This window comes from Protofrankia sp. Cj5 (genome assembly GCF_917627405.1).
Taxonomy (GTDB): Bacteria; Actinomycetota; Actinomycetes; order Frankiales; family Frankiaceae; genus Protofrankia.
The window spans coordinates 1-55,332 of record NZ_CAKJTO010000019.1 but is presented as its reverse complement, the minus strand read 5'-3'; the positions used below and the strand labels follow the sequence as shown (position 1 = coordinate 55,332).

The 55,332-nt window shown below is 68.8% G+C and carries 49 protein-coding genes; 34 read left to right on the top strand and 15 right to left on the bottom strand.

What is annotated here, in order from left to right:
- Positions 1 to 39 precede the first annotated feature (39 nt).
- Together MJ777_RS06685 and cysC are read right to left on the bottom strand one after the other, a co-directional pair.
- Positions 40 to 2,124 carry a B12-binding domain-containing radical SAM protein gene (locus MJ777_RS06685; protein ID WP_239374176.1) on the bottom strand — a complete coding sequence of 695 codons (2,085 nt, stop codon included), beginning with the start codon at positions 2,122 to 2,124 and terminating at the stop codon, positions 40 to 42.
- 140 nt (positions 2,125 to 2,264) lie between these two features.
- Entirely contained in the window at positions 2,265 to 3,950 is a 1,686-nt protein-coding gene (gene cysC, locus MJ777_RS06680; protein WP_305039372.1) for an adenylyl-sulfate kinase, read from the bottom strand.
- Positions 3,951 to 4,131: 181 nt separating this feature from the next.
- Between cysC and MJ777_RS06675 the strand changes: the two genes are divergently transcribed.
- From MJ777_RS06675 to MJ777_RS06665, 3 genes are all read left to right on the top strand, one after another.
- Positions 4,132 to 4,887, top strand: coding sequence for a 3'(2'),5'-bisphosphate nucleotidase CysQ (locus tag MJ777_RS06675; protein ID WP_239311721.1), 756 nt, complete (start codon positions 4,132 to 4,134; stop codon positions 4,885 to 4,887).
- Positions 4,888 to 5,082: 195 nt separating this feature from the next.
- Entirely contained in the window at positions 5,083 to 5,997 is a 915-nt protein-coding gene (cysD, locus tag MJ777_RS06670; RefSeq protein ID WP_239311715.1) for a sulfate adenylyltransferase subunit CysD, read from the top strand.
- Positions 5,998 to 6,013: 16 nt separating this feature from the next.
- Positions 6,014 to 7,258, top strand: coding sequence for a sulfate adenylyltransferase subunit 1 (locus MJ777_RS06665; RefSeq protein ID WP_239311716.1), 1,245 nt, complete (start codon positions 6,014 to 6,016; stop codon positions 7,256 to 7,258).
- A gap of 66 nt (positions 7,259 to 7,324) precedes the next feature.
- On the opposite strand, the gene MJ777_RS06660 is transcribed toward MJ777_RS06665, so the two are convergent.
- Positions 7,325 to 8,305: a pyrimidine reductase family protein gene (locus MJ777_RS06660; RefSeq protein ID WP_370651675.1), complete on the bottom strand. Its 981-nt coding sequence runs from the start codon at positions 8,303 to 8,305 to the stop codon at positions 7,325 to 7,327.
- A 107-nt stretch (positions 8,306 to 8,412) separates the two neighbouring features.
- Here MJ777_RS06660 and zapE point away from each other — a divergent pair, with 107 nt between their 5' ends.
- Positions 8,413 to 9,534, top strand: a complete 1,122-nt coding sequence (gene zapE, locus MJ777_RS06655) for a cell division protein ZapE (protein ID WP_239374173.1) — start codon at positions 8,413 to 8,415, stop codon at positions 9,532 to 9,534.
- Positions 9,535 to 9,969: 435 nt separating this feature from the next.
- On the opposite strand, the gene treZ is transcribed toward zapE, so the two are convergent.
- The 3 genes from treZ to glgX all read right to left on the bottom strand — a co-directional run bounded on the left by treZ (position 9,970) and on the right by glgX (position 16,689).
- Positions 9,970 to 11,721 carry a malto-oligosyltrehalose trehalohydrolase gene (treZ, locus tag MJ777_RS06650; protein WP_239347173.1) on the bottom strand — a complete coding sequence of 584 codons (1,752 nt, stop codon included), beginning with the start codon at positions 11,719 to 11,721 and terminating at the stop codon, positions 9,970 to 9,972.
- Positions 11,722 to 12,002: 281 nt separating this feature from the next.
- Complete coding sequence (treY, locus tag MJ777_RS06645; protein WP_239308073.1) at positions 12,003 to 14,405, bottom strand: malto-oligosyltrehalose synthase; 2,403 nt, start codon at positions 14,403 to 14,405, stop codon at positions 12,003 to 12,005.
- 70 nt (positions 14,406 to 14,475) lie between these two features.
- Positions 14,476 to 16,689: a glycogen debranching protein GlgX gene (gene glgX / locus MJ777_RS06640; RefSeq protein ID WP_239374170.1), complete on the bottom strand. Its 2,214-nt coding sequence runs from the start codon at positions 16,687 to 16,689 to the stop codon at positions 14,476 to 14,478.
- Between the two features lie 609 nt (positions 16,690 to 17,298).
- Between glgX and MJ777_RS06635 the strand changes: the two genes are divergently transcribed.
- The 5 genes from MJ777_RS06635 to MJ777_RS06615 all read left to right on the top strand — a co-directional run bounded on the left by MJ777_RS06635 (position 17,299) and on the right by MJ777_RS06615 (position 22,193).
- Positions 17,299 to 17,829 carry a DUF3145 domain-containing protein gene (locus tag MJ777_RS06635; RefSeq protein WP_239379881.1) on the top strand — a complete coding sequence of 177 codons (531 nt, stop codon included), beginning with the start codon at positions 17,299 to 17,301 and terminating at the stop codon, positions 17,827 to 17,829.
- A gap of 219 nt (positions 17,830 to 18,048) precedes the next feature.
- Positions 18,049 to 18,342, top strand: coding sequence for a DUF4193 domain-containing protein (locus tag MJ777_RS06630; protein WP_239308028.1), 294 nt, complete (start codon positions 18,049 to 18,051; stop codon positions 18,340 to 18,342).
- Positions 18,343 to 19,129: 787 nt separating this feature from the next.
- Positions 19,130 to 20,083: a cytochrome c oxidase subunit II gene (gene coxB / locus MJ777_RS06625; RefSeq protein ID WP_239308030.1), complete on the top strand. Its 954-nt coding sequence runs from the start codon at positions 19,130 to 19,132 to the stop codon at positions 20,081 to 20,083.
- Positions 20,080 to 21,756: a cytochrome c oxidase subunit I gene (ctaD, locus tag MJ777_RS06620; RefSeq protein WP_239308031.1), complete on the top strand. Its 1,677-nt coding sequence runs from the start codon at positions 20,080 to 20,082 to the stop codon at positions 21,754 to 21,756. The genes coxB and ctaD overlap by 4 nt, the downstream gene beginning before the upstream one ends.
- 35 nt (positions 21,757 to 21,791) lie before the next feature.
- On the top strand, positions 21,792 to 22,193 hold the full coding sequence (locus MJ777_RS06615; protein ID WP_239308032.1) for a cytochrome c oxidase subunit 4: 402 nt from the start codon (positions 21,792 to 21,794) through the stop codon (positions 22,191 to 22,193).
- Between the two features lie 116 nt (positions 22,194 to 22,309).
- On the opposite strand, the gene trpD is transcribed toward MJ777_RS06615, so the two are convergent.
- Positions 22,310 to 23,344, bottom strand: a complete 1,035-nt coding sequence (gene trpD / locus MJ777_RS06610) for an anthranilate phosphoribosyltransferase (RefSeq protein ID WP_239308075.1) — start codon at positions 23,342 to 23,344, stop codon at positions 22,310 to 22,312.
- 151 nt (positions 23,345 to 23,495) lie between these two features.
- Positions 23,496 to 23,933, bottom strand: coding sequence for a hypothetical protein (locus MJ777_RS06605; protein WP_239308033.1), 438 nt, complete (start codon positions 23,931 to 23,933; stop codon positions 23,496 to 23,498).
- Between the two features lie 408 nt (positions 23,934 to 24,341).
- Between MJ777_RS06605 and MJ777_RS06600 the strand changes: the two genes are divergently transcribed.
- The 3 genes from MJ777_RS06600 (at position 24,342) to MJ777_RS06590 (ending at position 26,011) form a co-directional block, all read left to right on the top strand.
- Positions 24,342 to 24,749 carry a Fur family transcriptional regulator gene (locus MJ777_RS06600; protein ID WP_239308034.1) on the top strand — a complete coding sequence of 136 codons (408 nt, stop codon included), beginning with the start codon at positions 24,342 to 24,344 and terminating at the stop codon, positions 24,747 to 24,749.
- Between the two features lie 100 nt (positions 24,750 to 24,849).
- Positions 24,850 to 25,296 (top strand): rubrerythrin family protein, encoded by a 447-nt coding sequence (locus MJ777_RS06595; RefSeq protein ID WP_239308035.1) that lies wholly within the window; start codon positions 24,850 to 24,852, stop codon positions 25,294 to 25,296.
- A 118-nt stretch (positions 25,297 to 25,414) separates the two neighbouring features.
- Positions 25,415 to 26,011 (top strand): DUF3501 family protein, encoded by a 597-nt coding sequence (locus tag MJ777_RS06590; protein WP_239308036.1) that lies wholly within the window; start codon positions 25,415 to 25,417, stop codon positions 26,009 to 26,011.
- Between the two features lie 41 nt (positions 26,012 to 26,052).
- Here the strand turns inward: MJ777_RS06590 and MJ777_RS06585 are convergent, their stop codons facing one another.
- Positions 26,053 to 27,132: a cytochrome c oxidase assembly protein gene (locus MJ777_RS06585; protein WP_239374168.1), complete on the bottom strand. Its 1,080-nt coding sequence runs from the start codon at positions 27,130 to 27,132 to the stop codon at positions 26,053 to 26,055.
- 105 nt (positions 27,133 to 27,237) lie between these two features.
- Here MJ777_RS06585 and MJ777_RS06580 point away from each other — a divergent pair, with 105 nt between their 5' ends.
- From MJ777_RS06580 to MJ777_RS06555, 6 genes are all read left to right on the top strand, one after another.
- Positions 27,238 to 27,876: a heme-copper oxidase subunit III gene (locus MJ777_RS06580; RefSeq protein ID WP_370651400.1), complete on the top strand. Its 639-nt coding sequence runs from the start codon at positions 27,238 to 27,240 to the stop codon at positions 27,874 to 27,876.
- 5 nt (positions 27,877 to 27,881) lie between these two features.
- Complete coding sequence (locus tag MJ777_RS06575; protein WP_239374165.1) at positions 27,882 to 28,685, top strand: c-type cytochrome; 804 nt, start codon at positions 27,882 to 27,884, stop codon at positions 28,683 to 28,685.
- Positions 28,682 to 29,827 (top strand): ubiquinol-cytochrome c reductase iron-sulfur subunit, encoded by a 1,146-nt coding sequence (locus MJ777_RS06570; RefSeq protein ID WP_239374162.1) that lies wholly within the window; start codon positions 28,682 to 28,684, stop codon positions 29,825 to 29,827. The genes MJ777_RS06575 and MJ777_RS06570 overlap by 4 nt, the downstream gene beginning before the upstream one ends.
- Positions 29,824 to 31,443: a cytochrome bc complex cytochrome b subunit gene (locus MJ777_RS06565; protein ID WP_239374140.1), complete on the top strand. Its 1,620-nt coding sequence runs from the start codon at positions 29,824 to 29,826 to the stop codon at positions 31,441 to 31,443. Before MJ777_RS06570 ends, MJ777_RS06565 begins: the two co-directional genes overlap by 4 nt.
- A 262-nt stretch (positions 31,444 to 31,705) precedes the next feature.
- Positions 31,706 to 32,566, top strand: a complete 861-nt coding sequence (locus MJ777_RS06560) for an ABC transporter ATP-binding protein (RefSeq protein ID WP_239347169.1) — start codon at positions 31,706 to 31,708, stop codon at positions 32,564 to 32,566.
- Complete coding sequence (locus MJ777_RS06555) at positions 32,526 to 33,404, top strand: ABC transporter permease (protein ID WP_239308042.1); 879 nt, start codon at positions 32,526 to 32,528, stop codon at positions 33,402 to 33,404. Before MJ777_RS06560 ends, MJ777_RS06555 begins: the two co-directional genes overlap by 41 nt.
- A 67-nt stretch (positions 33,405 to 33,471) precedes the next feature.
- On the opposite strand, the gene MJ777_RS06550 is transcribed toward MJ777_RS06555, so the two are convergent.
- Positions 33,472 to 35,235: a DEDD exonuclease domain-containing protein gene (locus tag MJ777_RS06550; protein ID WP_239374138.1), complete on the bottom strand. Its 1,764-nt coding sequence runs from the start codon at positions 35,233 to 35,235 to the stop codon at positions 33,472 to 33,474.
- A gap of 273 nt (positions 35,236 to 35,508) precedes the next feature.
- Between MJ777_RS06550 and MJ777_RS06545 the strand changes: the two genes are divergently transcribed.
- From MJ777_RS06545 to MJ777_RS06495, 11 genes are all read left to right on the top strand, one after another.
- Positions 35,509 to 35,904 carry an HIT family protein gene (locus tag MJ777_RS06545; protein ID WP_239308044.1) on the top strand — a complete coding sequence of 132 codons (396 nt, stop codon included), beginning with the start codon at positions 35,509 to 35,511 and terminating at the stop codon, positions 35,902 to 35,904.
- Positions 35,905 to 36,121: 217 nt separating this feature from the next.
- The gene (locus tag MJ777_RS06540) at positions 36,122 to 36,358 is read left to right on the top strand and encodes a hypothetical protein (RefSeq protein WP_239308045.1); all 237 of its coding nucleotides are present in this window, start codon (positions 36,122 to 36,124) and stop codon (positions 36,356 to 36,358) included.
- Positions 36,355 to 37,674, top strand: coding sequence for an NYN domain-containing protein (locus MJ777_RS06535; protein WP_239308046.1), 1,320 nt, complete (start codon positions 36,355 to 36,357; stop codon positions 37,672 to 37,674). The genes MJ777_RS06540 and MJ777_RS06535 overlap by 4 nt, the downstream gene beginning before the upstream one ends.
- 176 nt (positions 37,675 to 37,850) lie before the next feature.
- Complete coding sequence (locus tag MJ777_RS06530; RefSeq protein ID WP_239308047.1) at positions 37,851 to 38,108, top strand: hypothetical protein; 258 nt, start codon at positions 37,851 to 37,853, stop codon at positions 38,106 to 38,108.
- Positions 38,109 to 38,199: 91 nt separating this feature from the next.
- Complete coding sequence (locus MJ777_RS06525) at positions 38,200 to 39,081, top strand: hypothetical protein (RefSeq protein WP_239374135.1); 882 nt, start codon at positions 38,200 to 38,202, stop codon at positions 39,079 to 39,081.
- Between the two features lie 96 nt (positions 39,082 to 39,177).
- On the top strand, positions 39,178 to 40,305 hold the full coding sequence (locus MJ777_RS06520; protein ID WP_305039371.1) for a glycosyltransferase family 4 protein: 1,128 nt from the start codon (positions 39,178 to 39,180) through the stop codon (positions 40,303 to 40,305).
- Between the two features lie 132 nt (positions 40,306 to 40,437).
- Entirely contained in the window at positions 40,438 to 41,205 is a 768-nt protein-coding gene (locus MJ777_RS06515; RefSeq protein WP_239347165.1) for a metallophosphoesterase, read from the top strand.
- Positions 41,206 to 41,424: 219 nt separating this feature from the next.
- A complete protein-coding gene (locus tag MJ777_RS06510) occupies positions 41,425 to 41,859 on the top strand; it encodes an SRPBCC family protein (RefSeq protein ID WP_239308050.1) in 435 nt (144 codons plus the stop codon).
- Between the two features lie 6 nt (positions 41,860 to 41,865).
- Entirely contained in the window at positions 41,866 to 43,068 is a 1,203-nt protein-coding gene (locus tag MJ777_RS06505) for an ArsA family ATPase (RefSeq protein ID WP_239308051.1), read from the top strand.
- Complete coding sequence (locus tag MJ777_RS06500) at positions 43,065 to 43,589, top strand: hypothetical protein (RefSeq protein ID WP_239374117.1); 525 nt, start codon at positions 43,065 to 43,067, stop codon at positions 43,587 to 43,589. The genes MJ777_RS06505 and MJ777_RS06500 overlap by 4 nt, the downstream gene beginning before the upstream one ends.
- A complete protein-coding gene (locus MJ777_RS06495) occupies positions 43,586 to 44,575 on the top strand; it encodes an ROK family glucokinase (RefSeq protein ID WP_239308053.1) in 990 nt (329 codons plus the stop codon). Before MJ777_RS06500 ends, MJ777_RS06495 begins: the two co-directional genes overlap by 4 nt.
- Positions 44,576 to 44,613: 38 nt before the next feature.
- On the opposite strand, the gene MJ777_RS06490 is transcribed toward MJ777_RS06495, so the two are convergent.
- The 3 genes from MJ777_RS06490 to MJ777_RS06480 are packed head-to-tail and all read right to left on the bottom strand — an operon-like array spanning position 44,614 to position 47,422.
- Positions 44,614 to 45,885 (bottom strand): TIGR00300 family protein, encoded by a 1,272-nt coding sequence (locus MJ777_RS06490; RefSeq protein ID WP_239347164.1) that lies wholly within the window; start codon positions 45,883 to 45,885, stop codon positions 44,614 to 44,616.
- Positions 45,886 to 45,940: 55 nt separating this feature from the next.
- Positions 45,941 to 46,621 (bottom strand): hypothetical protein, encoded by a 681-nt coding sequence (locus MJ777_RS06485; RefSeq protein ID WP_239347163.1) that lies wholly within the window; start codon positions 46,619 to 46,621, stop codon positions 45,941 to 45,943.
- Between the two features lie 3 nt (positions 46,622 to 46,624).
- Positions 46,625 to 47,422, bottom strand: coding sequence for an alpha/beta hydrolase (locus MJ777_RS06480; protein WP_370652664.1), 798 nt, complete (start codon positions 47,420 to 47,422; stop codon positions 46,625 to 46,627).
- A gap of 369 nt (positions 47,423 to 47,791) precedes the next feature.
- On the opposite strand from MJ777_RS06480, the gene MJ777_RS06475 reads away from it, so the two are divergent.
- From MJ777_RS06475 to MJ777_RS06455, 5 genes are all read left to right on the top strand, one after another.
- Positions 47,792 to 48,643, top strand: a complete 852-nt coding sequence (locus tag MJ777_RS06475; protein WP_239308057.1) for a 1-acyl-sn-glycerol-3-phosphate acyltransferase — start codon at positions 47,792 to 47,794, stop codon at positions 48,641 to 48,643.
- 34 nt (positions 48,644 to 48,677) lie between these two features.
- Positions 48,678 to 50,192, top strand: a complete 1,515-nt coding sequence (locus MJ777_RS06470) for a hypothetical protein (protein ID WP_239374114.1) — start codon at positions 48,678 to 48,680, stop codon at positions 50,190 to 50,192.
- 22 nt (positions 50,193 to 50,214) lie between these two features.
- A complete protein-coding gene (locus tag MJ777_RS06465; protein ID WP_239308059.1) occupies positions 50,215 to 50,766 on the top strand; it encodes a polyadenylate-specific 3'-exoribonuclease AS in 552 nt (183 codons plus the stop codon).
- Positions 50,767 to 50,979: 213 nt separating this feature from the next.
- Positions 50,980 to 52,005 carry a 6-phosphofructokinase gene (locus tag MJ777_RS06460; protein ID WP_370652665.1) on the top strand — a complete coding sequence of 342 codons (1,026 nt, stop codon included), beginning with the start codon at positions 50,980 to 50,982 and terminating at the stop codon, positions 52,003 to 52,005.
- Between the two features lie 94 nt (positions 52,006 to 52,099).
- Positions 52,100 to 53,488, top strand: a complete 1,389-nt coding sequence (locus MJ777_RS06455; protein WP_239308061.1) for a class II 3-deoxy-7-phosphoheptulonate synthase — start codon at positions 52,100 to 52,102, stop codon at positions 53,486 to 53,488.
- A gap of 55 nt (positions 53,489 to 53,543) precedes the next feature.
- Here the strand turns inward: MJ777_RS06455 and MJ777_RS06450 are convergent, their stop codons facing one another.
- The gene (locus MJ777_RS06450) at positions 53,544 to 54,614 is read right to left on the bottom strand and encodes a DUF5667 domain-containing protein (protein WP_239374108.1); all 1,071 of its coding nucleotides are present in this window, start codon (positions 54,612 to 54,614) and stop codon (positions 53,544 to 53,546) included.
- A 292-nt stretch (positions 54,615 to 54,906) separates the two neighbouring features.
- Positions 54,907 to 55,332 (bottom strand): PASTA domain-containing protein (locus MJ777_RS06445; protein WP_239374106.1); only part of this gene is annotated, 426 nt, incomplete at its 5' end.

The window sequence follows — 55,332 nt, the reverse complement described above, 5'->3', positions numbered from 1 at the left end:
CCCATGATCGTGCCGAGGGTGGACCGGTCCGGGTCACGTCTATCCCTGCGTATTCCAGTGGTCCTCCACGAAGTCGCGGAGCCGCCGGTAGGAATCCTCGGTCTCCTGCCACTGCTCAGCGCTGCCCCACCAGTGCAGATCATTGTGGTGGATGTGGAACTTCGACCAGTCCCCGTCCCAGCCCGGCTGGGTGTGCACACCGCGTAGCCCGTACCGGCCAGGGTCGGCGTAGACCTGCGTGCCGGGCAGTGGGACGAAGCGGAACAGCGACACCCGGCTCAGGGAGCTGCCTAGTGGTCGCCGCCGGAAGTTCGTCCAGGGTCTGCCGGCGCCAGACGGCGCCTCGCTTCGTTGTCGTCGGCCCAGGTAGAACACCGCTACCTGGACCTTCTCCGCCTCACGATGCATCCGTCTGTCATCCGGCACCCCCGAACAACTTCCGGCGGCGACCACTAGCTCGGTCAGCAGGCTCATCGTCTCCGCGGTCGTCTCGGCGCTCTCGCCGGAAAACCCGTGGATGATGAACGCCTTGCCGCCGATCCCGGCGTCGGTGGTCGCGGCGAACGCCGCCTTGATCTGCTCGCGGGTGGTGTTCTTCCGCATCGCCCGCAGCAGGGCTTCGCTGCCGGACTCGACACCGTATCTGATCTCAATGCAGCCCGCTGCCGCCATCGTCTTCAGCAGGGCCGCGTCAACGGTGTCGACCCGGGACAGCGCCGACCAGGACAGGTCAAGATCGACGATCGCGTCGCAGATGTCGGAGACCTTCCGCTTGTTGACGATAAAGTTGTCGTCAACGATGGCGAACCCCCGCACCCCGTACCGGTCGACGAGGTGGGTCAGCTCGGTGCGGGCGCTGGCCCCGGACCGGTACTGGATGCGGGTCTGCCCAGCCGCGCAGAACGAGCACGGGAATGGGCACCCCCGACTGAACATCACGTGCGCCATCCTGATGTCCCGGCCGGCGAGCCTGTCGGCCATCACGACGTCCTCGTCGGGCAGCAGATGCCGGGCAGGCAGAGGCAGTCGGTCAATGTCCTTCATCAGCCGGCGCTGTGGCTCGACGCGAACCTGCCCGTTCTCGACCCAGCGGGCGCCACCAACACCGGCGAAGGAGCGGCCGGCGCCGGCCCTGTCCAGCACCTCGACGATCGCTTCTTCCGACTCGCCCTCGCAGAGCACATCCGCGCGGAAGTCGGCTAACGACTCCTTGGGGTAGAAGTTGGCGTGCACGCCGCCGACCATCACCAGCGCGCCAGGGTCGATCTGACTGTGCTCGCGGAGCTCCCGCATGAACCCGTAGGTCGCCGAAGAAGCGAGGCTGAACCCTACAACGTCATAGCCGGTGAGGTCCAGGCCCAGCTCGTCGGGCTGAACAGCGCCGATACGGAGGATTTCCGCCGGACGGCGGTAGGCGAGTGCGGCAAGGTCGTGGATCGGGCGCTGTGCCAGCAGCGCGGACACAGCCTCACCGACGACCGGGGCGAAGACCGCGATTCCGTTGTCCGCGCACGAGCGATCCGCGACCGGTATCAAGTGGGAGTTACAGAGCACCAGGTCGTAGCGGTGGCGGTCGGTGAACAAGTCGGAACCATGCCGGCGGAGGAAGTTCGCGCGGGTGTCCTCGTCCTTGTCCCGCGCGAGATCACGGCATTCGGGCAGCGACAGGGCCGTGTGTGTTTGGGACACATGACACGTGCGGGCGCGGGATTCCAGATCGGACTCGATCCATACGCGCATCATCGGCCCAGGTGCCAGCCATGCCAACGCCCACGTGTCGAAGACGATGCCCGGGCGGTCGGCCGCCAGCTCCGCCAGTCGCCGGTCCAGCGTGTCGTCAGCCAAGTCCCCGTGCCGAGCATGGCGGATCTGGTTGAACCTGGGCGGGGTCAAATGGTCGTAGCGACGCCCCGACGGTTCGCCGAGACCGCCCGGGGCGTTTCGCGTTCCGGACGCCGATTGGGCGCTGGGCAGCGTTAGCAGAGCTTGGCGCCCAGAAGGCGAGGCTGCTGCGCAGCGGGGGAGCAGCGGGGTTGTGAGGGTGCGGTAGCGGGTTGGGGCGTCGCGGTCGCCGAGGGCAAAGATGATCTCCATCGTGTGTGTTCGCAGGAGACGCGCGAGCATGGGCCGCGAATCGGCGGCGGGCTCGTGGTCGGCCGACGGTGCTGTCTCCAGCCGCTCCTCGCCGGTCAGAGGGCGAGAGTGCTCATCTGCCGGCGGCTACCGGCACCGATCCTGCCCTGCGGCGGCCCGGTAGCTCCCATTTAGGGGGTGGGTGTGAGCCAGCCGTGGGTATGGAGGTGGTCGAGGATGCTCTGGACCGCGGCCTGCGGTGATGTTTGCGTGGTGTCGATGACGATCTCGGCATCCGTGGGTTCCTCATAGGGATCGGACACCCCGGTGAAGGACGGGATGATGCCGGCGCGCGCCTTGGCGTACAAGCCCTTGCGGTCACGTGCCTCGCAGATCTCCAGCGGGGTGGCCACATGGACTAGGATGAACCCACCTCCACTGTCCTCGACCATCGTTCTGACCTGCCGTCGGACGGTGCCGTAAGGGGCGATCGGCGCGCACACGGCGGTGCCGCCCGCCGCGGTGACGGCCGCGGCGACAAAGCCGATCCGCAGCACGTTGATGTCCCGGTCCTCGCGGGAGAAACCGAGCCCCTTGGACAGGTGCAGGCGGACGACGTCCCCGTCCAGGAGCGTCACCCGTCGGTCACCGCGTTCCAGCAGGCGGCAGGCGAGCAGTCCAGCCAGGGTGGACTTGCCCGATCCGGACAGGCCGGTGAACATCACGGTGAACCCTCGCTCACCCCGCGGTGGCTGTGCCCGGACCAGCTCGGCGGCGACCGCGGGTGGTGTGAGCATGGGTGGCAGCCGTGTTCCGTGGTCGAGCAGCAGCGCCAGCGCGCTTGCTCCGGGCGCGTTCGGCGCTGGTCCGACGATCATTGAGCCGAGCCCGTAGGCGAGCGAGACCTGCGTCCGGTGGATGATTTCCGCGGCGAGCGCGGGCTCGGTCTCCCGGTCGTCGGCCGGCCGGTGGTCTGTTGTCTGGTCTGTTGTCTGGTCTGTTGTCTGGTCTGTTGTCTGGCCTGCTGCCCGGTCTGTTGCCCGGTCTGTTGCCCGGTCTGTTGCCCGGTCCGTTGCCTGGTCTGTTGCCTGGCCGGCGTCCGGCTGGTCGCCGGTGGTGGCCCCCGCGTGGATCGTGTTGTCGGGGCCGAAGGCGACCGCCTCGGTCAGCCGCGGCATCGCACGGACCGGAACCAGGGCGAGCATCACGCGAACGTCGCTCAGCGTGGCGAGCGCCGCTCGCAGGCAGCGTACGCGCAGGTGATGACGAGCGTCCGCGGGATCCGCGCCACCGACCGCGGCGAGCACGACGATGCTGTTCCCGGCGGCGGCGAGGGCTTCGATGCGGTCCAGGTCCGCGGTATGCAGCAGGCCGTCGGCCCACAGCGCGGTGGCGGCCGGGCCGGTCGGTGTGATCCAGCCGCGTCGGAGCAGCTCCAGACGCAACGCCGCGGGGGTGAACCGCAGCTCGGGGTAGTCGGGGTGATCGGGCAGCCGTAGCCCCTCCACGAGGCCTGACAACGTTGAGCCCGCCGCGTCGGTCACCCGCAATGCGGCGATCATCACGCCTTCGGAGTCCCTGAGCGCGACCGTCGTTCCAGGGCGCGGTATGCGCGGTAGGTCTGCGCTCCCGGCGGTCACCGGGTAGGCGTCGCCCACCTCAACGGTGTGCCGCGGCAGCTGTGCCGGGCCGTCGTACGCATCGCCGGCCACCGCCGGGACGCCGAGAGCGGGATACCCGCCGGACAGCAGAAGTTCAAGATCGGAAAGTTGGGTGGCTGTCAGCGTCAGCGACGGCCAGCGCAGTGACGCCTTGGTCAGCTCTCGTGCGCGCGCCTCGTCGACCAGCAACGCGCTCCTCTGCCGGATGGTGGGCACACTCTGACCGTAGCGGTTGAGGTCCGTCCTGCCACGGCGACGGGCGGCCGCGGCCCACCCCCGCCCGTCGCTCGGTGGCAGACTGCCATGGGTGAACAGTGACGGGAACGCGGCGGCGGCCGGCCCGGCCGCGCGCCATCCGGCCAGGCCGGCGGGTGTACGGGATGAGGACAGCGCCGGCCTGCCGGCGCCCGGCGAGGCCGCGGACGCCGTCCTGGCGGCGTGGCTGGCCACCGACGCGGGCGCTCTCCTGCTGCGGCTCCGGGCGGAGCTGGGATTCGGTGACCCGGCCGCGTTACGCGACGCTGGTGACGCCCGCTCGCAGGCGTGGCTCGCGGGTACGCTCGCCCGGCACCGCCAGCATGACTCGGTGCTCTCCGAGGAGGCGGTCGACGACCCGGCGAGGCTGACCGCCCGACGGGTATGGATCATCGATCCGCTGGACGGGACCCGTGAATTCGGCGAGCGTGATCGGCTGGACTGGGCCGTGCACGTCGCGTTGTGGCAAGACGGCGATCTTGTCCAGGGCGCTGTTGCGCTCCCGGCGCAGGGCGTCACGTTGGCGACCGGCACACCGCTGCCGCGGCGTCCCGCCCCGGTGGGCGGCCCCCGGTTCGTGGCCAGCCGGACGAGGGCGCCCGCGCTGGTCGGCACGCTGGCCGAGGCATTGGGCGGTTCGGTCGTACCGGTCGGTTCCGCTGGCGCGAAGGTGGCGGCCGTTGTCCGTGGCGATGCCGACGCCTATGTGCACGCTGGCGGCCAGTACGAATGGGACTCGGCCGCGCCGGTTGCCGTAGCCCGTGCGGCTGGCCTGCACACCAGCCGGCTGGACGGGTCCCCCCTGGTCTATAACCGGCCGGATCCGCTCCTGCCCGACCTGCTCGTCTGCCGCCCGGATCTGGCCGGCCGCATTCTGGCACTGATCGCTGATCGCTGATCGCTGATCAGCGATCAGCGATGTGTTTGTCTTTATGCGACAGTTTGTATCCGGTGAGTCGCTTCGCTGTCCCGAGTGCCGGTTCCTCGGCTACGTTGGGCTGATATCTACCAGCGTTGTCATCTACCAGCATCGCCGTCCATCGGCGTTGCCATCCATCGATGTTGTCCACTGGGGTCGACAGGGGGATTCCGCATGCCTGTCACAGGCTACGAACTCACCCATCTGCAGATGCTCGAGGCCGAGGCGATCCACATCTTCCGGGAGGTGGTGGCCGAGTTCGAGCGTCCCGCGCTGCTGTTCTCCGGCGGCAAGGACTCGATCGTCATGCTCCGGGCCGCCGAGAAGGCGTTCTGGCCGGCGAAGCTGCCGTTTCCGCTGGTACACATCGACACCGGCCACAACTTCAGCGAGGTGATGGAGTTCCGCGACGCCCGGGTCGCGCAGCTGTCGGCCCGCCTTGTGGTCGGTTCCGTCCAGGACGCGATCGACGCTGGAGTGATCACAGAAGACATCCGGCCCGGTGCTTCCCGTAACCAGCTGCAGACGCCGGTGCTGCTGGACACCATCGAGAAGAACAAGTTCGATGCGGTGTTCGGCGGGGCGCGCCGGGACGAGGAGAAGGCCCGGGCCAAGGAGCGCGTCTACTCCTTCCGGGACGAGTTCGGTCAGTGGGACCCGAAGAGCCAGCGCCCTGAGTTGTGGTCGCTCTACAACGGACGTCACCGTCCGGGCGAGCACATCCGGGTCTTTCCGCTGTCGAACTGGACGGAGCTCGACATCTGGCGCTACATCGCACAGGAGAACCTGGACATTCCGTCGATCTACTACGCGCACACCCGGGACGTGCTCGAACGGGACGGGATGCTGCTGGCGGTGACCCCGGTGACGCCGCCGTTGGAAGGGGAGCGGGCCGTTGCGCGCCAGGTGCGTTACCGCACGGTCGGAGACATGTCCTGCACCGGGGCGATCGCGTCGACCGCGGCGACGATCGGCGAGGTGATCGCGGAGGTGGCGGTCAGCAGGATGACCGAACGCGGCGCGACCCGTGCCGACGACCGGGTCAGCGAGGCTGCCATGGAGGACCGCAAGAGGGAGGGCTACTTCTGATGGGGAAGCTGTTCTGATGGGGGAGCTGCTGCGGGTCGCCACCGCTGGTTCTGTCGACGACGGCAAGTCCACGCTGATCGGACGGCTGCTCTTCGACACCAAATCGCTGTTCGCCGATCAGCTGGCGGCGGTGGAACGCACCAGCCGTGAGCGCGGCGACGCCTACGTCGACCTAGCGCTGCTCACCGACGGGCTGCGAGCCGAGCGGGAACAGGGCATCACCATTGATGTCGCCTATCGGTACTTCGCCACACCGAAGCGGTCGTTCATCCTCGCCGACACCCCTGGGCATGTTCAGTACACCCGCAACATGGTCACTGGCGCGTCTACCGCTGATCTGGCGCTGTTGCTGGTGGACGCGCGCAAGGGGCTGCTCCAGCAGACCCGCCGGCACGCCTTCCTGGCCTCCCTGCTGCGCGTTCCGCACCTGGTGCTGTGCGTGAACAAGATGGACCTCGTCGGGTTCGACGAAGACGTGTTCGAGAAGATCAAAAATGAGTTCCGGGGGTTCGCCACCAAACTCGAGATCGTCGACGTCGCGACGATCCCGGTCTCCGCGCTCGGCGGGGACAACATCGTCTCCCGTTCACCGAGCACCCCCTGGTACGAGGGCACTTCGCTGCTGCATCACCTGGAGGAGCTGCACATCGCCTCCGACCGCAACCTCATCGACGTGCGCTTTCCCGTGCAGTGGGTGGTCCGGCCGCGTTCCGGCGAGCTGCATGATTACCGCGGGTACGCTGGCCAGGTCGCCGGTGGCGTCCTCAAGCCAGGGGACGACGTGATCGTCCTGCCGTCCGGTCTGACCTCGCGGATCGCCGCCGTCGACACCTTTGACGGCCCGGTCGCCGAGGCCTTCCCGCCGATGTCGGTGACGATACGCCTCGAAGACGATCTGGACGTCTCCCGCGGGGACATGATCGCTCGACCAGCGAACCAGCCGATGGTCGGTCAGGATATCGACATGATGGTCTGCTGGATGGCGGACGCGCCACTGTCGGCCAAGGCCCGGCTCGGGATCAAACACACCACCCGGTCCGTGCGCGGCGTGCTGAAGAAGATTGCCTACCGGGTGGACGTCGACACGCTGCACCGCGACGAGACCGTGTCGGAGCTGCGGCTCAACGATATCGGCCGGGTGACGGTCCGGACCATGACGCCGCTGTGCTTCGACCCGTACCGGCGTAACCGGACGACGGGCAGCGTGATCCTCATCGACGAGGCGACCGGGTCCACAGTCGGCGCCGGCATGATTCTTTAGAGCGCCTGGCAACAGCGGCGTGGATCAGGAGCAGCCGGCAACAGCGGCGTGGGGCGGGGCCGGGGCTCAACGACGCAGATAGCGCAGGAACAGGCTGCCGTCCTCCTCGAGGACATGACCGAGCGCCATCGTGACGGGCGTCGGCCACCGGCGGCCGCCGACGATCCGGATGCGGTCGGGGCCGACCAGCAACGGGGCGAGGGTCAGGCACAGCTCATCAAGGAGGCTGGCCCCCGCGAGAGCCGCGTGCAGCGACGGGCCGCCCTCGCACAGCACGCGTCCCAGCCCCCGTTCGGCGAGTGCGTCCAGCGCCGCCGCGAGATCCACTGTCTCGTCGCCGCAGACCAGCATGTCGGCGACCGCGGCGAGCTCCCGGTACCGGTCGGCCGGCGCGGCCCGGCAGGTGAGCACCAGCGGACGCACGTCAGCTCCGAACAGCCGGGCGGACGGGTCGAGCCGCAGGCTGCCGGAGATGACGGCGACCGGCGGGACCGGTGTCTGCCCGGCCGCGAGCCGTTGCTCGCGCCGTTGCGGTGGCACGATGACCGGCCCGTAGTCCTCGGCGACCGCGGTGCCGGCACCGACGAGGACGACGTCGGCGAGCCAGCGCAGGGTCCGGAAGACCCGGCGGTCGGCGCTGCCGCCCAGCGCGCCGGAACGGCCGTCCACCTCGGCGGCACCGTCGAGGGAGGAGACGAAGTTCGAACGGACGTGGACCTTGCCGGCCGCGACCGGCGGCAGCCGGTACCAGGCATCCAGGTCGACGTCGTCTGGCGCGGGCTCGCCATGGCCGCCGGCCGCGGCCTGGCCCGCCGGTCGGTCGCCGCGGTACCGCTCCCCGGGATGCTCCGCCGCCAGCAGGCGGGCGGACAGCTCCTGGGGGGACGACAACCGGCGCACTTCGCGGACTCTATTCCACCCGCTGCCGACCGTTGTGTGAGCGACAGCGCCACGAGCGACCGGCAACAGGCGGCGCGCGCCCCGGCCCCGCCGGCCCCGCGTTGCCGCGTCCCCTGTTGCCGCGTCCCCTGTTGCCGGGCGCGTCATGTGTGGGCTGTCGCATATCATGGCGGTCAGCGTGAGATGGTGTGAGTTACCTCGCCCGGTACTTCTCGGGGTGACATCGACCAGCGGCGTATCCGTAGGGTGAAAACATGCCGGAGAGTCTGGTCGACCGCCATCCTGAGGTACGTCCGGACGACTTGGTCGCGGCTCTTGTTCCGCCACCACGGTTCAGCGACGTCCGTTTCGCCACCTACCGGCCGGATCCGGGCGAGCCGAGCCAGGCCGATGCCGTTGCGGCGCTCGCCCGCTTTGCCGGCCGGGTCGCGCCGGGCGGGAGCCGGCCGGGGGGGCCGGCCGCTGCCGGTGGCCGAGGCCTGCTCCGGTTCGGACGCCGTGACAGCGGCGGACGCACCGCCCGCAACGCCGTTGGTGGGCCGGATGCCGGCCCCGCCCGGCCCGGGGTCTATCTCGACGGCGGCTTCGGGGTCGGCAAGACCCACCTGCTCGCGTCGCTGTGGCACGCGGTGCCGGGACCCAAGGCCTATGGGACGTTCGTGGAGATAACGTCGCTGGTCGGCGCGTTGGGGTTCGCCCGGACGGTGGAGGCGCTGTCCGGCCTGCGGCTGTTGGCGATCGACGAGTTCGAGCTCGACGACCCCGGCGACACGGTGCTCGTCTCCACCTTGTTGACGAGGCTTGTCGAGGCCGGCGTGCACCTGGCCGCGACCAGCAACACCCAGCCGGAGGATCTTGGCGCCGGCCGGTTCGGCGCGGACGACTTCCTGCGCGAGATCCAGGGGCTGTCGTCACGGTTCGACATCCTGCGGATCGCGGGCGAGGACTTCCGCCACCGCGGTCTGCCCAAGCCGCCCGCCCCGCAGCGCGACAACGAGGTCAGCCGCCGTGCCGCGATAACCCCCGGCGCCAGCGAGGACGGGTTCACCGAGCTGTGCGCGCATCTCGGCCAGTTGCACCCGTCCCGCTACGGCGCGCTTGTTGACGGTGTGGAACTGTGCTGTCTGCATGGCGTCACCGCGGTTGCCGACCAGGCGATGGCACTGCGGCTCGTGGTTCTCGCGGACCGGCTCTACGACCGGTCGATCCCGGTCGTGGCTTCCGGCCAGCCCTTCAACGAGCTGTTCTCGGCCGAGATGCTCGCCGGGCCGCACCGCAAGAAGTTCCAGCGCGCGATCTCGCGGCTTTCGGCGCTGGCCCGCGACGGCGGGCCCGGCGAGCTGACCGGCTGGGAAGGCACCGCCAAGGCGTCCTGACAGGGTCCAGGACACGCCACCGGCGGCTGTTGCGGAGAAGGGAGGCCGTCGCGGCGCGTGTGGCATCCTGGGACGCGGGCTCCCGGGCGCGGGTGATCAGGCCGACGACCGGGCCGCGGGATGCGTCGCCGTCGCCCGGACGCGATACTGGCGGGGCGGTGCTGATGGACCGAGGCGTCGGCGATGCCCGGTACCGCAGGCTCGCCGCGTCGCCTTCGGCCGGAAAGGACGGTTGTACGCATGACGACCTATGTTGTGCTGCTGGTCGTCGTGCTGCTGATCGCCGCCGCTGTGCTCGGCCTGTTGTATGTGCTGTTGTCCCGCGCTGAACGCCGCGAGCGCCGACACTGACGGGCGGTACGGCAGGCTGGTACAGCCTGTGCCCGCGATCGCGCCCCAGTTCGGTTTCTCCGCGGGCCCCGCTCCGTTGCCGCGTCAGAGCAGCCGGGCGATCACCACTGACTCCCCGTCGAGTTCGATGCGGCCCGGCATGTAGGTGAACCCGCTGGTGGACGCGGCCGGGACGTCGAACGGCACGCCTTCGACCGGTACCGGCTGCCGCCGCCGCGCGAGGTTGCACACGATCGCGACCTGGCCGCGGCGCAGTACGAACCACCGGGCATCCTCGTCAAAACTGCAGCGCACGCGGGACAGGCCTGGATCGGTGAGGTCCGGCAGGGTCCGGCGCAGGGTGATGAGCCGCCGGTACCACTTCAGCAGACCGGCGTGGCGCGGGGTCCTGAGCTCCGCCCAGTCCAGCTTTGAGCGGATGAAGGTTGCCTCGTCCTGCGGGTCGGGGATCTCGTCCGGTCCCCAGCCGTGCGCGGCGAACTCGCTCCGGCGCCCCTTGCGAACGGCCTCGGCCAGTCCGGGCGCGTTGTGGTCACTGAAGAACTGCCACGGCGTGGTCGCCCCCCACTCGTCACCCATGAACAACATCGGCGTGAACGGCGAGGTCAGCAGGAGCGCGGCGCCCACCCGCAGCAGGCCCGCGCTGAGCGTCTGCCCGGCGCGGTCGCCGACCGCCCGGTTGCCGATCTGGTCGTGGTTCTGCAGGAAGGTCACGAACCGATGCGCCGGGATGTGGCTGGGTACCGGGCGGCCGTGGGAGCGCCCGCGGAACGCCGAGTACGTTCCGTCGTGGACGAACGCGCGTTCCATCGCCTTGGCCAGGGCCGCGAGGGTGCCGAAGTCGCTGTAGTAGCCGTGACGCTCACCCGACAGCGCCGCCCACATGGCATGATGAACATCATCGCACCACTGCGCGTCCAGGCCGTGCCCACCGGCTTCGCGGGCGGTGACAAGCCGGGGGTCATTGAGGTCGGATTCGGCGATCGCGAACAGCGGCCGGCGCTGCTGGGCCGCGAGCCCGTGAACCGCGACGGCGATCTCCTCAAGGATGTGGATGGCACGGGTGTCGGCAAAGGCGTGCACCGCATCCAGCCGCAGGCCGTCGCAGTGGTAATGCCGCAGCCAGCTGAGCGCGTTGTCAATGATGAATGCCCGGACCTCGTCGGAGCCGGGGGCGTCAAGGTTGACGGCCGGCCCCCACGGAGTGTCGTGGGAGTCGGTGAAGTAGGGGCCGAAGCGGGCGAGGTGGTTTCCGTCGGGGCCGAGATGGTTGTAGACGACATCCATGATCACGCCGATTCCCCGGCTGTGGGCCGCGTCGACGAACCGCTTGAGCCCGTCCGGGCCGCCGTAGGACTCGTGCACGGCGAACAGGCCCACACCGTCGTAGCCCCAACCGTGGCGGCCCGCGAAGGCGTTGACGGGCAGCAGCTCGACGGCGTCCACCCCGAGGGCCACCAGATGGTCGAGCCGTTCGATGGCCGCGTCGAAGGTGCCGGCTCGGGTGAACGTGCCGATGTGCAGTTCGTAGAGGACGCTACCGGCCAGCGTCACCCCTCGCCACGTACCATCCGTCCAGGTAAACAGAGAGTGGTCGATGAGCCGGGAGCGACCGTGGACGCCGTGCGGCTGGCTGGCGGAGCGCGGGTCCGGTACCTCGTCGACCTCACCGTCGATCAGGTAGGCGTACTCGGTGCCGTGGCCCGCGGCGGGTACGTTCACCCACCACCAGCCGCCGTCGTCGGTCAGCATCTCGTGGACGGTCTCGTTACCACCAGTATTGGTGATCACGCTCACCGTTTTGGCTTCTGGCACCCACACGCGGAAAGTGCTCATCCGTACTGTCTACCCGTCGTCGAATCCGTGAGCATCTGTGATCCTGATTTCACGGCACTGTTACCGGTGTGGCGTAGGACACGCCACACGGCTGCCTCGGAAGGGGTTTCGTCGCCCGCCGGACGAGCTGGAGCTTGCTGTGCCATGTTTCAGGGCATCACATGCGGGCCCGTCCCGCACAGCGTTTCAGCTGATTTTCAGCCGGGTCACGCCCGTTCTCCTGGTTACCGGCGATCATTCTTTCGGCGCGTGCCCGGCGGTGTTTCGGTCAGGTGTTTCGGTCAGGCGGTGCGGACGAGGAGGCTGACGGGGAAGTCGCGCAGCAACCGCAGGACGTAGGCGACGCCGCCGTCGTGCCGGCGGCCGGTGAACAGGTCGGTCCAACGACCGTCGGGCAGCGGGAGGGTGGTGTCCCGCCAGCCGCCGCCGCGGCGCAGCCCGAGCACCAGCCGGGGCGCCACCGCGATCACCTCCCCGGAGCGGACAAAGGCGACCACGTGCTCGGCCGCCGAGCCTGATGCCCACAGCGGCCGGTAGGTCGCTTCCGCGCCGAACCACTGCGGATGTTCCCGGCGCAGCCTTAACGCACGGGCGACAACCAGCAGTTTCGCCGCGCCGGTGTCGTCGAGCGCGGGTGGCTTGCGGGCGCCTGGATCCGGCCCGAGCTCGGTCAGCAGCTTCGCCCGCTCGCCGAAGTTGACCGGCCGCCGATTGTCCGGGTCGACCAGGGAGGCGTCCCACACTTCCTGGCCCTGATAGACATCGGGCACGCCGGGACAGACCAGCTGGAGAAGCTTCTGGGCGAGGGAGTTCTGGCGCCCGAGCTCCACCAGGGCCGCAACATAGGTTTCCAGGGCGGCCACGTAGTCTCGGTCGTCGAGGACGGCGTCGACGTAGTTCACCAGCGCGGCCTCGTAGCCGGCGTCCGGGTCGGTCCAGGAGGTGTACATCTTGGCCTCGCGGACGGCTTTGAGCAGGTGATCCCGGGCGCGCTCGATCGGCAGCGGCCACGCGCCGACCAGGGTCTGCGCCAGCAGGTAGCAGGCCTCCCGGTCCGGCCAGCCACGTTCGGTGTCCGTGTGCCGCTCGCCCAGGGCGATCAGGCGGCGGGCCAGCTCGCCCCAGCCGTGCGGGTCCTCGGTCAGGACGGCGAGCCTGGCCCGCACGTCCTCCGAGCGCTTGGTGTCGTGGGTGGACAGCGCCGTCATCGTCAGCGGCCACGTCCGTTGGATGATCGCGTTGGCCTCGTGGAACTCGTGCACAGCGCTGTGCGGATGCCCGGCGGGAAAGCCGGGGAAGTCGCCGGGAGCGCCGCCGACCTCGTTGAGGGCGATCATCCGGCCGTAACGGTAGAAGGCGGTGTCCTCGATGCCCTTGGCCATGACGGGCCCGGTGGTCTGTTGGAACCGCACCACGAACTCGGACGGGCCGGCCAGCGCCAGGTTCTCGATGAGATCGATCTCGCTGGACCGCCGCGGCAGGGACTCCCGGGCGCGCTCGCACGCCCCGACCACGTGCGCTCGAGCCTCCAGGGTCGCGGCCCCGCCTGGCCGGATGTAGGCGCGGTAGACCGCGAACGCGGCCAGCACCTCCGCGAGCGCGTCGCGAAGACCGGTACGCGTCAGGTCCGCGCGCCGCCGCCGCGCCTCGGTGAGCGCGAGTGCCGCCAGCCGCTCCAGCTCCGGGCGCAGGACATCCGTGAGCGCGTCCAGCTTCGCCGTGTGGGCGACGGCCGCGAAGTCGGGCGACGAACCGGTGATACCGGTGTACAGCTGGGTGATGGGCCTGGCCGCTGTCGGGTCGATGAACAGCCGGGTGAGCCGGTTGAGTGTGTCGTAGCCGGTGGTGCCGGCGCAGGCCCAGGTGCCGGGCAGGGCCTCGCCCGGTTCGAGGATCTTCTCCACGACCGTCCACACGCCGCCGGTGGCCTCGGACAGCCTGCGCAGGTAGTCCTCGGGATCGGCGAGGCCATCTGGATGGTCGACCCGCAGGCCATCGACGGCGCCGGCGCGCACCTGGTCGAGGATCAGGCGATGGGTCGCGGCGAAGACGGCCGGCTCCTCCTGGCGCAGGCCCACGAGGGTGGTGATGTCGAAGAACCGGCGGTAGTTGAGCTCGGTGCCGGCGACCCGCCAGAAGCACAGCCGGTAGTGCTGCCGGTCGAGGGTGGCGGCTATGTCGCCTGGTGTGGCGGTCCCCTCGGCCACCGGCAGCACGTGGTCGTGATAAACGATCACTGATTCGGCGTCGTCGTTCGTCGCGAGCCTGATCTCCCCGCCCGCGAGGCAGTCCGCCAGCGGCTCACCCAGAATCGGGACGACGACCTTGCCGGGGTTGTCCGGGGAGTCCCAGTCGATGTCGAACCAGGAGGCGTACGGCGACGCCCGGCCCTCCCGCAGCACCGACCACCAGCCGGCGTTCACCGACTCCGGCGCGGCGATCGCCATGTGGTTCGGCACCAGGTCCACCACGAGGCCGAGGCCCGCCTTGCGGCAGGCGGTCACCAGCCGGCGGAAGCCGGCCGGACCGCCGAGCTCGGGGCTGATCTGATCGTGGTTGACGACGTCGTAGCCGTGGGCCGAACCGTCGACCGCTTCAAGCACGGGCGAGCAGTACAGGTGGGTGACCCCGAGGGCGGCCAGGTAGGGCACGATGACAGCCGCGTCGGTGAAGGAGAACTCCATGCTCAGTTGCAGCCGGTAGGTCGAGCCGGGGACCGGCCGGGCGGGCGCCGGGATGCCGCCGTCCCGTGGCTCAGTCGGCACAGCGCAGCACCAGGGCTGACCGGGCGTCGACCTCGATCGGGTCGTTGGCCTTCACGATCCGGCTGGTGGCGCGCGCGTCCGGCGCGGCGCTCTCACGCGTGCCGGCAGCCGCGGTCACGACCGCGGTGGGTACCCGGGTGTCGATGACGATCTCCCAGCTGGTGCCGAAGTTCTCCGGTGGCACGCGGAATCCGAGCGGTTCGAAGTGCGCGTTGAAGAAGAGCAGGAACGACTGGTCGACGACGTTCTCACCACGATGGTTGCGATCGGGTATGCCGTGGCCGTTGAGGAACATCCCCAGGGAGCGCGCCAGGCCGAACTCCCAGTCGGCGTCGGACATCTCGGTGCCATCCGGCAGGAGCCAGACGATGTCCTTGAGCGGCTCCCCGTCCCTGAGCGGCTCCCCGCCGTCCGAGCCGTGCCCCGAGGTACCACCGGAGCCACGAATCGCGTCCCCCTGAAAGAACCGCCGGCGGCGGAACACCGCGTGTTCCCGGCGCAGGGCGGACACGAGCGCGGTGAACTCCACCAGGCTCGCGTTGCGTTCCGCCAGCGACCAGTCCAACCAGGAGATTTCGTTGTCCTGGCAGTAGCCGTTGTTGTTGCCGTGCTGTGTGCGCCCCATCTCGTCACCGGCCACCAGCATGGGTACGCCCTGCGAGAGAAAGAGCGTGGTGAGGAAGTTCCGGACCTGGGCCGCGCGTAGCGCGAGCACGTCCGGATCGTCGGTCGGTCCCTCCGCCCCGCAGTTCCAGGACCGGTTGTCATCCGATCCGTCCCAGTTGTCCTCGCCATTGATTTCATTGTGTTTGCTGTTGTAGGAGACCAGGTCGTTGAGGGTGAAGCCGTCGTGGGCCGTGATGAAATTGATGGAGGCGGAGGGCCGCCGGCCGTCGGATTCATAGAGGTCGCTCGACCCGGTCAGGCGGGAGGCGAACTCGGCGATGCCATGGTCCTGGCCGCGCCAGAAGTCGCGCACGGTGTCACGGTACTTACCGTTCCACTCGGTCCACAGCGGTGGGAAGTTGCCGACCTGGTAACCGCCCGCGCCCAGATCCCAGGGCTCGGCAATCAGTTTGACCTGGGAGACGACCGGATCCTGCTGGACGAGGTCGAAGAAGGAGGACAGCCGGTCAACCTCGTAGAACTCGCGTGCCAGCGTCGCGGCCAGATCGAACCGGAATCCGTCGACGTGCATCTCGGTAACCCAGTAACGGAGCGAGTCCATGATGAGCTGGAGGACATGCGGGTGACGGACCCGCATACTGTTCCCCGTGCCGGTGTAGTCCATATAGTAGCGCGGATCGTCCTCTATCAGCCGATAGTAGGCGGTGTTGTCGATCCCGCGGAAGCAGAGCATGGGACCCATGTGATTGCCCTCGGCCGTGTGGTTGTAGACCACGTCGAGGATTACCTCGATACCGGCGTCGTGCAGGTTCTTCACCATCAGCTTGAACTCCTGGACCTGCTGCCCGGCCCGGGTCGCGGCCGCGTAGGCGTTGTGGGGGGCCAGGAAGGCCAGTGAGTTGTATCCCCAGTAGTTGCGCAGGCCGCGGCTGACCAGATGCTCATCCTGGACGAACTGGTGGACGGGCATGAGCTCCACGGCGGTCACACCGAGCCGATGGTAGTGGTCGATCATGATCGGATGTGCCACGCCGGCATAGGTGCCGCGGTACTCCGCCGGCAGTCCCGGGTGCGCGATCGTGAGGCCGCGCACGTGCGCCTCGTAGATGACGGTCTCGTTGTACGGGGTGCGCGGCGGGCGGTCGTTGTCCCAGTCGAAGAACGGGCTGATGACCACCGACTTCATCATCCGTGAGGCGGAATCGGCGGTGTTCATGCTGTCCGGGTCGCCGAAGTTGTAACCGAACACCGACTGGTCCCAGTCGATCTCGCCGTCAACGGCCTTCGCGTACGGGTCGAGGAGCAGCTTGTGGGGATTGCAACGCAGCCCCCTAGCCGGGTCGTGAGGGCCGTGCACCCGATAGCCGTATCGCTGGCCGGGGCCGATGCTGGGCAGGAACCCGTGGTAGACGAATGCGTCGACTTCCTTCAGCTCGACGCGTGTCTCGGCATCGTCATCGTCGAACAGGCACAGCTCGACCTTCTCGGCGATCTCGGAGAAGATCGCGAAATTGGTCCCGGTGCCGCCATAGGTGGCACCGAGCGGATAGGGGCTGCCCGGCCAGACTTGCAACATACGCACGGAGCCTACGGGTGGTCGGGGATCCAGCGCCGACCGGCGCGGGTCTGGATGAGCCCCACGGGCCGGGTGAGTCCAGGCGGACGGTTTTCTGATCCTGTCAGGCTGGATCGTGCCAGGCCCGATCGTTGCGGGGGGATCAGCCGTACCGTGATGTGATCATATGCGGATTCGGTCCATTCGTGTTGCCGGCCATAAGAGCGACCGGCAACAGGAGAGTAGATCAAGGAATGGGGCTGGGGCGCGTGTATCGCGAGGCGGCGCGGGGAGCCACTTCCGTTGCTGGTCGCGCTACGGCGTGTCCCGGAAGTCGTCGTTCGATCAGGGAGCCCGCGTCCAGGCGGCTCCCGAAACACGCCCTGACCGTGCTCCGGCCATGAGCCCGGCCGCGGCGCGCCGGTGTTGGGACGCGCCCGGTCACTGGACCGGCCGACGGCGTCACGAATCATCCGGATATCGCCCGAATGAACATGGATTGTCTGCCAGGGGGCGGGTATGGACGCGGCGGCAGCCCATGGCACCATCGGTACCGCACGGCGCGGACGATCGTGAGGCGAGGTCGCAGGGGAAGGCGTAACTCGTCGACGGAGGTCTTGCGTGGTCGCAATGTCATCAGCACGAGATCTTGTGTCAGGTCCGGCGTCCTTCAAGGTTCCCGGCATGTTGGCGGTTCTGGCCTGCCCGCCGCCGCTGTGTCCGCACCTGGAGTTCGCCGTGTCCGCCGTGCTGTCCTCGCCGGTGTCGCTGACCTGGAGCGAACAGCCACGGTCCCCGGGCTCGCTCTACGCGGGCCTGGAGTGGCAGGCTCCGTGCGGCACGGCCGGGCGTCTCGCGGGCCAGCTGCGTCGCCTCGGTCATGTCTCCTTCGACGTGGTCGAGGGCCCGTCGCCGGGCTGCGATTCGGAGCGCTACTCCCATACGCCCGAGCTCGGTCTGCACCGCGCGTCGATCGCCGCGAACGGGGACATCGTCGTTGGGGAAGCCGCGCTGCGTGCCCTCATCGAGCGGGGAGAGGGGCGGGAGACCCTCGCCAGAGGGCTGCAGCGCCTGCTGGGCACGGCATGGGACGAGGCCTTGGAGCCGTTCCGGCAGGCAGCCCACGGAGCTCCGGTGACCTGGTTGCGCCGGACGGGCTGACCCGGCTGTTCCCGCCCGGTCCCAGCGTGCGGCCTTGGCCCGCCCGGCGGCGACGAGACGCACCGGCTGGGTTCCGGCTGGACGGACTTTCGTTTATGATCATCGAAATTGATGTGGCGAAGGCCACACCCGATGGGGATCGTCCTAACGGGCACATACCCCACCGGTCGTGCGTTGTGGGTTGCGCACGAGACGTACTCAATTCACGGGAGAATTTCAGTGGCCACCGATTACGACACCCCCCGCACCACCGATGCCGAGGAGGTTTCCGAGCAGAGTCTGGAGGCGCTCAAGGCGCGGCGGGCGGATGCGGCGGCCGACCTCGGAGACGATGTCGACCCGTTCGAGGCCGAACTTGACCTACCCGGCGCGGATCTGTCCGGCGAGGAACTGACGGTCCGCGTCCTGCCCCGCCAGGCGGACGAGTTCACCTGCAAGAGCTGCTTCCTGGTCCACCACCGCAGCCAGCTCGCCGACAGCCGGCGCATGATCTGTGCCGACTGCGCGGCATAAGAGCGACCGGCAACAGGGCTGGCCGGCTCGCGGCGTCCGGGCGGCGCTTCGCGACGCATCCGCCGGGCAGCTGGCATACCCTGACGGGCCTCCCAGATCGGCTTCGCCCAGCCGGCCGGAACCCCGGCTTGCGGCGGCGGCCCGTAAGGCGGGGCCGGTAGGTCATCAATAGCGCCGGATGTATCCGCCGGCGTGTCAGCCGATAGTGATCTATCCGACAGCCGGCCGGTACGGAGCGGGTTCGCCTGGCGGGCCACAGGCGATGCGATCGTGGTTCTGTCGCGTCGCCGACGGCCGGAGTTTTGAGCGGCTCCGGTAACAGGGCTGGCCGGCTCGCGGCGTCCGGGCGGCGCTTCGGGACGCATCCGCCGGGCAGCTGGCATGCCCTGACGGGCTTCCCAGATCGGCTTCGCCCAGCCGGCCAGAACCCCGGCTTGCGGCTGCGACCACGTCACGCGCTGACGGGGACGACGAGCGCGAACGCACCAGGCGGGCTCGGGTGGGCCGGGATGCCGGGCAATGTGATGGGCCTGGGCAATGCCATGGGCCTGGACGCGATGGGCTCGGGCGCGATGGGCTCGGGCGCGGTTGGGCCGCGCCGGGCGCGCTCCGCACCGTCTCCCGCGGGGCGCCGGTGAGATTGTGGGACCGGGCTCGTGGGGCTCTGACGCGATACGGGACGGGCGGCTGGGATACGCTCCTGCGGCAGCATCTACAGCTTGTCGAAGAGCCTTGCGCCGACCGCTTGGTTCGGTCGGATCGGCGCATTCGTGGGAGGCAGGACCTGGTGACCCGATCCTTCGGCCGAACTCGGCCGTTGCCCGCCGATGTCGAGGTGGCGACTGCCCGCGACGTTCCTTCGGCGGGGAGCACGAACCGCGCGAGGAGCGCTGGCCGGCGCTCTGTCCGATCCGGTTCCCCGTGGCGGGCGCTACGACTAGTGACCGGCTTTGCATTTTTGGCACTGCTGGCAACTGCCTGTGACGTACCCAACTTCGGGTTTCCGGATGGGGTGACGGACCTTACGCCGCGCATCCTGAACCTGTGGCAGGGCTCTGTGATCGCGGCGCTTGCCGTGGGTGCGTTCACCTGGGCTTTGATCTTCTATGCGATCATCATGTTCCGCAGGAAGTCGGACGAGCTGCCCCAACAGGTGCGGTACAACCTCCCGGTCGAGATTCTTTACACGGTCGTGCCGCTGGTCATCGTCGCCGGACTGTTCTATTACACCGCCCGCGATGAGATCGAGATCGACAAACTTCCGCCCAACCCGGATGTCACCGTCAATGTGATCGGTTTCCGGTGGAACTGGCAGTTCCGCTACCTCGACACGGGCCAGCACGGCACGATCCCGGTGGAGGTCACCGGCAGGCCCGGCGAGCCCGCGGTGCTGGTGCTCCCGCAGGGCCGCACGATCCGTTTCGTGGAGACCTCCCCGGATGTCATCCACTCCTTCTGGGTGCCCGAGTTCCTGTTCAAGCGGGACGTCGTCCCCGGCCGGATCAACCAGTTCCAGCTCACGATCACCAAGACCGGGACCTTCATCGGTCGTTGCGCGGAACTGTGTGGGGTTGATCATGATCGGATGAACTTCTACGTGAAGGTCGTCCCGGGTGACGAGTACGACCGCTTCATCGCCGAGCGGACCCGGCCGGCCGCGCTGGCGGCGGCCGGGCCGGTCACCCCTGGGGCGACCACGCTGACATCCGCCGGAACTACCACTCCCGGGAGCGGACAGTGACACTGGTGCACGAGCCGCCAGCCGGCCACGTCGAGGACCTGCACGCCAAGCCGCGTACCAACCTGCTCGGTTATCTGCGCACGACGTCGCACAAGGACATCGCCGTGATGTACGGCGTGACGGCGTTCGCGTTCTTCCTCTTCGCCGGGATCATGGCCGAGATGATGCGGGCGGAGCTGGCCAGGCCCGGCCTGCAGTTCCTGTCGAACGAGCAGTTCAACCAGCTGTTCACCATGCACGGCACGCTGATGCTGCTGATGTTCGCCACACCTATGGCGTTCGCGTTCGCGAACTTCCTGATCCCGTTGCAGATCGGCTCGCCGGACGTGGCGTTCCCGCGGCTCAACGCCCTGTCGTTCTGGTTCTTCTTCTTCGGGAGCCTCACCGTCATCGCCGGGTTCCTGACCCCGAACGGTGCGGCGGACTTCGGCTGGTTCGCCTATGCGCCGCTCAACAACGCGGTCTACTCGCCGGGCGCCGGTGCCGATATGTGGATCATGGGCCTGGCGGTGTCGGGTCTGGGCACCATCCTCGGCGCCGTCAACATGATTACGACGATCCTCTGCCTACGCGCCCCGGGCATGACCATGTTCCGGCTACCGATCTTCTGTTGGAACTTCCTCGTCACATCGATCCTGGTTCTGGTCGCCTTCCCGGTGCTCGCCGGTGCGCTGCTGGCGCTGGAAGCCGACCGGCGCCTGGGCGCCCACGTGTTTGACGCGGCCAACGGTGGCGCCATCCTGTGGCAGCATCTGTTCTGGTTCTTCGGCCATCCCGAGGTCTACATCATCGCCCTGCCGTTCTTCGGGATCATCAGTGAGGTACTGCCGGTCTTCTCCCGGAAGCCGCTGTTCGGGTACAAGGGCCTCGTCTTCGCCACGATCGGGATCGGGGCATTGTCGGTAGCGGTGTGGGCGCACCACATGTTCGTCACCGGCGCGGTCCTGCTGCCCTTCTTCGCGTTCCTGTCCTTCCTGATCGCGGTGCCGACCGGCATGAAGTACTTCAACTGGATCGGCACCATGTGGCGGGGCCAGGTCAGCTTCGAGACGCCCATGCTCTTCGCCCTGGGCTTTCTCGTGACCTTCCTGTTCGGTGGTCTGACGGGTGTCCTGCTGGCGAGCCCGCCGATCGACTTCCACGTCAGTGACAGCTACTTCGTGGTCGCCCACTTCCACTACGTGGTGTTCGGCTCGGTGGTCTTCGCCGCATATGCCGGGATCTACTTCTGGTTCCCGAAGGTGACCGGGCGCATGCTCGACGAGAAGCTCGGGAAGGTCCATTTCTGGACGCTGTTCTTCGGCTTCCACCTGACCTTCATGATCCAGCACTGGCTGGGTGTCAAGGGCATGCCGCGACGGGTGGCCGACTACTCGCCGACCGACGGATTCACCACGTACAACACGATTTCCACGGCCGGTGCCTTCCTGCTGGCCACGTCGACCCTGCCGTTCATGTACAACGTCTGGCGTTCCTACAAAAAGGGCGAGCTGGCCGTCGTGGACGACCCCTGGGGCTATGGAAACTCCCTGGAATGGGCGACATCCTGCCCGCCGCCACGGCACAACTTCCGCTCGCTGCCACGCATCCGGTCGGAACGGCCCGCCTTTGACCTGCACTATCCGCAGGCGGCCGGGAAAATCGACTATCACGCCACACCCGAGATCAGGTAGCCGGGCCCGGAAGAAGCTGGAGCGGAGCAGCAGCCATGAAGATCGAGGGCGTCGTCTTCCTCGTGTTCACCGTCTTCTGCACGGTGGTCGACATCGTTTACTGGTTCACCTCGCAGGACCCGACCGGTACGGTCGCGCTCGCGCTGTGCGGCGGCCTCGGCCTGCTCGTTGGCGGGTACCTGCTGTTCACCGCCCGGCGTATCGGGGCCCGGCCGCAGGATCTTCTCGATGCCGAGGTCGCGGACGGTGCCGGCGAGCTCGGTCACTTCACCCCGGGCAGCTACTATCCGTTCTTCATTGCGGCCAGCGCCAGCCTGGTGATTCTCGGCGTCATCTTCGGGGTCTGGCTGGCTCTCATCGGGGTGCTCATGACGTTGCTGTTCGTCGTGTGCCTGCTGTTTGAGAACTTCTGGCACCCACCGGTCCCGGAGGACTGAGCGGTCGGCTGGTGGTGCCCCGGCGGTGCGCGCCGGGGCACCACCAGCCCTCGACCGTGCTGGGCAGCCGGCGGCAGCGCCGGCACCGGCATGGCGGACGCCCTCAGACCGCCGCTTCAGACCGTGGCCGGAGCAATGGCCTGGCTCGTCTGGATCCACCGCCGCAGAGCGGCTTCGGCCGCGCCGGAGTCCAGCGACCATGCGGCGCGGCTGAACTGGCGTCGCAGCTGTTCGGCCACGGGCGTGGTGGTCGTCGGCCCGACCGCGGCGACCAGCGCGGCCGCGGCGGCCAGCAGGACAGCGTCCCGCACCGGCCCAGGACGTCCCGCCAGTAGCTTCCGGGTCACCTCGGCGTTGTAAGCGGCGTCGGCTCCCCGCAGTTCCGCCGGGTCACCGGGGCGGATACCGATGTCCCGGGGATCGAAGGTCTCCATGCGCACCTCGCCGCCCGCGACGACCCACACCGTCGAGGTGGTGGCGGGCGTGAGCTCGTCGAGGCCGTCGTCACCGCGGAACACCAGCCCTCGCGTCCCGCGCGCGGCGAGAACCCCGGCGACGACCGGCGCGAGCCGCGCATCGGCGACGCCGACGGCCTGGGCCGCGGGGCGGCCCGGGTTGCTCAGCGGCCCAAGGATATTGAAAACCGTGGGCACGCCGAGTTCGCGCCTGGTCCCGGCGGTGTGTCGCATGGCCGGGTGGAAGACCGGCGCGAAGCAGAACGTGGCGCCGGCCTTGGCGAGGCAGGCGCTGACACCGGCAGGCGACAGATCGATGACAACGCCGAGTTCGGTCAGCAGATCGGCCGATCCGCAGGCGGATGACGCGGCCCGGTTCCCATGCTTGATCACAGGTATGCCGGACCCCGCGATGACGAGGGCGGCCATGGTCGACACGTTCACCGAATGCGACTGGTCGCCCCCGGTACCGCAGGTGTCCACGGCGCGTTCGCGGACGTCGTCGGGGACCTCCAGCGGCGTCGCGAAGTCGAGCATCGCCCGGAGCAGCCCGCGGACCTCCTCGGGGGTCTCGCCCTTGGCCCGCAGCGCGACCGCGAAACCAGCGATCTGAGCGGGGGAGGCGTTACCGGACATGATCTGGGTCATCGCCCACGCGGTGTCCGCGGCACCCAGGGCCTCGTCCCGCAACAGCATGCCGAGAAGACCGGGCCAGCCCCGCGCGGCCGAGCGCGCCGCGCCAGGCTCCAGGTCCGCGCCCGCATCCGCCGGTGGAACCGGTGCGCCCGTCACCATCTCGCCCGTCTGTCGGTGGGCCCGCAGCATCTGCTCACGGTCACGGTCGGGCTCAGGCGCCCGCGACCGGCGTACCAGCCGCGGGCGAGGAGCCCGGCCGCGCCGCGAGCGAGCGTCGGGCACGCAGCAGGGCGACCACGACCTCGGCGAGTTCGGCGGGGTCCACCGGATGGGTGACCACCGCGTCCGCCTGTGACCAGCTGCCGAGCCAGCGGTCGTCCCGCCGGGCCACCAGCAGGACGGTGGGCGGGCAGTTCGGGATCTCGTTTTTGATCTGTCGGGAGAGCCCCATGCCGCCGGTCGGCGTCGCTTCCGCGTCCAGCACACAGATGTCGGCGTCCCGGTGGTCGACGGCATCGATGAGGGCCGGGCCGTCGGCCACGTCCAGGAACTCGAGCGGCCCGAGCTCGGGGTCAGGCCGCGGGCCGATGGCGAGTCTCACCCGCTCGCGGATGTCGGGCCTGTCCGCGTACACGAGAACCGTACTCATGTGACCGCGAGCCTTTCAGTCGGGTGGTGTGCTGGCTGGGCGCGCCCCGGCGCCCGGTGGCTGATCCACCTGCCGCGCACGCATGCACGACCTGAGCGGCAACCGGACAACTGGGAACCCGCCGGCAGGCTATCCGATGACGCCCGTGGGCGGTGGCTCCGCCTGGTCCGGCCGGGACACCGCCGCTCGTGTCCCGCGGCTGACATCGGCTGACATCGGCGCGCAGGGGAGCGCAGGGGAGCGTTTCGCCAGTTGCGAGGGGACCCTGACTGAGAGATAGTGAGACTCGTTCTCATGCTATGGACGAGTATCGATGTACCTGAATCAGCATCCATACGCTGCGTATCCACGCGCTAGGTCGGGATGTACGGCGTATGGATACATACGGTCGCCAACATCGGATGTGTCATGGCTGGTCAGCAGGATCTTCGCCTCACGCCTCAGCGCCGCGCGGTGCTGGAGGTGCTCCGAACCGCCCATGACCATCCGACGGCGGCGGAGGTCTACGCTCGTGTCCGGGCGGTCGCGCCGGGCATCGGCGCCGCGACCGTTTACCGGGCGCTGGGGCTGCTGGTCAGGGCCGGCTACGCCCTGGAACTCAGCCTCGGTAACGGTGTCGCGGCCCGGTACGACGCGAATGTCGCGCGTCACGACCACGCGGTCTGCGACCGCTGTGGCCGGGCCGTGGATATAGATCTTCCTGTTCCGGCGGAGCTGGTGAACGCGCTGTCGCGGCGTACCGGATTCGCGATCACAGGTTACGACCTGCAATTCCGTGGCCTGTGTCCGGCCTGTCAGACCAACGGTCCGAGATAGGGGCTCCGATATCCAGGGGCCTGGTGCCTGGATCGACAATCAGTATCCCCGGCCGTCGCTCCGGCGCCGGGGCGGACCACGATCGACAAAGGAGATCCACATGCCGCAGCTTGACGGTACGAAGACACACGAGAACCTCAAGGAGGCGTTCGCGGGCGAGAGCCAGGCGAACCGCCGTTACCTGTACTTCGCCCGCCGAGCCGACATCGAGGGCCTGACCGACGCGGCCTCGCTCTTCCGCGACACCGCGGAGGGCGAGACCGGGCACGCCTTCGGTCATCTGGACTTCCTGGCCGCGGTGGGCGACCCCGCGACCGGGGAACCGCTGGGCAAGACCACGGCGAATCTCGCCAGCGCCGTGGCGGGGGAGACCTACGAGTTCACCGCGATGTACCCGGGCTTCGCCAAGACCGCGCGGGACGAGGGCTTCGAGGAGATCGCGGACTGGTTCGCCACGCTCGCGCGGGCCGAGAAGACCCATGCCGGACGTTTCAAGAAGGCGCTCGACGCGGTCGTCGCTGACGAGAAGGCCGAGCAGGAAGCCTGATCTTTCCGTAACAGCCGCCCGGCCAACGGCGGCGCGGTCATCGTGCGCCGCCGGCGGCCGGGCGAACCGTGACCGTCCCCATCAGATCGTCCCCATCAGACGTGTGGGAGTTCCAACGATGGCACTCACTGTCGCTGACATTGTCACTGACCCCGAGGTCTACTCCGCGCGGCGCCAGGACGCCCGCGCCCGGATCCTTCCGGTCCGAGCGGAACGCCGCATCCGGGTCGGGGACATGCTTCTCTTCGAGTTCGAGAATGAGGAAACCCTGCGTTATCAGGTGCAGGAGATGGTCTATACCGAGCGCCTGCGCAGCCTCGCGGACGTCGCGCATGAGATCGAGATCTATTCTCGGCTGCTTCCCGCCAGCCACGTTCTGACCACCACCGTCTTTATCGAGCTTGACGTCGCTGAGACCGTCCGCGCGGAGCTGGCGCGGCTGGCCGGGATCCAGCGCAGCATCCGCCTGGAGATCGGCGGGCTCCCGGTGCCGGCCGAGGAGATCCCGGGTCCGGACGAGGCCCCGGGCGTTCCCACCGCGACTGTCTCCGTGCACATGCTGCGGTTTCCCCTGAGCGACTCCGCTCGTGACGCCTTCCGTGATCCGGCTGTGCTGGTCGAGCTGGTGGTCGATCACCCCGCGTACAACGAGGCGACCCCGGTCACGGGCGCGGCCCGGAAGAGTTTGATCGCGGATCTCACACTGCGTGGCTGAGAGCGCCGGGCGGGCCCGGGGCGTTCCGGTCGCGGGCGCTGTCACCGGCCGCGGGCGCTGTCCCGGGCCGCGAGCCGAGCCAGCCAGGCGTTGTAGGCCGCTTCCCGGGCGAGCAACTCGGAGTCCGGGTCCGGGGCTCGCGGTGCGTCCAGGTTCTTGTCCGGACCGGTGGCGGGCACCGCGGCGGGGGAGATCGCCAGCCGGTCGAGTCGGTCGAGCCGGCGGTCCTCCCGGGCGGCTTCCCGGCCATCGGCTCGTGACCACTGGATGAACAGGGCGACGAACACCACTGCGCCCACCAGTTCGCCCGCGGCCCACATGAGCCCCGCACCGGTCTGCTGGTCGCCCAACAGGCTGGATCCCCAGGTTCGCCCCAGCGAGGCGTACCAGCCTTCGGCGAAGACGTCATTGGTCGTGAACATCGCCAGCGCCCACAGCGCGTGCAGCGGGAACGTCACGAACAGCAGGAGCAGGCGCCCCCAGTAGGGCAGGCGGCCGGGGATGGGGTCAAGCCCGATGACCGGCCAGTAGAACAGGCAGCCGACCAGCAGAAAGTGGATGTGCAGGAGGAGATGCAGCGGCGGGTGCCGCAATGATGACTCGTAGAGACTGGTGAAGTACAATCCGTATAGGCTGACGATGAACACGGTGAAGCCGACCAGCGGGAAGGTCATCACCCGGGCCGCGCGGCTGTGCAACAGCCTCACCAGCAGGCTGCGGGAACGTCGCGGCAGCGCGCGCAGCGCGAGCGTGACCGGCGCCCCGAGCGCGAGCGGTATCGGTGCGACCGTGCCCAGCAGCAGGTGCTGGACGGCGTGTGCGCTGAACAGCGCGGTGTCGTAGGCGGCGATCCCGCCGACGAGCGCGTACCCGACGACAACCAGGCCGGCGAGCCAGGACGCCGTCCGCCACGGGCTCCAGGCGTCGCCGCGATCTGTGAGCCTGCGCACTCCGAGCAGGTACAGCCCGGCCATCGTGGCGATCAGGAGCAGCGGGCCGGGCTCGGGTGAAACGTGCAGGAGCATCCGCCCGACAGTCGGTGGGGGCGGCAGTTGTCCCTGTCCGGAGGCTGCGAACAGGTCTTGCGCAGCTGTTGGGGCAAGCGTGCCGGGACTGGTCACGACTTCCGTCACCTCGCTTGGGCCGGGGCTCGCTCGAGCCCTCGACGGCTCGTAGTCCTACCGAATGTCGAACCTACGGTGGCGCTTGGCGGAACGCGTGCCAGAATGACCGACGTGGCTTCCGCCCCCGTCCTTGAGAAGGCTCCGCCGCCGCACCCCACGGCCAACCGGCCGTCGATGGTTTCCGTGGGAACGATCGTGTGGCTGTCGTCGGAGCTGATGTTCTTCGCGGCCCTGTTCGCGATGTACTACACGATCCGCTCGGTCAACAGCGACAACTGGCCGCCGGTCACCGGCGATCCCGCGGGGTCCGAGATCGGCCCGGTGCACCTGCACGTCGGCTACGCGCTCGTCTTCACGACGATCCTGGTGCTGTCGAGCCTGACCTGCCAGCTGGGCGTCTTCGCCGCGGAACGAGGCGATGTGTACGGCCTGCGTCGTTGGTACCTCATCACGCTGGTCATGGGTGCCGTGTTCGTCGGTGGCCAGGCGTGGGAGTACTTCCACGAGAACGAGTTCTCGATCTCGTCGCATGCCTACGGGTCTGTCTACTACCTCACGACCGGCTTCCACGGGCTGCACGTGATCGGTGGGCTGGTGGCCTTCGTGATCGTCCTGGCCCGGTCGACCTACGGCAGCTTCACCCCTGAGAAGGCGACCTCGGCGATCGTGACGTCGTACTACTGGCACTTCGTCGACGTCGTCTGGATCGGCCTGTACGCGACCATCTACCTCCTCCAGTGAGCGACATGACTGCATCTTTGGGCGCTGCCCGCGCATCCACACACCGGCGTCGGCGTTCCTCCGCTGTCGTCCTTCTGCTGGCGCTCGCGGCCACCGGGGTGCTCTGGACCGCGTTCGCGCCGCGCGGCACGGCCCAGAGCACCCCGGATGCGAACGAGGCCGTACGGCAGGGGCGGGCACTCTACCTCCAGGGCTGTTCAAGCTGCCACGGCTTGAACGCTCAGGGCACTGGTCAGGCTCCGAGCCTCATCGGGGTCGGCGCCGCCGCGGTGGACTTCCAGGTGAGCACCGGCCGGATGCCGCTTGCCGCGCCGGGCGCGCAGGCCAAGCGCAAAGACCCCGTTTACAGCCAGACCCAGATCGACCAGCTGGCCGCCTACGTCGACAGCCTCGGTGGCGGCCCCAAGCAGGCAGTCGTCACCAGGAACGCACTCGATGACGCGGATCTGGCCCAGGGCGGGGAGCTCTACCGGGCCAACTGCGCGCAGTGCCACCAGGCTGTGGGCGCCGGTGCGCCGCTGACATACGGCAAGTACGCGCCCGACCTGAGCAAGGCCACCCCGTCACAGATCATCGAGGCCATGCGGACCGGCCCCGAGTCGATGCCCGTGTTCGGTCCTGGGCAGATCGACGACGCCAACGCCGTGGCGATCGCGAAGTACGTGCGCTTCGTCACTGAGGCGCCGAGCGCCGGTGGTAGCACGCTGGGCAAGTACGGCCCGGTTCCGGAGGGGCTGCTGGCCTGGCTGGCCGGGATCGGTGGCCTGCTCGCGGTGTGCATGTGGATCGGAGCGAGGCAGAAGGTATGAGCAAGCAGGAAGACGGGACGACCGGGCCGGACGTTCCCGCCGAGAGCGGGAGCATCTTCGACCGTGCCAAGCCCGAACCGCGTCAGGGCCACGACGACGGCCCCGAGCGTCTCGGTACCCCGCCGCACCAGACCGATTCGGCCCGGGAGGGCTCAACGGTCCTGCTGGCCGAGCCGGGCGAGCGGAGCGCGGCTGTCCCCCCGGCCCATGCCGAGGAGATCGAGCGCCGGGCCGAGCGCCGGGCCGAGCGGCTGGTGGCGTTCTGGTTCATGGTCTCCATCGTCGGGACGATCGGCTTCGTGGTCACCAACTTCGTCGGTGACAAGCATGCCGAGTACTACACCCCGTGCATGGGCACCGCCCTGGGCCTCGCCATGGGTGGCATCGGGTTCGGGGTCATCCTCTGGGCGAAGCGCCTCATGCCGCATGAGGAGGCCGTCCAGGAGCGTCATCCCTTCGCCTCCTCGGATGCTGAGATCGCCGCCACCGAGGAGACGGTTGCTCTCGGGTTCGCCGACACCGGCCTTGCCCGCCGGCCGTTGCTCCGCCGCACCATGCTGGGCGCGGGCACGGTGCTCGGCGCTCTGCTGGTGGTGCCGTTGCTGAACCTGACCAACCGGAAGCCGGGTGCGCAGCTCAAGCACAGCCACTGGGTGAAGGGCGCCCGGCTGGTGAACGGGGAGGGCAACCCGGTCAGGGTCGGTGACATCGCTATCGGCGGTATCGAGACCGTCTTCCCGGCGGTCCCGGTCACCGAGGCCGACGGCAGCGTCCGCTTCGAGCCCCAGCTGAGCCTGCATGAGAAGGCCGACAGCGTCACCATCCTCATCCGGCTCGCCCCGGGTGAGAACCGGCCGCGGCCCGGACGAGAGAACTGGGCCTACGACGGCCACGTCGCCTATTCCAAGATCTGCACTCATGCGGGCTGCCCGGTCAGCCTCTACGAGGCGCAGACCCATCACCTGCTCTGCCCCTGTCACCAGTCCGTGTTCAACGTCCTGGACGGATGTCGAGCGATCTTCGGTCCGGCCAGCCGGTCCCTGCCACAGCTGGCGATCGGTATTGATGACGACGGGTACTTCATCGCGCGAGACGGCGACTACACCGAGCCCGTCGGTCCCGCCTTCTGGGAGCGTCCATGACCACAGCCCCGCCACCCTCCCTGGTCAAGCGGCCGGGCCCGGTCCGCAAGCTCAACCGGGCTGTCGACGAGCGTTTCGGGTCTCAGGCCGCGCTGCGCCGCAACCTCAACAAGGTGTTCCCCGACCACTGGTCTTTCATGATCGGGGAAATCGCCCTCTACAGCTTCGTCATCCTGGTCCTGACCGGTATCTACCTGACGTTGTTCTTCGACCCGAGCAACGTCGAGATTCCCTACAACGGCTCGTACATCCCGCTGCGCGGCGTCGAGATGAGCCGGGCCTACGCCTCGACCCTCGACATCAGCTTCGACACCCGAGCGGGGCTGGTCTTCCGCCAGATCCACCACTGGGCGGCGCTGCTGTTCGTGGCCTCGATCGTGGTGCACCTGATGCGGGTGTTCTTCACCGGTGCCTTCCGCAAGCCTCGTGAGGTCAACTGGCTGATCGGTGTGGGGCTGCTCGTCCTGGGCATCCTCGAGGGCTTCGCCGGCTACTCACTGCCGGACGACCTGCTGTCGGGCACCGGGCTGCGCATCGCCGCGTCGATCGCCCAGTCGATCCCGGTCATCGGGACCTGGGCGTCGTTCCTGGTCTTCAACGGCGAGTGGCCGGGTGACAGCTTCATCCCCCGGCTGTATGTCATTCACATTCTGCTGGTGCCGGGGATCCTGCTGGCGCTGATCGGCGCCCACCTGGGCATCCTGTGGCACCAGAAGCACACCGACTTCCCCGGGCCGGGCAAGACCGAGCACAACGTGATCGGGCACCGCGTCTTCCCGGTCTTCGCGGTCAAGTCCACCGGGTTCTTCATGCTCGTGTTCGCGATGCTCGCCCTGCTCGGCGGGCTGGCGCAGATCAACCCGATCTGGAGCTTCGGCCCCTACGACCCGGGCAACGTGAGCTCCGCCTCACAGCCCGACTGGTACATCGGCTTCCTTGACGGATCTACCCGGCTGTTCCCGCCGTGGGAGTTCCGTGGCCTTGGGCACACCGTCCCAGCGGTGTTCTGGCCGACCGTTGTGCTGCCGGGGATCCTGTTCACGCTGCTCGCGGTGTACCCCTTCCTGGAGGCGAAGTTCACCGGTGACTCCAGGCCGCACAACCTGCTCCAGCGGCCGCGTGACACCCCGGCCCGCACCGGCTTCGGCGCCATGGCCATCAGCTTCTACCTGGTGTTGTGGGTCTCCGGTGGTAACGACGTCATCGCGAAGACGTTCGACATCTCGCTGAACGCCATGACCTGGGCCGGCCGGATCGGCTGCATCGTCGTCCCGCCGATCGCCTTCACGGTGACGAAGAGGCTGTGTCTCCACCTGCAGGCTCGTGATCGGGAGATCGCCGAGCATGGTATCGAGACCGGGATCATCCACCAGCTTCCCGACGGGGAGTTCGTGGAGAAACATCGTCCGAAGCTGCCCCCGGTGCCCGACCACCGCCGGGTGCCGACCGACCGGGTGGCGTTGCCCGCCGGGGAGAACGGGGATGCCAAGGGTGGTCTTGTCCGGCGCGCGGGCAAGGCGGTGACCGGGTTCTTCGTCGAGGAGGAGGACGCCCAGGGGGCTCCGCCGCGCGAGTCCACCGGTGAATCTCCTGATCAGCCCGCCGGCAGGCACTGAGCGGGACAGTTTTTGGATCAAGAACGATACCGGGCCGCCCGCGGAGCGGGTTTTCAGGCGCGGTAGACGCCGAGCAACGCTCGATCCCGAACCAGGGGTCGTTACGTCCGATACCAGGGCGTAACGACCCCTGTTTTTGTTCCAGCGGCCGTCCTCGGCGGCGCGGGCCGGGTGTTGGCCGAGGTCAGGCGCCCGATCCGGGTGACGAGAGGACGAGAAAGGCAGATAGTTAGTTGTATGAAGGAAAAGATATGGAGGCTGGATGTCCATCGAGCAGTCCGTACGTGCCCCGTCCAGCGCGTCCTCGGGTGACCCGCCGGCCCCGCCGGCCCTGGCGGTCCGAGGCCTGACCTACCGGTTCGGCGGGCACACAGCGGTTGACGCGGTCGACCTCGACCTCGCGGCAGGGGAGATACTCGGCCTGCTCGGGCCGAACGGAGCCGGTAAGACCACGGCGATCCGTGCCGTTGTCACGCTGCTGCGGCCGGCGGCCGGGTCGGTGCGCGTGTTCGGGATGGACGCGGTACGTTATCCCATCCGTGCGCGCCGCCTCATCGGCTACGTGCCACAGATGCTCTCGGCGGATTCGGGCCTGACCGGGCGGGAGAACGTGGCACTGTTCGCGGGGCTGTTCGACGTACCACGGCGGCAGCGGCGGGCGCGGGTCAACGAGGCCTTGGCCGCGATGGGGCTGACCGATGTCGCGGACCGGTTGGCGCGTACCTATTCCGGCGGGATGGTGCGCCGGCTGGAGCTGGCCCAGGCGCTGGTCAACGCGCCACGCCTGTTGATCCTCGACGAGCCGACGGTGGGGCTGGACCCGATCGCCCGCGACAGCGTGTGGGCACACGTCCACCGGCTGCGTGCTGAGCAGGCGATAGCGGTCCTGCTAACCACGCACTACATGGAGGAAGCGGACGCCCTGTGTGACCGGGTCGCGCTCATGCACACCGGCCGGGTACGCGTCACCGGTGTCCCGGATGAGCTCAAGGCGGCCATCGGAGCGCGGACGAGCCTTGAGGACGTGTTCCGCCACCACACCGGTGATGCGCTTGAGGGTGGCGGGGGAGGTGATTTCCGTGATGTCCAGCAGATCCGCCGTGTCGCCAGCCGGGCCGGTTGAGCGCGCCGATCCACCGAGCCCCCTGTCCTCGGCGGGGATCATCTTTGATGGAGATCGTGACGGGCCGTTCGGCGCGGCGCGGCTGTTGTTCCGCCGTTTCGCGACCCTCTCCCTGGTGGAGTTGCAGAAGCTGCGCCACGACCGGGTCGAGCTCTACACCCGGGCGGTCCAGCCCGCGCTGTGGCTGCTTGTTTTCGGCGTGACTTTCAGCCGTATCCACGCCATTCCGACCGGATCCGTGCCCTACCTGGACTATCTGGCACCGGGGATTCTCGCCCAGTCGGCGCTGTTCATCTCGATCTTCTACGGCATCCAGATCATCTGGGATCGGGACGCGGGCGTCCTGGCCAAGCTCATGGTCACCCCGACACCACGAACGGCGCTGGTCGCGGGCAAGGCGTTTGCGGCCGGGGTGCGGGCGCTGATACAGGTCGCCGTCGTCCTGTTGCTGGCGGCTCTGCTCGGCGTAGGGCTCACCGCCAACCCGCTGAAACTGGTCGGCGCCGCGGTCGCGGTGCTGCTTGGCGCGGCCTTCTTCTCCTGCCTGTCCATCGTGATCGCCGGGCTGGTGCTCTCCCGGGACCGGCTGATGGGAATCGGCCAGGCAATCATGATGCCGATGTTCTTCGCGAGCAACGCCCTGTACCCGGTGTCCATCATGCCGAGCTGGGTCCGCGTGGTCAGCTATCTCAACCCGCTGAGTTATCTGGTCGACGCGTTGCGCGGCCTGCTCATCGGTACCCACGGCCACCTCGTGCTGGATTTCGCCGTTCTCACGGGCTCCGCGGTTTTGACGATCATTGTGGCCAGCGCGCTGCTCGGCCGCCTGGCTCGATGATCAGGAGCCTGTTCCGCATCACGCTCGCCCAGGCGAGCCGCGTCCAGCCGGTCCCTGGCGTCGGCTGTCACAGCCCCTGTCCCAACCGGAACATCTCCCGGGCGGCTCCGTTCGCGGGCGAGGCCCATTCGCCGTCCAGGACGGCAAGACGGACACCGGGAGCGGACAGCCAGCGCTGGATCCGTTCCGTCTCCTCCGCGCTGGCGCACGGCGTGGGCCCTGGCCCCGGGCACACGGTTTCGGCGCTGGCCTGTGCCGCGGCGACCCAGGGCCGCGGATGCGCTCGCGGCGGGGTGCGGGTAGCCGCGACCAGCCTGCCGTGACGGATCACCGCGATGTCCCAGCCACCGTCACCGCTGGGTGAGGCCGCGGCCATCTCGGCCACGCCGGTCAGCGCCGACAGGCGTTGCAGCCGCCGCGCGCCGTGCAGGAACGCGAGCAACCGGTCCCGCTGGACGGCCGCGTCCTCGAAACGTTCTTCGGCGGCGAGGCTGTCGATGCGTTCCCGCGCGGCGGCAACGACCACAGACGGGTCGGTGGTGATGGCCCGGCGGGCCGCTTCCACATGCCGGGCGTACTCCTGCGGGCTTTCCCGGCCGTCGCAAGGGGCTCCGCAACGTCCCAGCTCCGCGAGTGCGCAGGCCGGCACCGAACGCCGTGGCGACAGGCGGGCGGTGCACTGCCGCAGTGGAATCGCCGCGTGGATCGCGGCCGCGGCGAGCTCGGCCCCGGCGGTCCCCGCGAACGGGCCGAGGTAGGTCCCGCCATCGCGGACCGCCCGCACCCGTGCCAGCCGCGGGAACGGCTCGTCGGTGATCCGCAGGTAGACCGCCCGCTCCGGATGCCGGGACCGGCGGTTGTACGGAGGCTTGTATTCGGCGATCAGTCGCAGCTCGCGGACCTCGGCCTCCAGCGCATGCGCGCACGCGATCGCGTCCACCCGTTCGGCCGTCGCCACCATCTCGGTCATCCGTGCCCGTGGCTCACTCGCGGTGAAGTAGGAGCGGACGCGTGCGCGCACCGACCGCGATGTCCCGATGTACAGCGCCCGGCCGCTGCGATCGCGGAACACATAGACCCCGGGCCCGGTCGGCAGCCCGTCCGCCAGGTGCCGTTTGCGCCGCCGCGCCGGGGAGACCTTCCGGGTGAAACCGTGGACGTCCTCCAGCGTGGTCACGCCGAGGTTGCCGAGCCGCTCGAACAGGCCGTGCAGGACGGTGACAGTCGCCCGCGCGTCCGCGAGAGCCCGGTGACACGGCTCGGCGTCCGCGCGGAAGAGCCGGGCCAGCGAGGCCAGTGTGCGGTCCGGGCATTCATCCCTGGTCAGGATCTGCCGGGCGATCCGGAGGGTGTCCAGGTATTCCCACTCGGGAACCGGGTAGCCGCCGCGTACGCACGCCTGGCGCAGGAAGCCCAGATCGAACGGGGCGTTGTGGGCGACCAGGACGCTACCGTGGGCGAACTCCAGAAAAGCCGGCAGCACGGCGCCGATGGGCGGCGCGGTGGCGACCATCGCGTCGGTGATCCCGGTCAGGACCGAGATGAACGGCGGTATCGGCGCGGCCGGCCGCACGAGGGCCGCCATCTCCGCGAGGACCTGCCCGCCGCGGACCTTGACCGCGCCGAGTTCGGTGATCTCGTTGTCGGCGCTGCGGGTACCGGTGGTCTCGAGGTCCACGACAACAAAGGTGACGTCCCGCAGGGGCCGGCCCAGCTCCTCGAGACTGGCCTGTCGCGGCTGGGAGCGGGCCGTGGGCGGCGACGGCTGCGTCGAGAAGGGCACCGGCGGGGTCTGGTGGCCGCCGCCAGGCGCCTGCGAGAACAGGCTCATGTCCGCGCAGGCTATCGGCAGCCGCGGACAGTTCTGCCGCGGACATGTTTTGTGCCATAGCCGGGTTTGGGTGGCAGCCGGGTTTGGGTGGCAGCCGGGTTTGGGTGGCAGCCGGGTTTGGGTGGCAGCCGGGTTTCGCCGCGGACGGGTGCCAAGGCGGACGGCTCTCTTTCAGCGGGTGGCTTTCTCGTCATCCTCGGTGGCGGGGCCGACCGGTTGGAGCCCCCGGGCGGCACCTCGTGCCGATGACCCTCCTACCGATAGTGTCCAGGTATGGCCAGCGTCTTCACCCGGATCATCAATCGTGAGCTGCCCGGGCGGATCGTCTATGAGGACGATCACTGCGTGGCGTTTCTGACGATTGCTCCTCTCACCCCCGGGCACACCCTGGTGGTCCCGCGGCTGGAGGTCGATCACTGGATTGATCTTCCGTCGGACGTGCTGCGGGAGCTGTGGAGCGGAGCCGCGCGGGTGGGACGGGCCGTGGACAAGGCGTTCCGTCCCCGGAAGGTGGCCGCGCTGCTGGCCGGTCTGGAAGTGCCGCACGTCCACGTGCATATCGTCGCGATCGATTCTGAGGCCGAGCTTTCCTTTGCCAGAGCTGATCACAATCCCGACCCGGCCGCGCTGGATGACGCGGCTGACCGTATCCGGACCGCGTTGATCTAGTGGTCGCCGCCGGCGGGCGAGCTCAGCCGCGTAAAATGATCAGCTGGGCTTGGCGCGCCCGGCAGGAGGCGCGTGCCCCAGCCCCGCGATGCCGCGTCCCCCGGTTTGTCACCGCTGGGACGAGCCGGCGCGGAACGCTGGCGATCCGGAAGGGCCTGCCTGCTCCCTATACGCTGATGCGTCATCGTTGTTCCCATCGCGCCCCGGAGCCTGCGCCGTGCCCGTCGACCTGCCCGGACCGCATACCCGCTGGCGGTGCGGGATATGTGGTAATCTGACCCGTTTCGATGTGGCGAGAACGCTACGGTCACGGGACTACGTCCATGTCGATCTTGCGGGTGTCCCGCGTGTGGAGGAACGGGACATCGTGGACGAGAAGATCGAGCATGTCTGGTGTCGGTGGTGTGGCGCGGTGGACAGCGTGGTGTGTGAGCCTCGGCCGGCGTCCGGGTGAGCGAGCCACTCCCGCCCAACGTCCGGGCGCAGGTCGTCACGTTTGCCGCTGACACCCTCGCGGACATTCCCGAGCAGGATGTGCCGGCCGCGCTCATCGCGGTCCGGCGCTTCATCCCGTCGCGACGCGCTCGGCTCGGGGCCACCCCGTTGGCCGCCGCGATCGCGAACGACGCGGTTTTCCGCGGGCGGGTGGCCGAGCGGGTCCGGCTCGCCCTGCCCGATCTCGTCGCGGCACTTTCCTCAGCCGAGGGACCGCCCGAAGCGGCCCCACCCGAGGAGATCGCGGCCGTCGCCTACGTCCTGCGCCTGCCCGGCTGGGAGCGGATGGTCGAGGCCGCCGCTCAGGAACTGGCCGAGACGGCCGCTTCGGCCCGCGCGGCGCAGGCCGCCGATGCCGCCGCACGTCTCCATGAGCGGCTCGAGGCGTTGAAGCGCAGTTCCAGGGCTGAGAGCGATCAGCTGCGTGACCGGCTGGCGGCGGCCCGGACCGAGGTTGAGGATGCTCGTCGGCGGCTGAGATCATCGGCTGACCGGGTGCGTCGGGCCGAGCTGGACGCCCAGGAGACCATCCAGAGGGCTGAGCGCAGTCGCGACGACGCGGTCGCCGCGGCCCGGGAGGCCGAGACCGAGACCCGCCGGTTGCGACAGCGGGTCGTCGAGCTCGAGGCGGCGCTGGCGGCGGCGCGGCGAGGCAGCCGGGAAGCCAGGTCCGTGGAGGACGTGCGCCTGCGCGTTCTGCTTGACACCCTGATGGCCGCCGCGAACGGTTTCCGCAAGGAGCTCTCGCTGCCGACCGCCGTACGGCGGCCCGCGGATGTCGCCGGTCGCGAGAACGATGGCACGGCACTGTTCGATCCGTTCTGCGGGGTGGGCGTGCGCGGCCTGGCTGAGGACGATCCCGGGGTTGTCGACGAGGTCCTAGCGGTTCCCGGAGTGCACCTCATTATCGACGGTTACAATGTGACCAAGCGTGGTTATGGCTCGTTGACCTTGCAGGCGCAGCGCGCCCGGCTGCTGTCAGGGCTCGGCGCGCTGGTCGGTCGCGCGCCCGAGAGCGAGATCACGGTGGTCTTCGACGCGACCGCGGTGATCGCGCGGCCGGTCGGGGTGGCCACGCCCCGCGGGGTGCGGGTGGTGTTCAGCCGGTCCGGTCAGCTTGCCGACGAGGAGATCATCCGGTTGGTGCGGGCTGAGCCGGCGGGCCGCCCGGTGGCTGTGGTGACCTCCGATCGGGAAGTGGCGGAAACGAGCCGGATGTCGGGTGCCCGGCCGGTCCCGTCCGCCGCGCTGCTGACTCGCCTCGACCGATCCTGAGCCGCCGGGCCTGGGCGCTGACCGGGCGGCCGGGCCTCAGCACCGTCGGGACGGTTGGGAAAATTTGTCGGACCCCGTGGCTACGTTGTGTCTCAGTGCTACTCGTTGCCTGTGTTGCCGCAGGTGCTGGGGAATCGTGACGTAGGCGGCCGGTATCGGCTGGAGGGGCGGAGACGATGTTGATCGACTGTGGCACCTGCGCGGTTCGCGGGGACGCCTGTGGCGACTGTGCGCTGCACGTCCTGCTCGGGTCCGACCCCGCGGCCGGCTGGGACGAGACCGAGCTGCGGGCGTTGGCGCTACTGGCCGACGCCGGGCTGCTGGCGCGCATGACCCCGTGGCCGCGTCCCGTGCCGCTCACACCACCCCCTGCCGGGCCGGCACGCCTCTCGCCCGCGCAACGCTCACACGGACGTGCGCGCCGAGCCGGCTGAGCCCCGCGGCACTGGCCGATGGCGCTTGTCATCGAGGGGCCGGCCATCGTTGCGCGGTCCGCGGCGACCGCCGAGACGAGGGCCGCGGCGCTTGTCATCGATTGTGATCGTGGTTGCGCTCGTGTTCCTGCCGGTCGCGGCCGGCGTCGGGGCGTCGTTGGTCGCCGTCGCTCCTTCGGACCAGGCCGATGCGGCCCATCGCCCCACCGACCAGCTGACCATCACGGGTTACGGCGTGTCACCCGCACGGCTTACTCAGGTCCGGCGGGAAGCCGGTGACGCGCTGCGCTACGTGCGTGGTGTCTGGGACGGGGCATGGTCCGCCCCTGTCAGGATCGACCTTCCCGCGGACAGCGCGGGGTTCCGCGCACGGGTGGGCCGCGCGGGCACGGACGGCGAGGCTGCGGTCGCGGTGATCCCGCGGGCGGGTGGGGCTGGAGCACCGGGCGGCGATGCCACCCGGGTGGTCATCAATCCCGATGTCTATGAACGGCTTACCCCCGAGGGCCGCCAGGTGGTACTGCGTCATGAGCTGACCCATCTGGCGAGTGCGGATGTGACCGGCCCCGGTACCCCCACCTGGCTGGTGGAGGGTCTTGCCGAAGTGGTGGGGCATGCCGGCGTGGCCCTGAGCGTGCGCCGGGCGGCCCCGGAACTGGCGGTCGAGGTCCAGGCTGGCTGGCTGCCTGACGCGCTGCCGGGTGACGCGGCGTTCACAGCCACGGATGGGACGGTTCCCCGTAGTTACCAGGAGGCGTGGCTCGCCTGCAAGTTGATCGCGGACACGGTCGGCACGGACGGGCTCATCGGCTTTTACCGACAGGTGGGGTCGGGCGAAGGCGGCCCGAATACTCGGCTGGCCGGGGCTTTCCAGCGGTTCCTGGGCACCACGGAGGCCGGTTTCGTCGCCCGCTGGAGGTCGTACCTGCGTGCTCAGCTCCCGACCGGGACGGACCGGCGACCGCCCGCGTGAGCCGGTGCTGACCGGTGCTGACCGGTGCTGACCGGTGTGGACGCCCGGGCTCGAGCCGGCCGCCGCGGTGTTGATGGAACAGGGGAGTATGGCCTGATGCGGGTGCTTGTTGTGACCAACGATTTTCCGCCCCGTCCGGGTGGGATTCAAGCCTATATACATAATTTTGCCAGCCGTCTTCCCGGCGGAGCGGTAACCGTGTACGCGCCCGCCTGGAAGGGGGCGGCCGCCTTCGACGCGGCCGCGCCGTTCCCGGTGGTGCGCCATCCGACTTCGCTGATGCTGCCTACCCCGGATGTGCTTCGCCGCGCCCGGGAGGTCGCCCGGTCACACGGCTGCGATGCGGTGTGGTTCGGGGCCGCCGCGCCGCTGGGCCTGCTCGCGACGGGGCTGCGCCGTGATCCAGGGGTGCGCAGGATCATCGCGAGCACGCACGGCCATGAGGTGGGCTGGGCGGCGTTGCCAGGCCCCCGTCAGGTGCTGCGCAGGATCGGGCGGTCGGTCGACGCTGTGACCTATCTCACCGACTACACCAAGGTGCGCCTTGCGTCGGCCTTCGGCCGCCATCCGGCCCTGGCCAGGTTGCCCAGCGGTGTCGACACGGAGCTTTTCCGGCCGGGGGCGGGCCGCGACGACATCCGCAAGCGCCACGGCCTGACCGATCGTCCGGTTGTCGTGTGCGTGAGCCGGCTGGTTCGGCGCAAGGGGCAGGATATGTTGATCAAGGCCCTGCCGGCCTGGCGCCGCAGGGTACCCGGAGCCGCGCTTCTGCTGGTCGGCGGGGGAGCACACCGAGTGGCGCTGGCGCGTCTCGCCCGTGAGGCCGAGGTCGACAAGCACGTGGTGATGACCGGTCCCGTGCCCTGGGAGGAACTGCCGGCCCACTACGCCGCCGGGGACGTGTTCGCCATGCCGTGCCGGACGCGGTTGGCGGGGCTGGAGGTCGAGGGGCTCGGTATTGTCTACCTGGAAGCGTCCGCCACGGGTTTGCCGGTGGTGGCCGGGCGCAGCGGCGGAGCGCCGGACGCGGTGCTCGACCGCCGGACCGGCATCGTGGTCGATGGCGGTGACCTGGCACGGGTCACCGACGCTGTCGGTGGGCTGCTGGCCGATCCTGGGCGCGCGCGGGCGATGGGTGCGGCCGGCCGTGCCTGGGTCGAGGTATCGTGGCGCTGGGACATCCTCGCGGCCAGGCTGCACGACCTGCTTACCTCCCCGGGGTAGCGGCCTTGCCACGGTCTGGACCCGAGCCCGTGAGCGGGCACATGCCCGTGGCCGGCGTGTCATGGCGGCGGGTCTGCGGGCCTGTGAGCAGCATCATGATTGTGAAGCCCACGGTCCCTAGACTTACCGCGCATGAGGGTACACGTGGTCAGTGACGTCCATGGGCGTGCCGACGCGCTTGCCGCGGCGGGAAGGGACGCGGACGCCTTCGTCTGCCTGGGCGACCTCATTCTCTACGTGGACTACCGCGATCACAGCCGGGGGATCATGGGTGATCTGTTCGGCCCGGTGGCGGTCGGAAAAATGATCAAACTGAGGACCGAGCAGCGTTTTGACGAGGCGCGCGAATGGTCGCGAGGTCTGTGGGCGACGCTGGGCGACGACCGTCAGGAGATCATTGAAGCGGCGATCCGCAAGCAGTACGAACAGGTGTTCGCCGCTTTTCCGGCGCCGACCTTCCTGACCTACGGCAATGTGGATCTTCCGCATCTTTACCAGGACTACCTGCGCGACGGGGTCACGCTCCTGGACGGTGAGGTGGCTGAGATCGGCGGGCTGCGTTTCGGTTTCGTGGGCGGGGGGCTGCGCACTCCGATGCGTACTCCCTGCGAGATCGACGATGACATCTATGCCGCGAAGGTCGCCGCTGTCGGGGTGGTGGATGTACTGTGCTGTCACGTTCCGCCGCACCTGCCCGAACTCGTGTACGACACGGTTGCTCGGCGTTACGAGCGAGGCAGTGTGGCGGTACTGGAGGCTATTCACGAAATTCAGCCCAGGTATGTGCTTTTTGGGCATGTTCATCAGCCCTATCGTGAGGTTCTTGAGATCGGACGAACGCGGTGCGTGAACGTCGGCCATTTCAACGCTCGAGGGACGCCGTTCGTGCTGGAGTGGTAGCTGTCGGACGGGCCTGCGGGCCATCCGGTAGCCTCGACGACCGGTCACGATGATTATCCTGGCTTCCAGTGGGTGGAAGACTTCTTGATCGTGAATCTTCTCGCGTCGGGGTTCCCGGGTTCCGGGAGGCCTGGAGAACCTGGAGAGCCGGTATGTCAGGCAACCGGTATGTCAGCGACGCCGGGTATGCCCGGGTAGTTTGTGGAGGCACTGTCACCGATGGCGGATCAAGCCCGAGCCACCCTTACGATCAATGCCGAGCCCGCGGAGGTGATGGCTGCGATTGCCGACACCGCGGCGTATCCGACCTGGTCGGGGCCAGTGGAACGATCCGAGGTCATCGAGGTCGGGCCGGATGGTCGTCCTCGCCGGAGCCGCTTCCTGGTCAACGCGATGGTGGCGAAGGAAGAATTCGTCATCGAGTACACCTGGTCGGGTAACGAGTCGGTGAGCTGGACGCTTGTCGAGGGGCACAACATGACTGCCCAGGAGGGCAGTTATGTTCTATTTGATCTTGGTGATGGCAAGACCGAGGTCACCTACGACCTGACCGTCGAACTTAAGATCAAAATTCCTGGCCTGCTCCGGCGCAAGGTCCAGAACGGCGTTGTCGACGCCGCGCTGAAGGATCTCAAAAAGTATCTCGAGAGCTGACAGCGCGTGCGATGCGTGCTCTTTTCCGGCAAGGGAGGCGTCGGGACAACCACGGTCGCCGCGGCAACGGCAACTCTGGCGGCTCAGCGCGGTAACCGGACGCTGGTGATGTCGGCGGATCCGGCGCGAGGCCTCGCGGCTGTCCTGGATCATCCGCTGGCCGATGTTCCTGTTGAGATCGAGTCCGGCCTGTTCGCACAGCAGGTGGACATCCAGCGGGCGTTCGAGGACCAGTGGCAGGTACTTCGCGGTTCCTTCGGGCGGCTGTGGGAGGCGACGGGAACCGAACCGATCGACGCCGGTGAGCTGATGCCGCTTCCCGGTGCCGAGGAGGTGCTCACCCTGCTCCAGCTGCTTGATCAGATCAGGTCCGGAGCCTACGACGTCGTCGTGCTCGATACCGGCCCGGTCGCGCAGCTGCTGCGCCTGCTGACGCTTCCCGAGACGCTGTCGTGGTACCTGCGCCGGATGATCCCGGTGGATTACCGCATTGCCCACCTGCTGCGCCCGACCTCTCGCATACTCGGGCGCGGCGACGTGACGGAACCGCTGACGGGCGCCGTCACTCGGCTACGAGAGATCATGAACGAAGTCCGGGAGGTGCTCCTGGACCCGTCACGATCGAGCGTGCGGCTCGTTCTGACTCCGGAGAGCGTGGTGGTGGGACAGACCCGCGGAGCGTTGACGGCGCTCGCGTTGCACGGTTTCGGCGTGGACGCGGTGGTGGCTAACCGGGTGCACACCCAGGCCGGTGCCGATGCCTGGCGGGCCGGGTGGGTGGCCGTCCACCGCGAGCAGCTGCTGGACGTCGAGGTGTCCTTCGCGCCGATCCCGGTCCTGCGCGCGGCCTACCGCGCTGGTGAGCCGATCGGTCTGGAGGAGCTGGCGGCTTTTGCCGCCGCCGCCTACTCGGGCCTGGACCCCGTGGCTGTTCTCGGCGGTGGCGGACTGACCGGCAGCGAAGCGCTGCGCGTCGAGCGCACCGGTGATGGCTTCTCGCTCTCGCTGAGCCTGCCGTTCGTGGAACGCTCCGAGATCGACCTTGCACGGATCGGGGATGACGAGCTGATGGTGTCCGTCGGACTGCAACGACGGCTGTTCAGCCTGCCATCAGCGCTGCGTCGTTGCGACGTGCGTGGCGCGGTGTTGCGAGACGATCGTCTGGTGGTCTCTTTTGTGCCCAATCCGGACTTCTGGGTACGCACATGACCCGTAGCACGGCTGGGCCGCTGGCGCGGGAGGCAGCCCTGCTGGCCGCGGCTCTGCGCGACCTGCTTGCCGAGCCGGCGGCGCACGCCGGTGCGGGCGGTGTGGGCGGTGTGGGCGGTGTGGGCGGTGTGGGCGGTGCGGATCATAATCATGATGGTGCGGCGGCGGGATTCGGCACCGGACCGTTTTTCGGGCGGACCGCGGGCTGCGACGGCAGCCAGGCCCATACCGGTTTTCCAGCGGGCCAGCAGGACGATCGATCTGGTGGGGCGCAGATCGTGGCCTGCCAGGCGTGTCCGGTGTGTCGGCTCGTCGCGACTGTCGCCGCCGGTCGGCCGGAGGTGGCGGTACATCTGTTCGCCGCCGTGACGTCGCTTGCCGCGGCGCTGCGGGCGACCCTTGCGGCTCCCGTCTCCGACGTCCCCGGAAGCGCCGGCAGCCATGCTGGGACAGACAGGCAGGAGAGCACGACCGAGCGACCGCGGCCCCGGTCGCGTGTTCAGAGGATCGATGTCGAATGACTGCCGCAACGGCCTTGGGGCACAGCCACCCAGAGTCGGGTCTGGTGATCGGTGTGGATGTCGGCGGAACCAAGGTTGCCGCGGGCGTCGTCGACCGGAACGGGGCGGTCCTCGCCTCGGTCCGCTGGCCGACTCCTACCAAGGAGCCGGCCGAGGTGGCCGACTCGATCGCCGCGGCAGTCGATGACCTGCGCGCCGCTGTGTCGCCTCGTCCGGTGGAGGCGGTCGGTATCGGAGCGGCCGGCTGGATCGACCGTGAGCGGTCACACGTCCTGTTCGCGCCGAACCTCGCCTGGCGGAACGAACCGCTGCGGGATGAGGTCAGCGCCCGGATCGGGCTGCCGGTGATCGTCGAAAACGACGCGAACGCGATGGCATGGGGGGAGTACCGGTTCGGCGCCGGCCGTGGCCATGACGACCTGCTGTGCGTCACCGTGGGGACCGGTATCGGCGGCGGGATCGTGCTCGACGGGAAGCTGTACCGGGGACACGCTGGCATCGGTGCCGAGATCGGGCACATGCAGATGGTGCCCGGGGGCCACCCGTGCGGCTGCGGGAACAAGGGATGTTTCGAGCAGTACGCGAGCGGCCGCGCACTGGTCCGGACCGCCCATGAAATGATAATGGTTTCGCCCGCGGCCGGCCGTCGGCTGCTGGAGCTGACAGATGGCGATGTGACCTGCCTGACGGGTCCGATGATTACTGATGTCGCCCGGCAGGGCGATCCGCTCGCGGTGAAGTGTTTCGAAGAGGTCGGCAGCTGGCTGGGCCGGGGGCTGGCCAGCCTTGCCACGATCCTTGATCCCGGCCGTTTTGTTGTCGGTGGCGGCGTGGCGGAAGCAGGGGATCTTCTGCTCGGCTCGGTGCGGGCGGAGTTTCGTAACAATTTGTCAGGTCGTGAATACCGTCCTGAGGCGGAGATAGTCGTGGCGGAACTCGGGCCGCCAGCGGGGATCATCGGTGCCGCGGACCTGGCTCGACACTGAGTTCCCGCCGTCGCGCCCCGTGGGGTGCCAGCCGTCGTTCAGGCAGGCCCCGGCAGCGGCCCCGTCCCGGAGCGGGACGGGTAGTCCGCGACCAGTTCCTGAGCCAGCTGTTCCAGGAACAGGCCGCTGTCGGTGACGACACCGACAGCCTGGGCGAACCCGCGGTCGACCAACCTGGTGACGTTGCTCGGGTCGATGTCGACACAGGCTACCGGGATGGATGCGGGCAGGATGTTCGCGGTTGCCACCGAGTGCAGCATCGATGCGATCATCATGGCGAATCCGACACCGTGCAGGGCCTCTCGCATGGCTCGCTGCCCGGCCAGCACATCGGTATGAACGTCAGGCAGCGGACCGTCATCGCGAACCGAGCCGACCAGGACGAACTTCTTGTTGGCCTTGACGATCGCATGCATGATCCCGCTGGTGAGGATGCCGTCCTCAACCGCCGTGGTGATCGAACCAGCGCCCCGGATCGTGTTGATCGTCCGGATGCGCTGTTCGTGACCACGCTCAGTGGTGTGGGCGCGGGCCGACTCGTTGCCGATCGCCGTGCCGTAGAGGGCCGCCTCGATGTCGAGGGCGGCGAACGCGTTCCCGGAGAACAACACGTCCACATAGCCCGCCTCGACCAGAGCGACCATGGCGGGAGCCGCGCCGGCCTGCACGACCGCCGGCCCGGCCACCCACAGGACTGAGAAGCCCTCGGCCTTGAGCTCGCGGATCTGGCGTGCGATCGTGCGGACCAGCAGCGCCTGGTACTGCGGTGACATCGACGTCGTTGACGACGACAGGGACTGGAAGGTTCCGTACATGCGGGTCGAGTGATCGCTGACCGGTAGCACGGTCTTCACTCCGGACACTCCACACACGATCATGTTGCCGGCCCGGACCTCGGACACCGGGATGGTGCGGACCCGCCCGCCGGAGACGACCAGGCCGCAGTCCATCTCGGGATGTTCCACCGGCACCCACTGGCCGCCGAGATGGACCACGGTCTCCAGATTGGTGGTCGAGTAGAAGTCCGCGGGGAAGACGCCGTCGCGCTCGGCAGGCCGTAGCAGCACCTCGTCAGAGCTCACGCTGTTGACACCATGCACCTGGATGTGCATGAGAATCCGGGAAAGCTGGTTCGCTGAATCCGCTCCGACGATGATCTTTGCGTGTGACTCGTCATCGTGGCTCTTGCCGAGATCAATGCTCTCGACCTCGTAATCGCCCCCGTAGCTCAGGACGTCATCGAGCACACGAGCGAGAACCCCGGTGTCCATCAGGTGACCGTGGATCTCGACCGTTTCGTGAAAGCGCACGCAGCCGCCCCTTCCATGCCGTAGCTCTGGCGCCGAGGCCCACCCGGAGCCAGGCTCAGACGACCGCGCCGTCGTCGCCGTCGTCGGAATCGGTGGGTGGTCGATCCCCCAGCTGTGCTACCAGTGTGGCGACTCCGCCCAGCACAAGCACGACTCCGGCAATGTCATGACCCGTGCCCTGCCTGATGCCGGCCACCGCTGGTACGAGCAGGATTCCAAGGCCGAGCGCGAGGGAGCACAATGCCCACCGCGTGACAGGACGCATCCGTGGTACCGGCGGCGGTGGTGGTGGTTCGTAGTGATCGGACTGTCCGTAAGCGCCCGCCACCTGATCGGCGGCCGGCACGTAGTCGGGGCCGTAGGTGGGGCCACTGCCAGCTGTTCCGCTGCCAGCTGTCCCGTCGGTCAGGCGGGCGACCAGCGCGGCGAACGCCGCGTCCCACTCCGCCGCGTTGTCGCTCAGGGCAGCGGCCGGCGCTGGCGCCCGGAGCGCGGAACTTTCGTCCGCCGTCGCGTCAGCCGGGAAATCGCCAGGTGCCGGCTCCCGGTCTGAAGTGCCGTGCGCGGGTGCGGGGCCGCACTGGCGTGCGTCGTACGTCTGGGCGGGCCCACCCGTCGGCTCGCCCCGGCCGCCACCCTCGCCCCCGTCGCGGCGGTTGCCCTCGGCATCATGCCGCGCCCGCTGGCCCGAGCCGTGATCGGAATCTTTTCGGTCGCCGGGTGTCATGTCGGTCATGGCTCAGCCCGAGAGCGGCCCGGAGGCCTGGGCCTGCGGCAGCGCGTGGGTACGGATGAACTCACGACTTTCCTCGAAGATTGTTTGGCGATCGTTGTCCAGCGTCGCCACGTGATAGCTGTCCTCCAGGACACGTTCGGAGACGGTGCACGATGCCGCTCCAGCCAGCAGGATCTGCCCGGACGAGGCCTCGACGACGTGGTCGACGCGGCTGCGGAAGGTCAGCACGGGGCACACAATGCGTCCCAGTTCCGCGACTGTCACCCGCCACAGGTGGGACAGGGAGACGTAGGCCCGCAGCGGCACGCGCTGATAGGCGATCTCCCGCTCGCCGTGGGCTTTGATGTCGCTGGCCACCCCCGGCACAGCCGGTATGATGCGAGAGAGCAGCGGGGCGAGTACTGAAATCTTCCGATCGGTGCCGAGACTCGGGTTGACGGTGACCGCGCCGGCCACAGCTGAGCCGTGTACCTCCGCGAGACGCAAGGTCAGCGTTCCACCCATGGACAGCCCCATGACGAAAACAGTCTCGCAGCGTTCCCGGAGCCGCGTGAACGCGGCGTCCGCCGCGCCGAACCAGTCCTGCCAGGTTGTGGCGTTCATGTCCTGCCAGCGGGTGCCGTGGCCCGGCAGCAGCGGACAGCACACTGTCAGGCCGGCCTCCGCGAGGAACTCGCCCCATGGGCGCATGCTGTGCGGTGTGCCTGTGAATCCGTGGACCAGCAGCACGCCGGTGCCACCACCGCCGAGCTCGAAGGGCTCAGCGCCCGGCATGACCGAACTCCGCGGTCCGCTCCCCATGGTTTCCGCCCTCTCGTCAGATGCGCGGGACCGTTCGCTCCCCGTGGGGGCGGATGGCTTCTCCGTCATCGTCACGCAAACCGGTTTTGCAGCATGCTCGCACGCCCGGGAGAGACAGGCCATGCTCAGTGTGCCGCTCGAGGCGGCGCGCCCGTTGCCGGCGGCCCCGTGCATGGGCTCCGAGCCGGTGCCCGCGGGTGGGAGGCAACGGAGGTGGTCGCGGCGAGGCGCTTGTGACGGCGGCGACACGCTGGCATGGTTCGGCACCTGCCGGTGGACGCCACCAGCGGGGATACATAGGGTTATTCCGGCCACCGTGCGCGGGTGTGTCCGGCGAATATTTGGTGGACGACCACACCGGGAGCTGACGTGTTTTACTGGGTCGTCAAGGCATTTCTCACCCCCTTCCTGCGACTCTTCTGGCGGCCCTGGGTGGAGGGGCTGGAAAACATCCCGGAGCGGGGTCCCGCCATCCTTGCGGGTAATCATCTGTCCTTCGCGGACCACTTCTTTCTCCCGCTGGTCGTGCCGCGCCGGGTCACCTTTCTGGCTAAAAGCGACTACTTCACCGCGCCGGGGATCAAGGGCTGGCTCAAGCGGGTGTTCTTCAGCGGCGCGGGGCAGCTCCCTATTGACCGCAGCGGCGGGGCCGCGAGTGACGCGGCGCTACGAACCGGGGTCAGGGTGTTGCAGCACGGCAAACTGCTGGGCATCTATCCGGAGGGCACCCGGTCGCCCGACGGGCGGCTGTACCGTGGTAAAATCGGCGTCGCTCGGATGGCGCTGGAATCGAAGGTTCCAGTGATCCCGATCGCGATGATCGGTACTTTCGAGGTGCAGCCGCAGGGGAAGGTGATTCCCCGGATCCGCCGCGTCGGTATTCGGATCGGCCGTCCCCTCGACTTCAGTCGGTACGAGGGAACAGCGGATGATCGTTTTGTGCTGCGCTCCATGACTGACCAGATCATGTACGAGCTTATGGTGCTGTCAGGCCAGGAGTACGTCGACGTGTACGCCCAGCGTGCCAAGGTTGAGATTGCCGCCGCGCGTGAGGCCGCGGTCGAGGCGGCCGGGGGTACGGGAACTCCGGGTCCCGCCGGGCGGACGCACGATCGCCAGGCTGCCGCGGTGTCTCGGGCCGCGGGCGCTCATGGCGGGATTGCCGGGGACCGCGACAGCCGCGACGCCGCGGACGGGACGGATACCCGCCAGGCAGGCTGACGGCTCGCGCGGTGGGCACGGCAGGATGGTCGGCGTGTACTCATCGGGGGCCCCCAGAGCGCCGAGGCCGCGCTGGAACGAACACCGGCCGACCGGGCGTTTCGCGGCGGGGCGGCGCGGCCTGGGACGGCTGATCACAACGGGTGTGACCGTGGCTGTCACCACGGTAGCGGCGACGGCCGGTGTTGTCTCGGCGCTCGGGGCTCAGCCCGCGCGCGGCGCGGAACCGACGGGCCTGGCGCTGACCGCGATCGCGGCGGGTGGCCCGCCCGCCGGCACCGTGCTGCGCGCGGGCCGCTTTATTGTTGATCTTGAAGGCCGTGTGCTGTTCCTGCACGGTCCCTCGGTCCCTCCAGGGGCTGTCGTTGACACCGCCACCGCTGGGCAGTGGGCGGCCGAGGGCTTCAACGCGGTGAGTATCGGCGTGCGGATGGACACCGACGGGACGTTCGCTGGCAGTTCCAGCAGTTCCAGCAGTTCCAGCCACGCTGGCATGCCGGCTCGGGCGGCCGCCGATGGCTCCGATCCCGGGCTTGAGCAGCTTGCCACGGCTGTCGATGCCGTCGTCGGTCGGGGACTGCGAGTCATGATCCAGATTGTGCCGACCGCCGCCGCGGTGCGAGCCGGTGATGAGGCATTCGCCGCTGGCCTACGGCGGGTGGCTGGCCGCTTCCACGATGTCGCCGGGCTGGTCGGCTTCGAGCTCGTTGCCCCGGCCGGTTCACCCGCGCTCAACGGAGCGGTCCGGGACACCGATGCCCACCATCTGCTGTGGCGGCAGAGCATCGCCCCGTTCGACGCGGCCGCGAGTGTCGTGACCAACGACGAGGCCGCGCTGCTGGTCGGGTGGGCCGCCGGCGATCCCGCGACCGTGCTGCGGCTGGTGTCGGCCGCCGACGCGACCCAGCTCGGATGGTTCTTCGACCGGCCGCTGAACGACACCACGCTCGGTGCCGTCGCCAGGCCCTATCCGGCCGCGGTGGCCGGTGTACCGGTCGGCTTCACCTACAGTCCGTCGGGGCGGCTGCTGACACTGTCCTACGTACCGGTGCCGGCCGGCGGAGGTGCCTTCAGCGGTGGGGCCGCGACCCAGATCCGTGTTCCCACGCGCGTCTACCCTGACGGTTACGTGGTCCGGGCGAACGGGGCGACGGTGGTGTCCGCTCCCGGCGCGGGTGTGCTCTGCCTGGTCACCGATGCCCGAGCCGCCCGGGTGGACGTCAGGGTCGAACCCGCGGCCGCCGGGCGGGAACCACCGGTGGCCGCGCCGGTGGCTGGTGACCCCTGCCCAGGGGTCACCGCGCGGCCAACGGCGCCTCCCGCCGGAGGGCAGGCCGTGGACGGCGCCATGCGGACGGACAGAGCCGCCTCCCGTGCCACCGGCCAGGCTGGCGGCACGGGAGGCGGCCAGACTGGCGGCATGGCGCTGTGGGCACTGCCGCTGGCTGGCGCCGTGGGAATGGCGTCGGTCCTGGGCGGTCTGCGGTGGAGAATGCGCCGCGGCCGCGGCGGACGGGCGGCTGTCGCCGGCAGCCGGCGCTTTCCCTGACGTGGGCAGGCAAACTGGACGGGTGGGCACCCGATATCTTTATGACACCGAGTTCATCGAACGTTCCGAAGCCGGCCACCACTGGCTGGATCTGGTGAGCATCGGGATCGTCAGTGAGGACGGCGCCAGAGAATACTACGCTGTGTCCACTGAGTTCGATCCAGCCTTCGCGGTGCCGTGGGTGCGGCGCAACGTGCTGGACAAACTTCCGCCGCCGGCCGATCCGTGCTGGCGGTCGCGGTCGCGGATCCGTTCGGACATCGCCGAGTTCCTCGGTGTCGACGGGCCGCCGGAGCTGTGGGCCTGGTACGCCGCTTATGACCATGTGGTGCTTTGTCAGCTTTTCGGCACAATGACCGATCTTCCCCGTCCTTTCCCCCGGTTCACCCGTGACCTGCGCCAGCTCTGGGAGGAGGTCGGCCGGCCACCGCTGCCGCGGCCGCCCCACGACGCCCATGACGCTCTCGCCGACGCCCGGCACAACCTGGCCCGCTGGCGTGTGCTGGCGCCGTTGCGGGCAGCCGCGTCATCGTTGGCCGCGGAAGCCGCGGAAGCCGCGGAAGCCGCCGGATAGGAGCGCCTCTTCCGGCGGTTCTTCCGGGCCGCCGGCCCGGCCGTGCGAGCGGAACTATGATCTTTTGGTTTTTGTTCAACCGGATTTTCGCGCCACGGATGCCGGTTCTGTTCCTGGAACGCTCCGCCACGACTACGCTCCGCCCTGATGGGCTCGATGCGGGTCATCAAGGCAAGTCGTCAAGGCGTCAAGGTGGCGAAAAGGGGTGCGGTCGTGCGGGTCGGCGTACTGACAGGCGGTGGGGACTGCCCAGGACTGAACGCGGTCATACGGGCGGTTGTCCGTAAGGGAGTGGATATCTATGGATATTCTTTCGTGGGTTTCCGGGACGGCTGGCGCGGTCTTCTGGAAAATTCGACGGTGCCGCTTGGCGTAGCTGCGGTCCGGGGGATTCTTCCGCGCGGTGGGACGATTCTCGGTTCCAGCCGCACAAATCCCTACAAGGTGAATGACGGGGCGGATCGCATCCGGCGGACAATCAACAGCCTGGGGATCGACGCCCTTGTCGCCGTCGGGGGCGAGGACACCCTCGGCGTCGCCGCCCGGCTGCACGCCGAGGGCATTCCGATTGTCGGGGTTCCCAAGACCATCGACAACGATCTGTCGGCCACCGATTACACCTTCGGGTTCGATACGGCGGTGAACATCGCGATGGAGGCCATCGACCGGCTGCACACCACCGCCGAGAGCCACCACCGGGTCCTCATCGTCGAGGTCATGGGCAGGCACGCCGGCTGGATCGCCCTGCACAGCGGGATGGCGGCCGGCGCCAACGTGATCCTCATCCCGGAACGGCCGTTCGACATCGACAAGGTCTGCGCCTTCGTCGAGCACCGTTTTGCCTCGCACTATGCGCCGATCATCGTGGTGGCCGAGGGCGCGAGCCCGGTGGCCGGCAGCCTGGTGGTCAAGGAGGGCGAACTTGATGCCTTTGGACATGTCCGGCTGCAGGGAATCGCGTCCGTCCTGGAGACCGAGATCCGTGGCCGTACCGGGCGCGAGTCCCGCGCCACCGTACTCGGCCATGTGCAGCGGGGCGGTACACCAACGGCGTTCGACCGCTGGCTTGCGACCCGTTTCGGCCTGCATGCCATTGACGCCGTGTATGACGGCGCCTGGGGCACGATGGTCGCTCTGCGCGGAACCCGGATCGAGCGGGTACCGCTGACGGAGGCGACCCGTCAGCTCAAGCTGGTCCCCGAGGAGCTCTACACCGAGGCGGAGGTGTTCTTCGGCTGAGACATGGCTGGGACACGGCGGAGCCGACACGGCCGAGGCACGGCACGGCTGCGGTGATGCATGATCAAATCTTTACGCCGTAGCCTATTACACTGTGGACGAACTGGATGTCTGGCGGACCCTGCCGGCCAAGCAACAGCCGAGCTGGCCCGACCCGGTGGAACTGGCCGCGGCCCGTGACCGGTTGGCGATCCTCCCGCCGTTGGTCACCGCGCCGGAAATTCGGGTGCTGACCGAACGGCTGGGGTCGGTCGCCCGGGGCGAGGCGTTTTTGCTCCAGGGCGGCGACTGCGCGGAAACCTTTGCCGCGAACACCGCCGACAAGATTCGTGACAAGGTGAAAACGCTGCTGCAGATGGCGGTTGTGCTTACCTACGGCGCGAGCGTGCCGGTGGTGAAGGTCGCCCGGATAGCCGGTCAGTATGCGAAGCCGCGGTCAGCCGACATCGAGGCGAGCACGGGGCTGCCGTCCTACCGCGGTGACGCGGTCAACGGCATCGCCGCGACGGCCTCGGCCCGCCGGCCCGACGCCCGCAGACTGGTGGATGCCTACCATGCCAGCGCGGTCGCGCTGAACCTCATCCGCTCCTTCGCCACCGGCGGATTCGCCGATCTGTCGAAGGTGCACGAGTGGAACAAGACGTTCGTGCGGGACTCCGCGGCTGGGCGCCGGTACGAGCTCATGGCCACCGACATCGAGCGGGCGTTGTCGTTCATGGCGGCCTGCGGCATCAGTCCCGAACGTGCGCCCAGCCTGCACGGCGTCGAGCTGTTCACGAGCCATGAGGCGCTCCTGCTGGAGTACGAGCGGGCGCTGACCCGGACAGAGGAGGCGAGCGGCGCGGTCTACGATCTCTCCGCGCACATGCTCTGGATCGGTGAACGTACCCGTCATCTCGATGGCGCGCATGTGGACCTGATGTCCCGGGTCGGCAACCCCATCGGGTGCAAGGTGGGCCCGAACGCATCCCCGGACGACGTCCTCGCGTTGGTCGATCGGCTTGACCCTGAGCACATCCCAGGCCGTTTCACGGTCATCACCCGGATGGGAGCGGGCCGCGTCCGCGAGGTGCTTCCCGCGATTATCGAGAAGGTCAACTCCGCCGGGCATCCTGTGGTGTGGTCGTGCGATCCCATGCACGGCAACACCCGTGACGTGAACGGGGTGAAGACCCGGCACTTCGACGATGTCCTCGACGAGGTGTTCGGTTTCTTCGAGGTCCATAAGTCGCTGGGCACCCATCCTGGCGGCGTGCATATCGAGCTCACCGGTGACAACGTGACGGAGTGCCTCGGTGGTGGCGAACAGATCGGTGAGGCCGATCTCGCCGGTCGGTACGAGACCGCATGCGATCCGCGTCTCAACACCGGCCAAGCCTTGGAGCTGGCCTTCCTCGTCGCTGAGATGCTTCAGCAGGGCGCCTCCGGGGTGGCGCCTGCCAGCGCCCGGGTAGCGCCTGCCAGATCCACCGGGGCAACATAGATCATCTTTGTCGATCCAGCGGGCGTGGCGGAGCTGATCGCGGGAGCTGGCTGGGTCAGCCCGGGTCGGCGGAGTCCAGCAGACCCGCCACGATGCCCTCGGGATCGACAGCGGGATCGCTCTCGGTCGGTGGCGCGCTCGGCGTCCGCGATGCCCCGGTGGCCGGGGTGGTGGTTGCGGTCGCGGTGCTGGTGTTCGCGGGCTGTCCGGTGGTAGCCGGGCTGGTGGGGCTCACCGCCGGGAGATCGGTAGTGACCGTGCTCGGTGCGCTGGGGGTTGTCGGGACACCCGCGCCGGAGACCGGTGTGGGGGACGGGCTCATCGGCGGCGTCCCGTCCGTGTCCTGGCGGGCCGGCTGCCGGGTGCGCGAACCGTCCGCCTGGGTGGGAGCGGCCTGCGGGGCGCTCCCATGCGACGGCGTCGCGATTACGGCGGTGACGGTGTCGTTCACACCATGCACGTAGTCAAGAGCGGCGGAGGCCATCGTGCGCAGCAGACCGCCGGGCAGGCCGTCGAGCAGCGCGCGCAGATCTCGGGACTGGTCGGTGGTGAAATCCCGGACCGTGCGCAACGCGTCATCGCTGCCGCTGCGGGCCTCGGCGACCAGCACCTCCCCACCGGCCGACGCCTCGTTGCGCCAGGCCGTGAGGAGAGCGCGAACCTCGGTGGTCCTCCTCGGGAGCAGCCCGTCGTCCATGATGGTGCGGATCTCCCCGAGCCTGGTCCGGGCAATGTCGAGATGGACCTTGGCTTTTTCCACCCGGCTGTTGGTGAGATCGAGCTGGATCTGCTCGACTCGGAGCTTGAGCCCGTAGAAAGGCTCACCGGGAAGCGCCCGATCGGTGTTGACCGCGATGCCCGTCACCACGACCGAGGTGGCGAGGGCACCGATCAGGGCCGGGCGGACGCAGACCCGCGCGCGGGAGCCGCGCGCGGGAGTACGCCCGGCGCTGGTCAGGAGCTCGGTAGCCGGGAGCTCGGTAGCCGGGAGCGCCGCGGCCGGTAGCTCGCTGCTCAGCAGCCAGGTGTCCGAGGTTTCCGCGCACAGCAGGGCGCGCAGGGACGCGCGGAACTCCTCCCGCGGCGATACCTGTTCAACCGCTCGCAGCGCGCTGACGACATCCATCCTGGCGCGGTCGCGTGAGCCGACGACGGGCTGTCGACCGTCCGTTAACCGGTCGAAGTGTTCCGCTCGCCGCCGAGTGAGTGGCACTCCCACGGACGTCCCCCTGTTCCCCCTGTACGGTGCGCCGTCCAGGCGCTGATCGGCACCCGTATACACCGTCCGGTCCCATGGTGACGGGGAACACCCCGCGTGGGCACGTATCTCGCCCTCGCCGCCCATGGTGATTCGTCCGGGTGGGCCGGTACACCCGGGGATACACCCATTCTGAACGATCGCCAGATAGTCATCCGCACTATCCCACTGTGAGGGTCACCTTGGTGCCCCGGTCGACCGTGCTGCCGGCGGGCGGGTTCATGCTCTTGACGGTGTCACCGAAGAGGCCGAACCCGTCGCGCTCGGCCTTCAGCCCGGCGCGCTGCAGTTCCCGGGCGGCGGCCGGGTACCTGAGCCCGACAACATCGGGAACCTGGACCAGCTGGCCGTCGCCACCCCCGCCGTTGCCGTTGCCCCCGTTGTCGGCGGGGCCCTGGGAGACGAACAACGTGACCGTGGAGCCGCGATTGACCTGCTGTCCTGGATCAGGGGAGGTACGTACGACGCTGTTGACGGGGACGGTGTCGTCGTTGATGTTCTGAGCGATGACTTTGAGGCCGATGGCCTGGAGCTGATTCCGGGCCTGCTCGAAGGGCTGCTGGATGACGTTGGGCAGCACGAGGGT

Coding starts and splice junctions, on each gene's coding strand:
- MJ777_RS06685 (WP_239374176.1), bottom strand. CDS start 2,124: ATGCTCGCGCGTCTCCTGCGAACACACACGATGGAGATCATCTTTGCC.
- cysD (WP_239311715.1), top strand. CDS start 5,083: ATGCCTGTCACAGGCTACGAACTCACCCATCTGCAGATGCTCGAGGCC.
- MJ777_RS06665 (WP_239311716.1), top strand. CDS start 6,014: ATGGGGGAGCTGCTGCGGGTCGCCACCGCTGGTTCTGTCGACGACGGC.
- MJ777_RS06660 (WP_370651675.1), bottom strand. CDS start 8,305: ATGACGCGCCCGGCAACAGGGGACGCGGCAACAGGGGACGCGGCAACG.
- zapE (WP_239374173.1), top strand. CDS start 8,413: ATGCCGGAGAGTCTGGTCGACCGCCATCCTGAGGTACGTCCGGACGAC.
- treZ (WP_239347173.1), bottom strand. CDS start 11,721: ATGAGCACTTTCCGCGTGTGGGTGCCAGAAGCCAAAACGGTGAGCGTG.
- treY (WP_239308073.1), bottom strand. CDS start 14,405: ATGGAGTTCTCCTTCACCGACGCGGCTGTCATCGTGCCCTACCTGGCC.
- glgX (WP_239374170.1), bottom strand. CDS start 16,689: ATGTTGCAAGTCTGGCCGGGCAGCCCCTATCCGCTCGGTGCCACCTAT.
- MJ777_RS06635 (WP_239379881.1), top strand. CDS start 17,299: ATGTCATCAGCACGAGATCTTGTGTCAGGTCCGGCGTCCTTCAAGGTT.
- MJ777_RS06615 (WP_239308032.1), top strand. CDS start 21,792: ATGAAGATCGAGGGCGTCGTCTTCCTCGTGTTCACCGTCTTCTGCACG.
- trpD (WP_239308075.1), bottom strand. CDS start 23,344: ATGCTGTTGCGGGACGAGGCCCTGGGTGCCGCGGACACCGCGTGGGCG.
- MJ777_RS06605 (WP_239308033.1), bottom strand. CDS start 23,933: ATGAGTACGGTTCTCGTGTACGCGGACAGGCCCGACATCCGCGAGCGG.
- MJ777_RS06600 (WP_239308034.1), top strand. CDS start 24,342: ATGGCTGGTCAGCAGGATCTTCGCCTCACGCCTCAGCGCCGCGCGGTG.
- MJ777_RS06595 (WP_239308035.1), top strand. CDS start 24,850: ATGCCGCAGCTTGACGGTACGAAGACACACGAGAACCTCAAGGAGGCG.
- MJ777_RS06590 (WP_239308036.1), top strand. CDS start 25,415: ATGGCACTCACTGTCGCTGACATTGTCACTGACCCCGAGGTCTACTCC.
- MJ777_RS06580 (WP_370651400.1), top strand. CDS start 27,238: ATGACCGACGTGGCTTCCGCCCCCGTCCTTGAGAAGGCTCCGCCGCCG.
- MJ777_RS06575 (WP_239374165.1), top strand. CDS start 27,882: ATGACTGCATCTTTGGGCGCTGCCCGCGCATCCACACACCGGCGTCGG.
- MJ777_RS06570 (WP_239374162.1), top strand. CDS start 28,682: ATGAGCAAGCAGGAAGACGGGACGACCGGGCCGGACGTTCCCGCCGAG.
- MJ777_RS06565 (WP_239374140.1), top strand. CDS start 29,824: ATGACCACAGCCCCGCCACCCTCCCTGGTCAAGCGGCCGGGCCCGGTC.
- MJ777_RS06560 (WP_239347169.1), top strand. CDS start 31,706: ATGTCCATCGAGCAGTCCGTACGTGCCCCGTCCAGCGCGTCCTCGGGT.
- MJ777_RS06555 (WP_239308042.1), top strand. CDS start 32,526: ATGTCCAGCAGATCCGCCGTGTCGCCAGCCGGGCCGGTTGAGCGCGCC.
- MJ777_RS06550 (WP_239374138.1), bottom strand. CDS start 35,235: ATGAGCCTGTTCTCGCAGGCGCCTGGCGGCGGCCACCAGACCCCGCCG.
- MJ777_RS06545 (WP_239308044.1), top strand. CDS start 35,509: ATGGCCAGCGTCTTCACCCGGATCATCAATCGTGAGCTGCCCGGGCGG.
- MJ777_RS06530 (WP_239308047.1), top strand. CDS start 37,851: ATGTTGATCGACTGTGGCACCTGCGCGGTTCGCGGGGACGCCTGTGGC.
- MJ777_RS06520 (WP_305039371.1), top strand. CDS start 39,178: ATGCGGGTGCTTGTTGTGACCAACGATTTTCCGCCCCGTCCGGGTGGG.
- MJ777_RS06515 (WP_239347165.1), top strand. CDS start 40,438: ATGAGGGTACACGTGGTCAGTGACGTCCATGGGCGTGCCGACGCGCTT.
- MJ777_RS06510 (WP_239308050.1), top strand. CDS start 41,425: ATGGCGGATCAAGCCCGAGCCACCCTTACGATCAATGCCGAGCCCGCG.
- MJ777_RS06500 (WP_239374117.1), top strand. CDS start 43,065: ATGACCCGTAGCACGGCTGGGCCGCTGGCGCGGGAGGCAGCCCTGCTG.
- MJ777_RS06495 (WP_239308053.1), top strand. CDS start 43,586: ATGACTGCCGCAACGGCCTTGGGGCACAGCCACCCAGAGTCGGGTCTG.
- MJ777_RS06485 (WP_239347163.1), bottom strand. CDS start 46,621: ATGACCGACATGACACCCGGCGACCGAAAAGATTCCGATCACGGCTCG.
- MJ777_RS06480 (WP_370652664.1), bottom strand. CDS start 47,422: ATGGGGAGCGGACCGCGGAGTTCGGTCATGCCGGGCGCTGAGCCCTTC.
- MJ777_RS06450 (WP_239374108.1), bottom strand. CDS start 54,614: ATGGATGTCGTCAGCGCGCTGCGAGCGGTTGAACAGGTATCGCCGCGG.